This is a genomic window from Marinomonas sp. HM11-D (assembly GCF_057626615.1).
The window spans coordinates 1-57,671 of record NZ_JBMMKT010000003.1 but is presented as its reverse complement, the minus strand read 5'-3'; the positions used below and the strand labels follow the sequence as shown (position 1 = coordinate 57,671).

The following is a 57,671-nucleotide window of genomic DNA, read 5'->3' as shown; positions in this document are numbered from 1 at the left end:
CTTCCAGCCTTACTTATCTAACTAAGCTGATGAGAGGTAAATTATGTCAACGATTCTTATAGCTTTTGTATTAATGATCGCCGTGGTGGTTGCCATGGCTGTAGGTGTTCTAATGGGGCGTAAGCCGATTTCTGGATCTTGTGGTGGTATGAGTGCCCTAGGTATGGAGGTTGCTTGTGATATTTGTGGCGGCGACAAAGGAAAGTGCGAAAAGGAAACAAAAAAAGCACGTGCTGCTAAAGTCTCAGACGAACAGTTTTATGACGCTACAAAATAGATGAGGTAATAAAATCTTATGACGACTAGACATTATGATGTCGTGGTGCTTGGTACCGGTCCTGCAGGGGAGGGGGCTGCGATGAATGCAGCCAAGGCAGGCAAACGAGTTGCAGTCATCGAAGCTAGTCCGCGGGTTGGTGGTAGCTGTACCCATTTAGGTACCATTCCCTCAAAAGCTCTACGTCACGCGGTAAAGGAAATTATTGCATTCAACACTAACCCCATGTTCCGTGATATCGGTGAGCCGCGTTGGTTCTCGTTTCCGAAAGTGTTGGATCGCGCTAACCGTGTGATTGATAAGCAGGTATTAGGGCGTACAGAATACTACGCTCGCAATCGTATTGATGTTTACTTTGGTCGCGGTCGTTTCAAAGATGCCCATACCATTGAAGTAAATACCTACGAAAAAGGCCCAGAAGAGTTGGTGGCAGACAAAGTAGTCATTGCTACGGGTTCGCGTCCATACCATCCGGCCAATATCGACTTTACGCACCCGCGTATTTACTGTTCTGACAGTATCCTAACCTTAAGCCATACGCCGCGTTCTTTGATTATTTACGGTGCCGGCGTAATCGGTTGCGAATACGCATCCATCTTCTGTGGCCTAGGTGTGCGCGTTGAGCTGATCAACCCAGGTAAGAAGCTGCTAAGTTTCTTGGATGATGAGATCACCGATGCTTTGAGTTACCACTTGCGTGATGGCGGTATCTTGATTCGCCACAACGAAACATTCGAGAAAGTTGAAGGCTCGGATCGTGACGTAACGGTAACCATGTCTTCGGGCAAGAAGCTGCGCGCAGATGCTTTGTTGTTCTGTAATGGCCGTTCCGGTAATACAGAGAAACTGGGTCTTGAAAACATTGGCCTTGAGACGAACTCTCGTGGTCAGTTGGCAGTGAATGATACGTACCAAACAGCGGTAGAAAACGTTTACGCTGCGGGTGATGTGATCGGATGGCCAAGTCTTGCCAGTGCCGCCTACGACCAAGGTCGTTCTGTTGCAGCCAATATGTTGGGTCTTGAAGGTGGTCATTTCATCTCTGAAGTACCAACAGGTATCTACACCATTCCTGAGATTTCATCGATCGGTAAGACAGAAGCAGAGCTAACGGCTGAGAAAGTTCCTTACGAAGTGGGACGCGCTTTCTTTAAAAACACTGCCCGAGCACAAATCACTGGCGAAGCAGTGGGGATGCTGAAGTTGCTGTTTCACCGTGAAACGTTAGAGATTCTTGGTATTCACTGTTTTGGTGACCAAGCGTCAGAGATCGTGCACATCGGTCAGGCAATCATGAAGCAGCCAGGTGAGTTGAATAGCTTGAAGTACTTCTTGAATACCACGTTCAACTACCCAACGATGGCGGAAGCCTACCGTGTGGCAGCATTGAACGGTTTTAACCGAGTGTTCTAAGCGGTATTTGATCATGCATGAAAAAGGCGCCGAATATGGGCGCCTTTTTTGTTTTCGTTAGGTTCAGATGTGGTTATTTGCCTTTCACCGCATAGATGCCTTGTAGGTTACGGAAGTAACCTTGGTAATCCATGCCATAGCCGAATAAGAAACGGTCTTCGATATCTAGGCCAATGTAGTCTGGGCGCATTTCGACTTTACGATCGTGCAATTTATTAATCACGGTCGCTGAATAAACATTGCTTGCGCCGTTCTCTTCAAACCACTTAATGATGGCTTCTACTGTATGGCCTTGGTCAAAGATGTCGTCAACAATCAAAATATCGCGACCTTTGAAGTCAGTTTGTGGGTAGCGAGTCCAGTTTAGCTCACTGCCACTGGTGTTCATGCCATAGCGGCTGGCGTGCACGTAGTCCAACTCTAGTGGAAATTGTAGTCGTTGCAGTAGAGCGCCAGTGGGAAGCAAGCCACCATTCATGACACAGATAACGATCGGCTGTTTGTCGGCCAAGTCATCGGTGATTTGTTGCGCCATTTTATCCAGAGCTTGGTTAAGCTGTGCTTCAGAAACTAGGCAGTCAGCCTCGTTTAGTATTGAGTTTAGTTCGTCGATGTTATGCATGGGCTAAATTCGAGTTTGTGTAAAAGTTTGACCGATCATTCTAACTTAGTGTGCTCTTTAACGCGATCCAATTTATGGAGTGTTGCGTTTAAGCTGACGGTTAGCAAGATAATTAGCCAGCTTGCCTGTAGCCAGACTAATAGTGTTGGTAATGCGGCAAACGCCCCATAAACAATTTTATAGCTGGCAAAGAATTGCGCGAAGTTGGCGAAAATAGAATTCAGTACGGCGATTGAAATGGCGCCAATTAACGCAGCAATGGCGGTGGGTCTTAGTTTAACGTCAGCATTGGGAGTTAAAAAATTAATGGTAAATAGCATTAGAAAATACAGGGCATAGCTACCTAGCTCGAAAATGCCCTTTAGAAACTCAGGGATGTAGTCGCCAGTGATTTGGTATGACAAAAGCGTGCCGTACAGACTCATGACCACCGCAAGCATAATGGGGCCAAGCGTTAGAATGGCCCAATACGTTAACAAGCGTTCACGGATATTACGTTTCTGTTTCACCTGCCAAATGGCCTGAACCGACGCCTCGAAGCTATTTAATAGCAAAAGTGCTGTCAGAATGAGCATGGCGATCCCGGCAGCGGGTAGGTTTTTAGTCTGCTCCGAAAAGGACAGCATGTAGGGGATCACGGTGCTACTACTGCCTGGCGCTAGATGTGTTTCAACATAGGCAACCAAGGAATCTTGAATTGACACCATGGCAGGTGTAAGGCGCAAGATGCCAAATACGATGGTAATAATGGGAACGGCCGCTAATAAAGTGGCGAGTGTTAAGTGGGCGGCACGCAGAGAAACCTGATAGCGAATGGCTCTATTAACAACCAGTCGAACCAGTTGATAGGTTTGTGAGGCGATATTTTTTACAGCTTTGGTATGCATACGAAGGTCCATTTACGTCTATAGCTATAGTGTATCGGTAAACGGCAAAACAGGCCATTGTGTAAGGATTGTGGTAAGTGCACATCTATAGTGCAAGATAGTCAAAAGTGACCCATTTTGGTTGCAAATGCCCTTGGTGAGCACTAGTATCTGCTTCGTTCCTTTTGTGATATTTGTACTGTTGAGTGACTAGGGCATAGCTTAGAGAGTTTCTCGGTTCCTTGGTGACGAAAAGTCATATATTATCTTTTAGCCCAGCTCTGCTGGGCTTTTTTATGTCTTTGAGTTGACGATTTATATTCCTTCCCTATAATAGCGCGTCACTATTTGTGATGTAGTATCTGCGCCTGTAGCTCAGTTGGATAGAGCATCCCCCTTCTAAGGGGATGGTCGGGGGTTCGAATCCCTCCAGGCGTGCCATTACATTGCTTTAATTGAATTTTTTGGTCTTGTTGACTGAGCTTTAAAGTAAGTCGTGATTCTTCGCGGCGGCGTCAACAAATAAAGCACGTTCCCAAGAGGAAGTTTTATGCAAGTTTCTGTAGAGACAACGTCTCCAATCGAACGCGTTCTTACTATTAGCGTTCCTGCTGCACGTATCGATGATAAAGTTAACGCTGAAGTAGCTAAAACAGCTAAGACAGTACGTATCGACGGTTTCCGTAAAGGCAAAGTGCCAGTAAGTGTTGTTAAAAAACGTTTCGGCCAAAGCATCCGTATGGAAGCGCTTGAGCAAGTTATGCGTGACGCTTACGTTGAAGCTATCCAAGCTGAATCAATCCAACCAGCTGGCATGCCATCAATCGAACCTAAAAACATCGCTGAAGGTGCGGATCTTGAATTCGTTGCTAAAGTTGAAGTTTACCCAACGATTGAACTTGCAGACGCTTCTAAAATCGAAGTAACTCGCGTTGTTTCTGAAGTTACAGAAGCAGACGTTGATACCATGCTAGAAACACTACGTAAGCAAAACGCTGAATGGTCTGCAGTTGAGCGTGAAGCGCAAGACGGCGACCAAGTAACAATCGATTTCGTTGGCTTCCTAGGCGACGAAGCGTTTGACGGCGGTGCTGCGAACGGTCACAAGCTAGTTCTAGGTTCTAACACTATGATCCCAGGTTTTGAAACTGGCATCGTAGGCATCAAAGCAGGTGAAGAGCGTACTATCTCTGTATCTTTCCCAGAAAGCTACCAAGCTGAACACCTAGCGGGCAAAGAAGCTTCTTTCAAAATCTTCGCACACGAAGTGGCTGAGCAAGTACTTCCTGAGCTAAACGATGAGTTCGCTGGCAAATTCGGTCTAGAAAATGCTGACCTAGCAACTCTACGTGCAGAAGTGCAAAAGAACATGGAGCGTGAACTAAGCCAAGCAGTTAAAGCTAAGCTTAAAAACTCTCTATTCGATCAGCTTCTAGCGCTTAACCCAGTTGATGTTCCAGCGGCATTGGTTGATCAAGAAGTTGACGGTCTACGTCAGCAAGCAGCTCGTCAATTCGGCGGCATGCAAGGCTTCGACGCTTCTCAACTTCCAGCAGAGCTATTCTCTGAAGAAGCTAAGAAACGTGCTGCACTAGGTCTTTTGATCTCTGAAGTGATCCAAAAGAACGAACTTAAAGTAGAAGAAGAGCGCGTTCGTGCATTCTTGGAAGACATGGCGCAAGCTTACCAAGAGCCACAACAAGTAGTTGAATTCTACTTGAAGAACAAAGAACAACTAGCACAAGTGCAATCTGCTGTACTTGAAGAGCAAGTTGTTGATAAACTGCTAGAAAGCGCGAAAATTACTGAAGTAACTCTAGGTTACGAAGACGCTATTAAGCCAGAAGCTCAAGCTGCAGAAGCAGAAGAGACTGAAGAAGCATAAGCTTAGCTTATAATTCTCACGGGCCGGTATAGCGCAAGCTATACCGGCTTTTTCGTTTTAAGGAATAGAATATGAAATTAATGACCCCGACAACTGGCCCAGTCGCGATTACAAGTAATGGCCTAGTGCCAATGGTTATTGAGCAAACTGCTCGTGGTGAAAGGTCTTTCGATATTTATTCACGTCTACTAAAAGAGCGCGTCATCTTTTTGGTGGGCCAAGTTGAAGATCACATGGCTAACCTAGTGGTTGCCCAGTTGTTGTTCTTGGAATCTGAAAACCCAGATAAAGACATCCACCTATACATCAACTCTCCAGGTGGCTCTGTTACAGCGGGTATGTCTATTTATGATACAATGCAGTTCATTAAGCCGGACGTGAGCACTATGTGTATCGGTCAGGCGGCGAGTATGGGTGCATTGCTATTGACGGCAGGTGCGGCAGGCAAGCGTTACTGTCTTCCTAACTCTCGTGTCATGATTCACCAGCCACTTGGTGGTTACCAAGGTCAGGCTTCTGATATCGAAATTCACACTCGCGAAATTTTGAGTATTAAACATCGTCTAAACGAAATCATCGCGCACCACACTGGTCAGCCGATTGAAAAAGTTGCAGAAGACACAGACCGTGACAACTTTATGAACCCGCAAATGGCTAAAGAGTACGGTTTGATTGACGATATTCTAGAGAAACGCGAAGTATAAAAAGGGTGGACTTTAATGTCTGATGATAAATATAGCCGCGGCGATCACTCAGATCGTTTGCTGTACTGTTCTTTCTGTGGAAAGAGTCAGGACGAGGTTAAAAAATTAATTGCCGGCCCTTCGGTATACATCTGTAATGAGTGTGTTGACTTGTGCAACAACATCATTACTCAAGAGCTGTTACAAGGTGACGGTGAGACCGAGGCAAAAGATGAATTGCCAACGCCATCGAAGTTATCTGCAGCCCTAGATGATTATGTTATTGGTCAAGATCGAGCGAAGAAGGTGTTAGCGGTAGCGGTTTACAACCACTACAAGCGCCTACGTCATCAGGGATTGGCAAACAAAGATATCGAATTGGGTAAGAGTAATATCTTGCTAATTGGTCCTACTGGTAGCGGTAAGACATTGCTTGCGCAAACCTTGGCTCGAGTATTGGATGTGCCATTCACGATTGCCGATGCAACTACGCTGACAGAAGCGGGTTACGTGGGTGAAGACGTTGAAAACATCATCCAGAAGCTATTGCAAAACTGTGATTACGACGTAGAGAAAGCGCAGCGCGGTATTGTCTATATTGATGAGATCGATAAGATTTCACGTAAGTCTGATAACCCATCGATCACACGTGATGTGTCGGGTGAGGGTGTTCAGCAGGCGCTATTGAAACTGATCGAAGGTACTGTTGCATCGGTTCCACCACAAGGTGGTCGTAAGCATCCACAGCAAGAGTTTGTGCAAGTGGATACTTCGAACATCCTGTTTATCTGTGGTGGTGCGTTCTCTGGTTTGGATCGTGTTATCAGCGATCGTACTGAGAAAAGCAGTATTGGCTTCAAGGCTACTGTGAAGAGCAAAGAAGAAAACCGTTCGTTCTCTGAGTCGATCCACCAGGTGGAAACCGAAGACTTAGTGAAGTTTGGTTTGATTCCTGAGTTCGTGGGCCGTTTGCCGGTCGTGGCGACCTTGTCTGAGCTAGACGAAGAAGCCTTGATGACGATCTTGAGTCAGCCTAAAAATGCTCTTACCAAGCAATATCAACATCTATTTGAACTTGAAGGTGTTGAGCTTGAGTTCACTGAAGAAGCATTGCGTGAAGCGGCACATTTGGCGCTAGAGCGTAAGACAGGTGCTCGTGGTCTACGTAGTATTCTTGAGTCCGCTTTGTTGGAGTCTATGTACGATCTTCCAAACCGTACTGATGTTGCCAAGGTGGTGATGGATGCATCGTCTATCCGTGGTGATTCAACGCCATTAATGGTGCTTGAAAGTGAGCAGAAAGACGCCTCAAATGGTTAATTTCTATACAGATTTCGCTTGCGACTCTAGTTCGTAAGCGAAATCTGGCTCTAATCTTCTCTTTTTCTTTTAATTCCTCTTCCAACGCTTGCATTTTTACCCCGCTGACCTTATCTCTTAAATATCGAAGTTAAGTCACACATTGACGTTGCGTACGTTGATGTTCAGTTGGAAGTAAATATGTCTGATTCTAAATTCTTACCTATGTTGCCGCTACGCGATGTTGTCGTGTACCCGCATATGGTGCTGCCATTGTTTGTTGGCCGTAAAAAGTCGATTGCTGCACTAGAGTCGGCAATGGATGGCGACAAGCTGGTGTTCCTTGTGGCGCAGCAAGATGCCTCTAAGGACGACCCTAAGCAGGATGATCTATACACGATCGGTACGGTAGCCAAAGTGATTCAATTGCTACGTCTTCCAGATGGTACGGTTAAAGTGCTGGTGGAAGGTCAATACCGTGCTGAGCTGCTGTCAATGGAAGAGGGCGACGAGTGGGTGTCCGCGACGATTGAGCCGCTTGCTGAAGTAGAAGACGATGAGTCGGAGTATCCAGCGATTCGCAATGCCCTAATCAAGCAGCTTGATGAATACGTTGCGGGTAGTAAGCGTATCCCGAGTGAAGTCGTCACGTCACTGAAATCGATCGATGACTTGTCTAAGTTGATCGACTCCATCGCAGGTCATATGAGCCTTAAGCTGGAAGATAAGCAGCGTGCCTTGGAATTAAGTTCCTTGATTGAGCGTGGCGAGCATCTAATGGGCTTAATGGATGGCGAGCTGGATATCGCTCATCTTGAGAAAAGCATTCGTAGCCGTGTTAAAAAGCAAATGGAAAAGAGCCAGCGCGAGTACTACTTGAATGAGCAAATGAAAGCCATTCAAAAAGAGCTTGGTGATATGGATGAAGGCAGCAATGAGCTGGACATTCTGCAAGAGAAAATCACCGAAGCGAAGATGTCTCAAGAAGCTACTGAAAAGGCTGAAGCTGAACTTAAGAAATTAAAAATGATGTCGCCCATGTCAGCGGAAGCGACCGTGGTACGTGGCTACATTGATTGGTTGGTTTCTCTACCTTGGAATAAACGCTCTAAAGTACGTAATGACTTGGCTTACGCGGAAAAAGTGCTTAACGAAGATCATTACGGCCTACAAGACGTGAAAGACCGCATTCTTGAGTTCTTAGCGGTACAGCAGCGCGTTAAGAAAGTGAAAGGTCCAGTACTTTGTCTAGTAGGGCCTCCAGGCGTTGGTAAAACCTCTCTAGGGCAGTCCATTGCCCGTGCGGTAAACCGTAAATACGTGCGTATGGCACTGGGTGGCGTGCGTGATGAATCTGAGATTCGTGGTCACCGTCGTACTTACATCGGTTCTATGCCGGGTAAATTGCTACAGAAGCTAGCCAAGGTAAAAGTGAAAAACCCTCTATTCTTGTTGGATGAGATCGACAAGATGGGCATGGATCAACGTGGTGATCCAGCGTCTGCACTACTTGAAGTGCTAGACCCAGAGCAAAATCATACCTTTAGTGATCACTACCTAGAGGTAGATTACGATCTATCGGATGTGATGTTTATCTGTACCTCGAACAGCATGAATATTCCGGGGCCGTTGATGGACCGTATGGAAATTATCCGTATTCCAGGCTACACAGAAGACGAAAAACTAAACATCGCTAAGCGCTACTTGTTACCAAAGCAAGTTAAGTTGAGTGGTTTGAAAGACTCTGAAATTGAAGTCTCTGATGAGGCATTGATGGACATCATTCGTTTCTACACCAAGGAAGCGGGTGTGCGTGGTCTTGAGCGTGAAATCAGCAAGGTTTGCCGTCGTGTAGTGAAAGAGCAAGCGCTTAAGAAGAGCAATGATGCGGTAAAAGTGTCCTCTGACAACCTAGAAGACTACTGTGGCGTGCATAAATTTAGCTACGGTAAAGCGGAAGAAAATAACCAAATTGGTCAGGTCACTGGCTTGGCTTGGACCTCTGTCGGTGGTGAATTATTGACCATTGAAGCGGCGAGCATGCCGGGTAAAGGTCGTCATGTGAAGACCGGTTCTCTTGGCGATGTCATGCAGGAATCGATTCAAGCAGCCTTGACCGTTGTACGTAGTCGTGCGGCGGGTTTAGGTATTGATGATGACTTCCATGAAAAAGTCGATCTGCACTTGCACGTGCCAGAAGGTGCGACGCCAAAAGATGGCCCAAGTGCCGGTATCGCCATGTGTACAGCGATTGTCTCAGTGCTTGCGAAAGTGCCTGTGAAGGCGTCTGTGGCGATGACAGGCGAGATTACGCTTCGTGGTGAGGTGTTGCCTATCGGCGGCCTTAAAGAGAAGCTGCTAGCCGCTCATCGCGGTGGCATTAAAACGGTTTTGATTCCAAAAGAAAATACTCGTGATCTGAAAGAGATTCCGGATAACATCAAGGCGGACCTTGAAATTATCCCAGTGAAATGGATCGATGAGGTTCTGGATGTGGCATTAGAGTACGTTCCTTCACCAAAAAGTGAAGAAACTGTGTCAGGGAAGGAAAAAACTGTTGATGAACAAGAATCTGTGAGTCATCATTAGGCCAAACCCTGTGTTGACAGGGCCTAAGATAGGCTTGTATAAAGGCTCATCTAGATATCGACCGTTACGTTTTGGTCGAATTAAAATACCAAGGAACCACGAGAATACTGAAGGGGTAGAACGTGAATAAATCAGAATTGATTGATGCTATTGCCACGTCCGCAGACTTATCTAAAGCTGCTGCAAGTAATGCACTAGATGCAACTTTGAAAGCCATCGAAGAAGCACTAGCAAAAGGCGACCAAGTGACTTTGGTTGGTTTTGGTACTTTCTCGGTTAAAGAGCGTGCGGCGCGTACTGGTCGTAACCCTCAGACTGGTGAAGAGATCCAGATCAGCGCAGCGAAGGTTCCTAGCTTCAAAGCCGGTAAAGGCCTGAAAGACGCAGTGAACTAATGCATTTGGAGCGGTAGTTCAGTTGGTTAGAATACCTGCCTGTCACGCAGGGGGGCGCGGGTTCGAGTCCCGTCCGTTCCGCCATTAGAGCAAAGAGGTGTGTTCCCCGCGGGATGCACCTTTTTTGTTTTACAGATTACAGTATTTAGGTGGAGGCAAGATGCTCCAGGATATAAGAGACAAGTCACAGGGTATGATCGTTAAAGTGATCATTGGTGTCGTGATCGTGACGTTTGCTCTATTCGGTGTGGAAGCCCTAGTACAAAGCTTCACGTCGACAGACACAGTTGCCGAAGTGGATGGCAAAGAAATTTCCCGCATGCAGCTACTGCAAGCGTCAGAAACTCAGCGCCGACAGTTAATTTCGATGATGGGTGGTCAGATTGATCCAGCCATGCTGGAGGAGAACGCATTACAGCGTCGTGCTTTGGATGAGTTGATCCAGCGTGCGGTGTTGATGAATCAGGCAGAAAGCTTGAATCTAGGTGTGTCAGATGCTCAAGTGGATGCATACCTATTACAAGCTGAGCAATTTCAAACGGATGGCAAGTTTGATCAAAGTAAATATCTAAACTTTATTCGCTCACTTGGCTTCACGCCATTGGCGTTTAAAGAGCGTATTAAGCAGGATGTGTTGATTCAGCAAACACGTAATGCGTTGGCTGGTTCAGAGTTTGTCTTGCCTAGCCAAGTAGATCATATCGTTGCGTTGCAAAATCAGAAGCGTAGTTTCGACTACATTCGCTATTCATTGGCGGAAAAAACTGAGCAGGTGAACGTATCAGATGATGAATTACGTGCATACTACGATCAAAACCAAGCGAGCTTTGTGACACCAGAACAAGTGAAGCTGGATTATGTGGTGGTATCGGTTGCGGATCTGCAAGAGAAGGTTGAGGTATCCGAAGCTGAGTTGAACGATGCCTATCAGGCTCGTGTGGCAAGTTTCCAAAGTGAAGAGCGTGCCGCGTCTCATATTTTGGTAGACACGGCATCTCGCTCTGATGCAGAGGCGCAAGCACGTATTGATGAGATCAAGGCGAAGTTGGCAGAAGGGCAATCTTTTGCGGATCTGGCAGCGGAGTACTCTGATGACCTTGGTTCAAAAGACAACGGTGGTGACTTAGGTTACGTGAGCCGTGGCATTATGGTGGGTGACTTTGAAGATACCCTGTTCGCCATGAAAGATGTCGGTCAAGTGGATCAAGTGCACACTGAGTTCGGTTACCACCTCATTCAACTGAACGACATCAGTGAAACCGCGGTGCCAACCCTTGATGAAATGCGCGCTGAGCTGACCGATGAACTGTTGGCGCAGAAAGCTAAAGATCAATTGCTAAGTGAGCATGAAAACATTACCGATCTTGCTTACGCGAGTGATGATTTATCGGCCATTGCTAACGCCTACAATGTGCCTGTGTTAACGACCGATTACTTTGGTCGTAACGGTGGTGCAGATGAAATCAGCTCCGCACCAGCGGTGATTTCAGTGGCTTACAGTGCGACAGTGCTAGAAGATGGTCACAACAGTGACTTGATTGAACTGAGCGATGAAGAAGTGGCTGTCGTGCGTGTTAATGATCACAAAGCAGCTGCCCAGCAGACTTTTGAAGAAGCCAAAGAAGCCATTGCTTCGATCGTGGTTCAGCAAAAAGCCGTTGAAGAATTGCAGGCTGCTGCTGAGCAGGCTTTAGCGTCAGGCAATGGTAGCTGGACGGCTGAAGAAGCCGCTGAACGTGGTCAGGATGAAGTGTCGGCCCTAGCATTTGGTCTAGCGCACCCAGCTGAAGGTGGTGTGACGACAGGTGTTGAAAAAGCAGCCAATGGTGATCTGGTGGCTATTCGCCTAACCGCTGTGATGGAAGGTGATGGCTCGGTAGAAGATTCTCAAAAAGAGATTTACCAGAATTACCTATCACAAACGTTAAGTACTATGACTCTGCGTGCGCAACAAGCAACGTTGAAAAATGCCGCGGAAATCGTGCGTAACTAAGAGCTCTCCAGAACGAAAAATACCACGCCTTGGCGTGGTATTTTTTTGTCTTAAAAAACTTAACTTGTGTATGCGTTAAGCAAGCTGCTTTAAAAAGTCTAAGGTGGGTACAAAGAACGCACTGCCAGAGGTGGCTTGCGTGTACTGCATCAAGTGATCGGCACGGCCTTGTTCATCCCCTTCGATCATGCTTTGTAACATGAGGTTGAAGATGCTTGGCGTTTTTGAGTAGCTAACAAAGACTAGGCCTTGTTCCTGTAAATTACCAAAGGGCATGCTCTGACGTAAAATCTCCAACGACTTACCATCAGCATCTTTTAGTGAAGTGCGTTTGGTGTGTGCATGCGGGGATTTCTCAGCCGATGGGTATTCTTCATTGTCGTACTTGGTGCGCCCGTAGGTGTCTTCCTGAGCTTTTAGGTCTTGATGCTCCCATTTGTCCAAGTCATGAACAAACTTCATATAGTTGAGGTAAGAACCGCCTTGATACTCAGGGTCTTCTTCACCAACCAATGCCACCGCCGCGCGGTTATCCCCTTGAGGGTTTTCGGTGCCATCGACAAAACCGGTGAAGTCACGGTTGTCGAGGTATTTAAACGCATTAGTTTGTTGTTTGAGGGCAACGCTGTCCGCCATGGCCTTAAATAACGTCAGAGCAAGTAAATGTGTCGCATCATGACGCAGTGAGCGAATATGCAGAATGATGTCGTAGGCGGCATCGGAGACACTTAGGTACTCGCCAGAGAAGTTTGGAAACGGGGCCAATTCTTTGGGTAGGCTGTGCTGAGTAATACGTGTAAAGCTATGGCTTGAAAAACCTACCGCAGCATGCAACTGAGCATCAGGGAATTGTTGCTCTATGGAATTCATCAATTCCGGAAAGGCGGCTAATGCTTGGCGCAATTGCGCTTCTTTTCCTGCGACCGCATCCAGCAAAATAAAGCTGGCATCACTTGATGCTTCTGCAGTAATGCCAGTTTGAATATTCAAACTCATATGGTTACAACTCCTACAAGGCTAAAAGTTTGGATAAAGCGTCTTCAACTGACTGGCTTGTGAAGGCTTCTTTTCTCCTGTCACGTATTCTTCTAAAGCGTCGGCTAGGGCATTGCCATCCCATTGTGTGGCTGCCGCATGGGAATACATGACCAGCTCAGCTTCCATGAGTAATTGTGTTAAGTGCGGGGTGTCCGCTAAGCGTTTAATGTCGTCAACGCCGCGAATGGCGTTGTCGCCCCAGCGATGGCGCGCCCACTCTAAAAGATTTAAACGTAGGGTAGCTAAGTTATTGTCTCGGCAACCGTGGATTAATACCTGGTAAGCCAATGTTTCGTTGCCTGAAGACAGTGGAGCAAATTCCTGTAATGTCGGTACTTCATTGCTGGCGGCTTGTGCTGGACTTTTGCGACGTAGCCATAACCAAGACCCAACGCCGATGGCCCCTACGCCAATCAAAGCTGCCGCGAGCCAGCCTTTCCAGGCATTGCTGTGGCTGTCATCTGTTTGTACTACCACTTCTAATGGTGCAGGGCTATTGCTGTCCTGTTGAGCTTGCTCGGTTTGCGGTGCAGGTCTTGGTTTGACCAAAGAAATCGGCGCTACCGAGGTGGGCTGTGGCGGTAGATTATCAACTAAGCTACTGCCATTGCTTTCTGGGCTGGCCGTTGCGCTATTGTCACTTGAGCTTTCGCCTGATCCTGGCAGTGGGGCAATGTTGACCGTAGGGGCTTTCGCGCTGGCGCTTTTCACACTACGAGACACGGGATCCCAGTAAGTGACTTCAACGGTAGGCAGTTCAAGTGGGCCGGATTGAGTCGGTACCACCTCGATGCGCATGGATTCGCGTCCCGTTACACCACTGATAGACTTACTTGTATCAAAACTTGGTGAAGTAGGGTACAGCTTGTAAGCGCGGGTGCTGGCAAAGCTAAGGGTGGGTAATTGCTCCCCTAAAACCCCTTGCGCGGTAATATCAATTTCCCAAATCAGAGTGTCGCCAACGCGCGGGTTGTTGACCGTGTTGCTGATATTAGAGCGTACCGCCACCGCATCAGTGGGCAACCAGTTAGAGTTGCCGTATGAGGCGGGAATAGGCATCACATTCAAGGTGATCGGTAAACTTTTGACATTGATTTTGCGAGTGCCATTGCGGGTATTGACCAGTGCTTCAATGCTTTGGTTAGTCAATTCCAGCATACCGCTACGCTGGGGAAAGGCGACATATTCTCGCGTCATGATTTGATAAGACGTGCCATCAATGTCTTCGTAGCGCATTTGATCATCGGTCAGGCGCTCGGTAACCAAATTTGGGTGGTTAGGCATGGATAAGCTGACATTCTGTAGCGCTACCGCGGTGTAGAGTTCAAGTGTAATCAAGACTTGTTGTTGTACGTAAGGCTCGCTGGTGTCGGTGCTAAACTTCAACATGACTAACGGATTGCCATTGCGATCTGTCATTTGCTGGGCAGGTTTAACTTCTAAATAAAGCGGTTCAGAGGCTTTGTCACCTACCTGAATAGGCGGGATTTGGAAGTTGCCGACAGCCTTGGGCATTAAAGTGACGACCCAGAAATTCAGGGCCTGATTGGTGCCTAGGTTAAAGCTAAATTGGCTGTTCTGGCTGCGACCTAAGATCTCGAAGTCGCGTTTCAGTGCGGAAAGGTCAGGGCCATTACCAGTATTGGTGAAATCAGTGCGGATGGTGAGTTGTACCACTTCATTTTCAGCGACAACGCTTTTGTCTAATGCCGCGGTGACTTGATCCGCGTGGGCGATACTCGTAAGGCTCAGCGTCATTAGGAGCGCCAGCGTCCATTGGATTGCTCTTGGTAGAAGTGCTGAATTGGCTACCATGGTTGTCGCCCTTCCTCTTGATTAAAGCGATTTTCATTGCGTCGTTCTTGATGCAGATACCAAAGCTTGCGCTGTAACAGTGTGCCAGGATCATCTTGGATTTGGCGTAGCCATTGCTCTAGCGCTTGCTGCTCTTCCATTTGCGAACGCTCAACATGCTCCGAATTGACGGGGTCCGAAGCATCTGAATCCGTTTGATTATCCCGCTTTTCAGAATTATTGTCTTGTTTTTGCGGCATTTTGTTCTCATTGTCGTCAGCGTTCTGTGCTTCAGAGGACGGATCTTGCTCGGAATTTGTGTCTGAAGATGGCGAATTCTCGTTATTTTGCTGGTTTTGACTTTGTTGCTGTTGCTGAGCTTGTTCGTCTAAGAGTTGCTGCACATAGTCTAGGTTTTCTTGAGCAGCTTGCAGGTCAGGCTGTCGTGTTAAGGCTTCTTGGTAAGCTTTCACGGCCCCTTCAAGGTCTTGTTGTAGGGCTAAGGCATTGCCAAGATTGTAAAAATCGGCGGCGCTGTTTGCGATAGGTTGCAATTGCTCGGCCGCGCTGTCATAGGCTTCCTTGGCGTATTCGCTGGCGGCTTTCCAGCGTGGCTCTTGGAACAGCTCGGCAGCATTTTGCCAGTCCCCTTGATCAAATGCTTGCTGTGCCTTTTGATCATCAGTTTTAAACCAATCTAATGGCGAGGCTTTTGCTTCTTTGATCGGTAAGCCAAGGGCAAGTAACAACATCAATATGTAACCACCACGGAATTGCCACAGCAGCCACCCTAAAAAGGGTAGGGCAAACCAGTGGCCTTGTTCTTGCCAAGTAATGCCACTGAATTGAGATTTAGTGGCTTCTAAGGCAGGGCGAGCGTGGTGACCAATGCGAGCGATCTCTGCAGCGGAGGCTTGATGGTCATAATAATAGCCACCGACCTTGGAGGTAATGGTTTCTATCTGTTCTAAGGGAGTTTTAGCAACGGCTGTGATGCCTTGATGACGAAGGATCTGTCCATCGGGCATCTGCATGGTCGCCCCCGCTGTAGTGCCGATACTGATGACTTCAAGACTGATGTCTGCCTTGGTTACCCTAGCCATTTGCGCTTCGTCCTCAGCGTTGATGTCATCTGTTAGCACGATAAAGCTGGTGTACGAAGCTTCTTCTGGGCTAATCAGTTGCAATGCTTGCTCTAGTGCCGTGGCTAAATTGCTGCCATAAAGGGGCATGATTAGCGGATCAAGGGCCACTAAAAAGTGGGTTAACGTCTCTTTGTCTTGAGTGAAGGGGCTCACCACATAGGCGTCACCGGCATAGGCGACGAGTGCCATGTCGCCCTCTAAATTGCTGCGTAAAATATCACGTAAAATTTGTTTTTCACGGGTCAAACGGTTAGGGCGAACATCGGTAGCGTATAGGGACAGGGACTGATCGACAATAAACACGGTTTTCTGTTGCGGGCTATAGAGTTCCGTTTCCGTTTTGGAGAAGCTAATGCCTGACAAGCCAATAATAAGCAGGCTGGCGCAGATCATTCCCAGCCACTTCTGAGTGGCTTTATTGTCTTTGTCATGCGTTAAAAAGGGTAACAGGTGTGCTGCGACCGCCGTTTGCAGGGCTTTATCGGAGCGCTGCCAGGTCAGAAGGCTCGCCAGTAGCCAGAGAATTGGAATCAGTAGTAGCCAAAAAGGGCGGTTAAAATGAAGCCAATCAAACGCTGTCATGCTTGCCCCTTAAGGTTGAACGTTAATCGACCCGTGCTGATCAGGGCTAATCCCAAAAGCAGCAAAGCGAACAGTCCTAGCCAATGAAATAAGGTGGTTTTCGGGCGCTGCAGAATGTCCTCCGCAGGCGTTGGCTCTAGCTGATCAAGAATCTCATACACTTGGCGAAGTTCTTCGGTACTGCGAGCGCGGAAAAATTGCCCATTGGTCAGCTCAGCAATATTTGTCAGCAGTGGTTCATCTAAGTCACTGGAGGGGTTAACCACCTTAGGGCCAAAGAACCCTTGTACCGTCATTTGCTCTGCGCCAATGCCAATGGTGTGAATGGTTACCCCTTCTTTGGCAGCAAAATTAGCGGCCTGAAGCGGGCTGACGCGTCCAGCGGTATTGGCGCCGTCGGTCATTAAAATCAGTACTTTTTGTTCGGCAGGTTTGTCTTGTAAGCGTTTAATACCTAAGCCGATGGCGTCACCAATGGCAGTCTGTTCACCGGCAAAGCCAATTTGGCTTTCTTGTACCAGTTGATTGATGGTGTCTAAGTCATAGCTGAGTGGCGCTTGTAAATAGGCTTTACTGCCAAACACTATGATGCCAATGCGGTCGCCGCGACGGGCTTGGATAAACTGTGCCAGCACTTCTTTGGCGGCAGATAAGCGATCTTCGGGACGGTCATTGAGTGTCATGTCGGTGATTTGCATGCTGCCAGATAGGTCCAAGGCGATCAGTAGATCGCGCCCAGTAGGCGGGATTTGGGTTGCTTCCCCCAACCAAGTAGGGCGGGCAATGGCGAGCACCAAGGATAGCCAAGCAAGGCTCAATAACAAAACGGAAAGCTTGTTATGAGAAGTGCCGGTATTGGTTGCGTTTTCCAGAAGCTTGCTATGACGCCAATGCACCGCGGTCGTATTAACGTTATTAGGTTTTCTAAACCACCAAAGGAACAGAGGCAGTGGTATGAGCACCAGTGCCCAAGGCCATTCTAGATCAAGCACTGTGCCTCCTTATCCAGCGGCGAGTCGCCTCGATTAAGGCTGCACGCTGTTCTGCGGTGAGTTGGCCATTAGGTTGATAGATGGAGACACTAAAACTGTCTTCACACTGGGTCAGTTTGCTGCGAGAACGTTTCACTTGCTGGTCAAGCAAGGGCAGTAGGGCTGTTGTCGTTAAACTGGCGAGGTCTTGCTTGCCTTCGGTGATCAAGCAGCGCTTGATCAGGGTTAAGCAATGCTCACTTAAAGCTTGGTCACTCAGATTCTGATGGTCACGGAGTTGTTGTAGTGCTTCGCGGCGATAGGCGCGTTTTAGATAGCGACGACGCAGGCCGATAATGGTCAGCGTAAGTAATAGGATCAGCGCCGCGACGAATAGCCAAAACCACCAAGCCGGCGGCCAGTTTGGAATGGTGTCAGGCAGCATATAGGCTTTATTTGGCAGTTCGATTGTGCTGGCCATCAGTGAATGACTCCACGGAGCAATAATTCTCGAGCGATGGCGATCGGTGAATCATCCACACTGAAGGTAAGATGCATGACACCTAGTCCAGATAAATATTCAGCTAACTGCTGTCTTTGCTTTAAGTGTTGCGTTTCTGCTTGTTGCTTTTGTGGTTTATTCACTTGGATGTGCTTTGGGCCATTGCGCTGGGCAAACGCATAATCCCCATCGGGCAAGCTAAAGGTGTTTGGATCATCAATCGCAATCCAGTTAACGCGATTGTGTTGCGCCAGTTGCGCGAAGGCGACTTGGCTATTTTGGGCAACGGATAGCTGATCGCTTAAGATTACCACCGAATAGCCACGTAAATGCTTCAGATTGGGCAAACTTAAGTAATCAAAGCAGTTATCGCGCTGCTTAATCAGTGTGCTGTTGGCCAGTTGCTGTCCCAGTTGTTGCCAGTCTTTAATACTAGGGGTAAAGACCGTATCTCTCGCCTGTAGTGCCAAGCCAACCGCCTCGTGCTGAGCGTAGCAACGCCAACAGGCTAATGCGGCTAGTTGCGCTAAACGGGTGCTGATAAAGGTGGTTTTAGTACCGAAATAGGCTTCTGAGGATAAGCTCAAAATCACCAAGGTGCGGTGCTCTGAGTCTTCTGTATAAATGCGCGTATGAGCTTCTCCGGTGCGTGCTGTGACACGCCAATCAATGTGGCGCGCTTCATCGCTCACTGCATAGGGGCGAATCTCATGCAGCTCTAAACCATGTCCCTTTTTCTTGCTCTGAAGGTTACCGGCTAACAAATGTGAGCGCGGAATATTACGAGCTTGTCCTAATGCCTTGGCGAAACCGCCAAGGGCTAGGATTTGCTCGCAGCTAAGCTCCGGAGATGCTGGGCTAATTAAGTCATTCATGGCTTAAAGCACAGGAACTTTGGCTAAGATCATATTGATTAGCTGATCATTGCTTAGGTTCTGCGCAATGGCTTGGAAAGAGGGCACGATACGATGGCGGAATACGTTATGCACCACCGCGCGCACATCGTCTGGTGTGACGTAGTCCCGTCCTGCAATTACCGCATGAGCTCTGGCGCAACGATCAAGGGCAAGGGTGGCTCGTGGGCTAACGCCGTACTCGATCATCGCCGCCATTTTACCGTCGTCTTCAAAGTACTTTTCAGGGTGACGCGTGGCCATGACTAGATGAATCATATATTGCTCCACTGCATCCGCCATATAGAGATTCAAAGCGGCCTTTTGCAAGGTGGCGATATCGTCTAGGGAAATCACTGCAGCGCTTGCGTCGCCCTTACCGTGTTTGTCTTGCTCGCGAATCAGGTGTAGCACCTGTAATTCGGTTTCTAAGTCAGGGTAGTTCACCTGGATCTTCATTAAAAAACGATCCAGCTGGGCTTCCGGTAACGGGTAGGTACCTTCTTGCTCGATTGGGTTTTGCGTGGCAATAACAAAGAACAATTCTGACAAAGGGTAGGTGGCATTGCCCACTGTGATTTGACGTTCGCCCATAGCTTCTAATAAGGCCGATTGCACCTTAGCGGGGGCGCGGTTGATCTCATCCGCAAGCACGATGTCGTGCATGATCGGGCCTGGGGTAAATTGGAATTGCCCAGAGTGCTGCTGATAAATGTCTGAGCCAGTAACGTCGCCTGGCAATAAGTCAGGGGTAAATTGAATGCGTTGGAAGCTAGCTTGAATCGCATTTGCCAAGGCTTTTGCCGCAGTTGTTTTAGCAATCCCCGGCGGGCCTTCTAAAAGAACATGACCTTTTGCGATCAGCGCGATTAATAAATCGTTTATTAAAGAGGCTTGGCCAACGATCGAGTGATTTAAGTGATCTTTTAGACGTTCAATTACTGCTTCCATACTACTGTAAGCCCTTATACTGCTGTCAAAATACCCTGCAAGCCAATATAATAACCAGCATTGTATCCAAGTTTAAACCTCTTCTTGAACAAGTTGTTAAGACGAGGTGTCGCATGTAAGGCATGTTATGGCAAAAGTAACTATTGACGTAAGTCTCCCTGCCTATAAGTACAAGGAAATGTATCAAGGTTCAGTGAAAAACTTAGTTGCGCGCAGTCGAGATGGGCGAATGATTCAGCTGCCATTATCGATTTTTCAGCGCTTTGTCTCTCACAAGGGCGTATATGGCTCTTTTGAGATCGAATTTGATGAAAACAAGAAACTCGTCAAAATCGAGAAAATTCTTTAATCCTCTACTACACCACAGATCATTAGGCTGACCCGTATGTATAACTTAGCTCGCTCGCTACTGTTCAAATTAGACCCTGAAGTATCCCATGAACTGTCCCTTGATATGTTGGGCGCTTCAGCTCGTTTAGGTTTGACGTCACTGTATGCCCATGAAGAGGCTGCAACACCGGTTAATGTAATGGGCATTGAGTTTCCAAATGCGGTGGGTTTAGCGGCGGGTCTTGATAAGAATGCGGACGCCTTTGAAGCACTGGGTGCATTGGGCTTTGGTTTTGTAGAAGTGGGTACCGTGACACCAAAAGGTCAGGCCGGAAACCCAAAACCACGTTTGTTCCGTCTGCCTGAACACGACGCCATCATTAACCGCATGGGCTTCAACAACAAAGGTGTGGAGCACATGGTGTCACGCATTCGCCAGCATAAATTCAAAGGTGTGTTGGGTGTGAACATTGGTAAAAACCTAACGACATCGGTTGAAAATGCGGCATCAGATTACCTAGCCTGTCTAGAGCAAGTGATTCCGTATGCGGATTACATTACCGCGAACATCAGTTCACCAAATACGCCAGGCCTTCGTTCACTGCAATTTGGCGAAAGTCTAGCGCAGTTGATTGCGCCGCTAGTGGAAGCGAAAAACCGCTACGCCGCAGAAAATGGTCGTACAGTGCCACTAGCTGTGAAAATCGCGCCAGATATGAGCGATGATGAAATCAAAATGGTGGCCGATACCCTAGTTGAACAGAAAGTGGATGCCATCATTGCGACCAATACTACGCTTTCTCGTGATGCTGTAGCGGTTCATAAATACGCTAACGAAGCAGGTGGTCTAAGTGGTGCGCCAGTGAAAGATGCGTCGACTCATGTGGTACGAGTGCTATGTGACCACCTACAACATGAACTGCCAGTGATTGGTGTGGGTGGTATCTTGTCGGGTGCGGATGCGGTAGAGAAACTGCAAGCGGGCGCTAAGTTGGTTCAGATCTACTCTGGCTTTATTTACCGTGGGCCAGAGTTGGTACACGAGGCCATTGCCGCAACGGATGCTTACATTCGCAAAAATCGCCTAGGCAAATAAAAACAAAATGGCCAGTCGATTGACTGGCCATTTTGCTAGAATAGGGTTTATAAAAAAGTATTACTGAGAAAAACCTGCGGCTTTATAAGTGCCATCGACAGGGGTGAGACCATCCCACATGTCAACACGACCTTCTCGCCAACCTGCTAACCAATCAGGGCGAGCGGACGAATGACATTGCTCCGAAAGGGCTTTCGAACGGCCGGCCATGCCAGCTCGGTAGCCACGTACATACGCTCTTTGATGAAGATCTCGTTTTTGTTTCTTCATAAATACGTTCCTCACAGTTCTCTTTTCAATGTAAGTGAACTTTAATTAATAGTTGAGGGCGTTGCGTTTGTCTAAAAACACTTTGCTCTAACGAAATGCAAAAATTCATCTAAAAGTAATAAACATGACACAAAATTCTGAAGTGACATCTAGCGACGCTAGCGTACAACCAATTTCGCTGGAATTGACCTGCCCAATTGGCTTGGAAAATATTCTTGAAAAAGAGCTGCATGATCTAGGGTTGACTGAAACGCGCCTAGGTGAAGCTCAGGTAAAGTTGACCACGGATCTGCGTGGCATGTATCTAGCGTGTCTTTGGTCGCGTGTGGCAACGCGCGTGATGATGCCCTTGACGACCTTTAAAATTGACAGCGCAGATGATCTTTATCAGGGTGTTGCAGCGATTGAATGGTCTGAGCACATGACTGCCGACAGTACCATTGCAATAGATTGTCATGGCACCAACCATTCTATTCGTAATACTCAGTTTGGTGCCGTTCGTACCAAAGACGCCATTGCCGATTACTTTATGAAACGCAGTGGTCGTCGTCCAAGTGTGGAAAAACAAAATCCTGACCTGCGTATCGCGCTAAAGATTAAGCGTGATCAAGCGGTATTAAGCTTGGATATGTCCGGCGAAAGTATGCACCGCCGTGGCTATCGTCAGCAGGGCGCGATGGCACCGCTGAAAGAAAACTTAGCGGCGGGTCTGTTGCTGCGCGCTGGCTGGAGTAAAGACAGTAAGTTCCAACAACTGGTGGACCCTATGTGTGGTTCGGCCACCTTCTTGGTGGAAGCGGCCTTGATTTCCTTGAACATCGCACCAGGCTCGCGCCGTCAGTACTGGGGTTTCAAAGGCTGGAAACAGCACGATCACCGCATGTGGCAACAGTTAAATGATGTGGCGAAGAATGAGCGTGTGGCACCCGAAGACTTAACGGTGTCTTTCCAAGGTACCGATCGTGAGCAAAAAGCCATCGCTGCCGCCCGTGAAAACATTAAACGCGCAGGTCTAGTGGGCGTGATCGATGTGCAGATGTCGGCCTTCCAGCAGCATGAGTTTAACTGGGACAAACAGCCAACCTTGATCATGGTTAACCCACCATACGGTGAGCGTTTGGGCGATGAAATGGCGCTAGTGGCACTGTACCGTCAGTTGGGTGATTGGGCGATTGAACACGCGATGGAAGGCGAAATGATGCTGCTGACCAGCAGTGAAAACTTAGCGCGCCAAATTCCGATTCGACCAGAGAAAAGTACTCGCGTATTGAACGGTGGTTTGGAATGTCGTGCTTACCGCTTCCCGATCGCGGAATCACATATCAAAGCCGGTAGCCGTGAACAGGTAGGCTTATCGTCTGGTGCGCAAATGGTGGTGAACCGTTTGCAGAAGAACCAGAAGAAACTGCGTAAGTGGCTGGATAAAGAGAAAATCACCTGTTACCGCGTCTACGATGCGGACATGCCAGAATACTCGGTAGCAATTGATATCTACAACGACTGGGCGCACGTGCAAGAGTACCAAGCACCAAAGAGTGTGGATGAAAACAAAGCGCAACAGCGTCTATTTGAAGCCGTCTCGGCCATCCCTCTGGCATTGAATATTCCTGAGACTAACGTTGTTGTTAAACAGCGTCTGCGTCAGTCGGGTAAGAATCAATACGAAAAAGTCGACCAGCAACAACACGAAATGATCGTCGAAGAGCATGGTTGTGATTTTATCGTTAACCTGAAAGACTACTTGGACACAGGCTTGTTCTTAGACCACCGTCCAGTACGCAAACTGATTCAAGAAAAAGCCAATGGTACCCGTTTCTTGAACCTATTCTGTTACACCGCTTCTGGTTCTGTGCATGCAGGTCAGGGTGGTGCGAAGAGCACCTTGAGTGTCGACATGTCCAACACGTACACGGAATGGTCACGTCGAAACTTAGAATTAAACGAATTCTCTGAACGCGATCACAAAGTGGTGCGTGCGGACTGTTTTGAATGGTTACGCAATTCAGAGGATGAGTTTGATTTGATCTTTATGGATCCGCCAACCTTCTCTAACTCTAAAAAAATGGCCGGCGTATTGGACATCCAGCGTGACCACGTGGATCTGATCGACCTAGCCATGGCGCGATTGCATAAAGATGGCGAGATGATTTTCTCGAACAACTACCGTCGCTTTGAGCTGGATCCTGCTTTAAGTGAACGTTATGAGGTACAAGACATCACTCGTCAGTCGCTTGATCCGGATTTTGAGCGTAATCAAAAGATTCACCAATGTTGGATTTTGCGACACAAATAGTACCAATAACTTTTCCCCATTTATTCAGGCCGCTTGGCTTTTGTTAGCCAGCGGTTTGAATCTAAAAAAGTAGTAGAGACTATGAGCAAAACTTTTCGTTTAGTGATCAGCTGCCCTGACCGTGTTGGTATTGTGGCGGCTGTGAGCCAATATTTGAATTCGCGTAATGGTTCGATTGTTGAAGCGAACCACCACACCGATCCTGAGCAAAAATGGTTCTTTATGCGTCATGTGATTGATGCAGAGAGCATGACTGTGGATCTGGAAACTTTCCGTGCCGAGTTTGCTAAGATCGCCGCTGAGTTCGACATGGATTGGTTTATTAACAGCAGTGAAGACAAGCCCAAAGTCATGCTGATGGCGACCAAAGAGTCCCACTGTCTGAATGATTTACTACACCGCTGGCACACGGGTGAACTGCAGTGCGATATCGTGGGTGTGATCGCTAACCATGAAGACCTGCGTTCCATGGTGGAGTGGTACAAGATCCCTTACCACTGCATCAATGTGCCCAAAGAAGACAAAATGCCAGCGTTTCAAGCGATTGAAACCGCCATTGATGAATCTGGCGCGGATACTATTGTCTTGGCGCGCTACATGCAGATCTTCCCTGAATACTTATGTGAGAAGTACCGCTTCCGCGTGATCAATATTCACCACAGCTTCTTGCCGTCGTTCATCGGTGCTAAGCCTTACCATCAAGCGGCAGTGCGTGGTGTGAAATTGATCGGTGCGACCTGTCACTATGTCACAGCGGATTTAGACGCGGGTCCAATCATTGAGCAAGATGTGATTCGTGTGCGTCACAGTCACTCTGCCACGGATATGGTGCGCTTGGGTAAAGACATCGAAAAATTGGTCTTGTCCCGAGGTCTTGGCTACCACATTGAAGACCGCGTGCTCGTGCACGGCAACAAGACGGTTGTGTTTGCTCAGTAAGCCTTGAAAAGGGTAAGTTTCGTGCAATCGACTTGCCCTTTCTTCCCAATAACATTCTGTTATCCAAATTTTTGTCTATAGTTACCTCAGTAAATCAATTAGTTTGGTTGAGGGTGACGCGATGAAATTGAAATTAACACCAACCCAAAACCTTTGTGTCGGGTTTCTCGAGACGGGTTTCGAACTTATTCAGGTTGATGATCAATATTTCTTTGTGAAAGGCAAACGCCGTCAGAAAGTCTTACCTAAAACATTGGAAGCGCTGGTGAGCCGTGGTGCGTTGCAGCATACCGACGATGGTCACTACGAGCTGAGCGACGAGTTTAAGCAACATCGCCAAGAGATGCGTTCCATGGTGGAGCCCAAACATACCCGCCATTAATAGTATGGCGGGCTGTTCTAAAAGGATTTACTGCAGGGTAGAGGGAGCGGGTGTAAACAGATTTGCCACGGCGTTTTGCAGTGCTTGGCTTACGTGTTCTGAGCGCAACGCCTGCCAGCATTCTGCTCGGGTCTCTGGCTGTTGCGTCAATTCGGCAACGATGTGTTTGAAACCAAGTTGGCTGTCATCACGGTGTGCCAGCTTCTCTAAAATAATACGTAACAGCTGGCTTTGGCCTGCAATCCAATGGGGACATTTCGCGACCAAGGATGCAATCAGCTCCAGTTGTTCGTCATCACAGTGACTGATGTCACCTAGCATGGTGAACAGCGGAATAAATAAGTCATTCACAAATTCATTTCGAGCAATGGCGCGCACAAGGTGAGCGGCATCGGCCGTTGCCACAGAGTCAGACACTAATTGCCCGCACACGGCGGTTATCAGGGCGTCACTTTGAACATGGTGCTCTAGGGCGTGACACAAGGGGAAACGGACTTCATTTGGCGCTTGTTCAATTGCTCTAACAATTAATTTTTCTAAGCTCTTGTCACTATTGCGTGCCGCCAGATCGGCCAATCCCTGAATCCCCAATTGATTCCACGCAGCTTCATTTTGTAGATCTTCTCCTTGTAAGTATTCCACTACGGCGGAGAAGTAATGCGACGCTGGTTGCTTCAGATCACGGGCTAAAATAGCGTGGAAGCTGGCTAGGCGATCTTGGTCTGGTTGGAAGGCATAAGGGTTGTCCTCTAGGGCTTCTTGTACCCCTTGCTCGGTGCCCTTGTGCATAATTTTATCGACGATGGTTTTGATAAAATGATCGCGCGTGCCAAGGTTCAGGCAGCCAGATTCGTCCAATGGCAAACGTAAGAACCACACCACTTGGCCATCATTGGTTTGGGCTTGTTGCTCTGTCAGAACACAGGCTAGCCAAGCTTGCTTGCGAAAACCATATGGGTAAACTTGTTGTTTCTTGTCGAACTGAATGACCTGTTGCGGCGTAATTTTCGTAATGTAACGGCCAACGTCGTAAAATGTGGCCTTGCAACCAACGGCACTGAAAAGATCGCTTAGTGATTCAATGTTTTGCATAGCTGTGATGTGCGCCCAAACTGATGTGACTTTAAAAAGCTTCGCATCATACCGTTTTTTAGGAGAGAAATCAGTTGTCCCAATCGATTCAACGTTACACCGAGTTGGCGGATCTTGTGTTAGAGCTGCAAATGGCCATGCAAGAGGCCCAAGTGTGGGAAACGAAAATGCCATCAGCGCAAGCGTTCGCCTCAGTGCAGCCGTTTTGTATTGATACCATGACTTTTGAGCAATGGCTGCGTTTTGTGCTAATCGAGCGTTTTAAAGAGATGATCGAGCAGCAACAGCCGTTGCCAGAACGCTGTCATATTTCCCCTATGATCGAAGAGGCCTTTCGTGGCTTAGCGCCACAACGTATCAAACATCTTATGCTGGTATGTGATGCTTTGGATCGCTTCCTTAGTCGTACGAGCTCATTGTGAATCACGCTGCAGCACAGTTATTAGCCGACTTAGAGTGGCTGCTTGAAGGGCGAGAGCACTTCGTCTGTGATGAGCCGCTAGCGCATTTTATGCGAGCCGATTGGCGTCAAAAATTGGCATCGCTGAGTGCTGAGCCAAGTCTGTTGGTGAGGCATATGCAAGCCGCCAAGTCCCATTTTTTGGGCACCTATTTTGAGCAGCTGTTCTCCTTTGCGGTGACACACTTCACTACCTTAGCAGTGCTCGCAGAGCACCAACAAATCCAAGCGGCGGGTAAGACCTTGGGGGAAGTGGACTTGTTGGTACGGGATCCATCCGGCCGTGTGCTGCAATTTGAAATTGCCTTGAAGTTTTATCTAGAACGTCCTGATTTGTCGCCCAATGATTGGATTGGCCCGAATAAAAATGACAGCTTAGCGAAAAAACTGTCCCATGCCCGTCAGCATCAATTAGCCATTCTAACGCGACCTGAAGGCAAACAGTGGTTGGCGGATGCTGGCTTAAATGATGACGTAACGTCGAATCTGATGATTTATGGTCGGCATTTTTATTCGCTTTCGGGCAAGGCAGAGCTTCTAGCTCAAGAGGATGCTTTGCAATCGGCTTGGATTCGGATAGGGGAGTTAGAAGCGCTCAGTCCATGGCTAGGTGATTTACAGGAAGCTCAAAAACCTAATTGGATCACTCCAAGCAGTGAACTTTACACACAAAAGCCGATAAATGAAGAATTGCTAGTTGAGTTATCTGAGCGATTTGTGGATGATAATCGACCGATATTATTTTCTTGCCGTAAAAAAACTGATCTTTGCAAAAGCGATCCTTTCTGGTTGTTTGTCTGCCCCGACAACTGGTAAGTGTGGTAAAGCGTGAAGTGATCAGGCATATATGGCAGCCGATTCTTTTTTAACTATTGTAGATGACAGACATTGTAGAGTTCTTAGTGCCAAGCGCCAAAAGAGCCGCTTGGGTGATAGATGTAACACAAGGAACTGTGTCTTGGAGCAACGCCACTGCAAAGCAGCGTTTTGGCGAGGCGTTAGGTATTTACCGCGATGGCTTTACCTATATCGATCAAGAGTTAAAGGAAGATTTAAGTCGCTATCTTAAACAATCACAGCACAGTGCGTTGCTGTGTTTTCATTGGTTAATTCGTGACATCCAGCATGAGCTGTATCGTTGTACGGCAACGGTTATCTCCTTAGGTGAGTCTCGTCTTGGTTTCTCGGTGGAAGCCTATCCTTGTCCTGCGGGCGTCGCGCAAACAGTGCCCAGCACTTACGGCAATAAAAGCATCCCAGAACGCCTCAATTCCCTGATTTTGATGACCTTTACGGCGGCAGGTGAACGCGGTTTCCTAAGTTCCCGTGCACAGGCGCTGTTTCCAGAGTTGAGCAACCTTCGTGATATGTTTGCCGTGCAAAGTGCGGCTCAGCATTTTGTGGAGCGTGTCCAGCGTGAGAAGGAGTTTCATCAGGAAATTCGTTTGTCCACGTTTGAAGGCATTCGTTGGTTTCAACTGGAAGCCCATGAAAACCCACAAAATGGCAACATTGATGTCTACGCCCAAGACATTCAAGAATTACGTGACTACGAAGTTCAGCTGTACCGTTTACAAAATTACGATGCGCTGACTCATCTGCCAAACCGTAATTTGCTCTATCAGCAGTTAGAGATTGCGAAAGCCACGGCGGACAAGCGTAATCGTAAATTCGGCGTGATGTACTTGGATTTGGACAGTTTTAAGGTGGTGAACGATACCTTTGGCCATCGTGTCGGGGATCAATTACTGCAAGAAGTTGCTAACCGAATCAAAACCACCATTCCGTCGCGCTCGTTTTTGTATCGTTTGGGCGGTGATGAATTTGTTGTGGTGACGGAACATGTTCAAGATATCAGTGAGTTAGAGCAGATTGCTAACTTGATTAATGAAACGGGCGTTAAACCTTATCCTGTTTCTGATATGGAAATGCTGATCACCACCAGTATCGGCATTGCTTGTTATCCGATGCATGGCGCGGATATTGATACTCTGTTAAAGAACGCTGATGCGGCCATGTATCGTTCAAAAGCCAACACCCATAATGCTTATCGAGTCTATGAAGATGCCATGAGTGAAGGCTTTAGTGCTTATCTCACATTGGGCGGAGGCTTGCGTAAAGCCATTGAAGAAGGGCAGTTTGAGCTGTTCTATCAACCTAAGGTGCGTTCTGTCGATGAGCAAACCGTGGGGGCGGAAGCCTTGATTCGCTGGCGCCATCCGGAGTGGGGCATGATTACGCCCGATAAGTTTATCCCGATCGCCGAAGAAAGTGGTTTGATCCTACCGCTTGGGGAGTGGGTGATTCGCCGAGCCTGTGAACAGTTAAAAACTTGGCAAGAGCAAGGTTTAGCACCGATCAGCTTGTCGGTGAATTTATCGGGCCGTCAGTTCTTACAGCCTAATTTGGTGGAAGTGGTGCAGCAGATTCTAGACGACACTGGGATTGATCCTAAGTGGTTAGAGCTAGAGTTGACTGAAAGCATGTTGATGTCGGATGTGAACGGCACCATCAAGAAGTTACACGACTTCCGTGAGATGGGAGTGTCTTTATCCATCGACGATTTTGGAACGGGCTATTCCTCGCTTGCCTACTTGAAGAAATTCCCGATTCAGGCTCTGAAAATTGACCGATCTTTTATTCAAGATTTGGGCACGGATGGCGAAGACGATGCCATTGTTAAAGCGACCATTGCCATGGCGCAAAGTCTCAATTTAAAAGTAATTGCCGAGGGCGTAGAAAGCCGCCAGCAGATGAGCTTGTTAACCGGTTATCAATGCCAGGAAGTGCAGGGCTATTTGTTCGCAAAACCCATGTGCTCGCAAGACTTTGAAAGCTACTTGAAACATTACCAAAGTTAGGGCTGAGCCAAAAATACTTTATGGCTCAGCCCTAGATGCCGTTTAAGCATCAAATAGTGGTGATATAGCGCATTATTTTGCCTCGCTTTTTGGTAAGATTCGGCCCATTCTTAATCCGATTTCTCCCCAAGACAATGGAGTCTGAGTGTCTGCTCTCGAACAACTGTGCTGCCCGCTAGATCAGCTGCCTTTAACGCGTCATGAACGCTCTTTGTTATGTGCTAATGGCCATGCTTACGATATTGCTAAAACCGGTTACGTGAACTTGCTTCCAGTACAAAAGAAGCACTCTAAGGATCCTGGCGATAGTAAAGAAATGGTGGCAGCGCGTCGGGATTTTTTGGCGAAAGGCTACTACGATCCTATTATCAGTGCGATTGTGGATTCCCTGCCAGAAGGGCTAACGCAGTTAAGCAAATTTCGTCTGTTCGATGCCGGTTGCGGTGAAGGTCATTACTTACGCCAGTTGATGGTTCAACTAGAATCCTCTTATGAGATGGATGCGGTCGGTTTGGATATTTCAAAATGGGCCATTACCGATGCTAGCAAACGCAACAAAAACATTGATTGGATTGTTGGCAGTAATGCCCATGTACCAGTGGCTGAGCAGCGTTTCGATTGGGTGATGTGTGCTTTTGGCTTTCCAGTGTTTCCAGAATTTTCTCGTATCTTGGCGGAGCAAGGTTGGTTGCTATTAGTAGAGTCGGGTGCAGATCACCTAATCGAATTGCGCCAGATCCTATACCCTGAAATCAAGCCTCACCGTGTGACTCACGCTGAGGGGGTAGAAGGGTTTGTGTTACAGCATGAGATTGACCATCGCTTTGGCTTTTCTTTAGACAATGCCGAAGACATTGGCCGTCTATTGGCCATGACTCCACATATTCATAAAGCTTCTTACGAAGGTAAGCAGGCTGCGTTAGCGTTACAAAAGATAGATCTTACGGCGGACATCAAGTTGCGCTGGTATCAGAAGCAAGGAAAAAATAATGTCGAGTAAATTGGGTGTTCTGTTTGAAAAGAATCGTGAGTGGGCTGCAAAGGTGAATGCGGAAGACCCGACTTTTTTCAATAAACTGTCAGAGCAACAAAAGCCTGACTACCTTTGGATTGGCTGTGCCGATAGCCGTGTACCAGCGAATCAGATTGTCGACCTGCTGCCAGGCGAAGTATTTGTTCACCGTAACATTGCTAACGTGGTGGTCCACACGGACCTAAACTGCTTGTCGGTGATTCAGTATGCGGTAGATGTGTTGCAAGTGAAGCATATTATGGTAGTTGGTCATTATGGTTGTGGTGGTATCAAAGCTGCCATGGAAACCAAAGAATATGGCTTAATCGATAACTGGCTACGCCATATTAAAGATGTTTACCGTCTGCACAAAGCAGAAATGGACACAATCACTGACGAGCACGAGCGCTTTGATCGTATGTGTGAACTAAACGTGATCGAGCAAGTGGCCAACGTTTGCCAGACCAGCATCGTGCAAAACGCTTGGCAGCGCGGCCAAGATTTGACGATTCACGGTTGGTGTTACAGCATCAAAAATGGTCATATTACCGACCTTAATGTAACGGTTTCTTCTGAAGAAGAAGCGGAAGTAAGTCTGCACACAGTACCGTAAGCGCTTCTCAAAAAAGAGTCGAATCTATAAAAAAACGGCGCTTATAAGCGCCGTTTTCTGTTTTAGTTGCCCAGAAAGTATTAAGAAAGATCTGCTTTTTCGGCAATCGTCTTAGCACAGCCTGCAATGGTCGAGCGTAGCCAAATATGGCCAGGATCGTGTTGTAGCAGCGGGCTCCACAGCATTTTTAATTCGATTGGTGGAATTTCAAACGGCGGTTCTACCACTTTAACGTTTGGACTATCCAGCATTAAACGAGTCGCCAAGGATGGTAGGGTCGCTACCAAGCCCAGTTGTTCGGTTGAGCGCATGGCCACGTTATAGCTACGGGTAAACAGGCGAATGTTTCGTTTATGGCCTAATTCAGCCAAAGTAGAATCCACCCAGCCAAGCTTTTGTACTTCTTCTGGCTGAATACCAACACCGACACCAAACCCCGTTTTACTCACCCACACGTGTTGTGATTCAAGGTACTGTTCCAGGGTCATGACTTCATCAAAGCGATCGTCGTTTGGTACCAAACAAGAGAAACGGTCTACCCAAACGGATTTTTGGTGGAACGACTGTGGCAACGTTTCAAAACGGTTGATGACCAAATCCACCTTGCCTTTTTCTACGTCGTGGAAGCTCACATCACTTGGGTTCATGACATCCATAATGACGTTAGGGGCTTCTTGTTGCAGCTTCTGCATCAAGGGTGGGATCAGCGTTGCTTCGGCGTAATCGCTGGCCATGATACGAAATACCCGCGAGCTGGAGCCGGCATCAAAATTGTGTCCTAGGTGCAGCACTTCATCCACCGATTGTAAGATACTGCGCACACGCGGCTGCAACTGGATCGCTAAAGCGGTTGGCATCATGCCATCACTGGTACGTACCAACAATGGATCGTGAAATAGGTCTCGTAAACGACGTAGGCCATTACTCATTGCAGGTTGTGTGATGCCTAACTGATTGGCGGCGTGCGTGACGTTTTGTTCACGCAGAAGAGAATCAAGATAACGCAGTAGGTTAAGGTCGATTTTATCGAGCTGCATAAGGAGACCATTTCGACTAGTAATGGCCACGCATGATACTGTATTTTTTCCATGAATAGAACTTGAAGCCGGTCTTCGATTGACGAAGGTCGCATCTATCTTTCAGTGTGCTAGATTAGCAGGCAATAAAAATGACGGTGGAGTCAGCATGCGTTTAGAGGTGAGATGTGAAGATAGAATTGGTATGGCGCAAGAAATCTTGGATATCTTGGTGCCCTATCATATTGATATGCGTCGCATCGAAGTGGACAGCCGTATGGGCTGTCTGTACATCGGCTTTGAAGACATTGCTTTTCAAAACCTAACACAATTGCTGTCCGATATTCGCCGATTGCGTGGTGTCACCGATGTCAAAACGGTGCAGTACACTCCTTCTGAGCGGGAGCAACATGCTTTGCATACCTTGCTAGAAGCCCTGCCTGATGGGGTCGTAGCTGTGGACCTAAAAGGTATGGTGACCATGGCTACAAACCAAGCCGCGCAGGATCTTGGAGTTGCCCTAGACGCCCTGATAGGACAATCCTTGAGTCAGTTTATCACCAGCATTGTCTTTGAGCGCCTAGATTGGGCGAGCTTAGAAGCGGGTGTCACCAAACGCGTTCGACTTAAGGGGCAATTGCTGCTGTTGGAAATGCAGCCGTTTTTCGTTAGCAATGAAAATGCGCAACAAGTCTGCGCCGGCGGTGTGGTGCATATTCGCTCAGCGCAACGTCTTGGTCGCCAAGCTTCAAGCTTACGCAAAGCACCGGATGCAGAGCATGCCTTACAAGGTTTTCTCAAACCATCGTTAACCAAGAGCTCTGCTATGAAGCGTTGCCTAAGTTTCGCCAAAGCCTATGTGAGCAACGACAGCCCTATGTTGCTAACAGGGGAGTTTGCGGTAGGCAAAAAGCGATTGTTAGAGGCCATCTTTCAGTATTGGCAACAGCAGAACCTAGAGCATGAGACGGTGTTGAGTTTTATCGCCTCGGCCAGTCTGACGCCAGAGCTATTACAGGGTCATCTGCAGCAGGGCGGCTGGTTAGCATTAAATGATGTGGAACTACTTAGTGATGAATGCCAAGGGTTGTTAATTGACTGGCTGAAAGCGCAACCGAGTCGATTGTATCAGGTCGAAGCGCCTAGCCGTGTGATTGGTTTGTCTCGTCTAGCGGATGCAGCGTTACGACAGCAGGATCATTTGCGTGATGAGTTGTATTTTATGCTCAGTGCTTTCCAATTAGCCGTGCCGCCACTGCGAGAGCGTAAGGAAGATCTACCTGGCTTGTGCGCTGAGATATTAGAAGAGGCCAGTGAGCGTCACAACGAAGCCCTTGTCTCCCTTAGTAAGGATGCCCTAGCGACCCTGAAAATGCATAGCTGGCCGGGCAATTTAAAAGAGTTGGAGTCTTGTCTCTATCAAGCGCGACAAGTGGCGCGAGATGGCGAGATTGCGGCACAAGACCTGCCTATTCAAATAGGGCAAACGATGCCTATTGAGCTGATGGAGGGATCGCTGGACAAAACCGTCAAAGCCTATGAAGCAGAAGTGCTACGCAAGCTCTATCCGCAGTATCCGAGTACACGCAAGTTGGCGAAATTTCTCAATGTCAGCCACAGCTCAATTGCTAATAAGCTAAAAGAGTATGGGATTGTGTAGGGAAGAATTTGTATTGCAGGAAATGTGCTGAGCAAGATCGTGGTGGCCTTGCTCAGTGGAGCTAGTTTGGGAGCCTGATGATTAGTATGGGAAGCGGTTTTGGCGACGCTGAGGTGCCTTTTTCTCTGCTTCAATTTTAATCGGTTGAGCTTTCATCGTCGGACGAGAAACTAAGTTGATTAGAGAATGTGCCATCCAAAACGCTCCAGCAATGGCCGCGAAAAATAGGGCAAATTCAAACATAATCTTTCTCCACAGGTGTTGTTATGACTCTACTATGAGCCAATTGAGTGTATTCGTAAAGCCTGAATTGTTGCAAAAACGTAACAGAACGTTCGAAACAAATTAGCTTTTAGTCTATAGGGCAAAGCGTTTATTCAAAAATAACGCAACGCCGTCTTCATCATGATGGCCGACCGTACCCGAGGCTTGTGCCTTGATATAGCTTGGGGCGTTATCGGTAGCGTAAGCTTCGTCAGCGATTTTGAACATAGTCAAGTCGTTGTCGCCATCGCCAAATACGATCAAATTCGTGGCATTTAGTTCCCGCTTTAATTGCTCGATAGCAGAACCTTTGCACGTACTGTTGTGGTGAATGTCAATCCAATGGGTTTCAGGGTGGTAAATGCCGCCACCACTGTAGGCCACGAGATGCTCGTGACCGTCGCAATTTTCGACAATGGTGCTGAGACTGTCTGGATGACCAAGCGCACTGATATTGATGATGCGTGCATTGTTTGGCATCTGTTCAATATCAAACAACGTCAGGTTGTGGTGTTTAGACAACTCTTTAAAAACTGTATTGCCATAATGATTATGGGGCGCAGGGTAGTAGACTGATTGGGTGCCATCGTTTTCTAAACAGAACACAAACGGGGTGACTTCGTTGTTGGCAAAGGCCTGCAGCGTGCTATGAATCATGGTCAAATCTAAGATGCCTTGATGGCGATACACCTGCTGTTCAGGGTGCCACCATTCGACGCCATTTTTGTAGATTTGCCAGAGCGGGAAAGCATGAGCTTCGATGCAAGGCGCGGCGGCCAAATGAGTTCGCCCGGTGGCGACTGTGTAGGCGATGCCGGCTTGTTGCATCTTTTCTAAGGTTTTGAGTGTGACATCTGATAAGCGCTGCTGCTTATTGAGCAGGGTGCCATCTAAGTCAAATACGACTAAATCCATTCATCACCTCATGTACGGCGTTGCTGTTCATATAAAGATTAGATACAGCTTACGCAGATAATTCAATGGCTGGATCAAAAAAGGGACAATCATGTCCCTTTTACATCGATCTTGAGGCGCTTATTTCGCAGCAAGCGCTTCGCCTTCAAATTTCACTCCGTCCCAGCCGTTTAGGATGAACTGGCGGATGTTTTGGTGGTCCGTCGCTTCAGGGTGTTCTAGGACATCTTTACGGTAAAAGTCACCGAACAGGTTTAGGACATCGGCTGCAGCAACGTTATTTAGCTTGGCGAACGAGAAAATTTTGCATGAACCGTTGTTTTCGTTAGCTTGGTTCACTTGTGCACCGTTTTGGAAAGCGGTTGGTGTGAACTCGTACTCAGCGTCGATCACGGCAATCGTGTCTTGGAAAGTAACGGTTTCAGGCGCGTTTGCCAGTTGTTCTAGTAAAGTTTGCGTTGTTAGCATGTTTTGACTCTTACAATTAATTAGCTTCGGTAATTGGGTTTTGCGATTCCATTTTCAAAATGGCGCGATAAATTGCGTATGTGCCTAACCCACACACGGACATGATACCCAACATAGGCACAAATGTACCGTTGTGCAGCACACTTAAAACGACACCTGTCAGTGCGCCCATGGAAAAGCGCAGAGTGCCAGCCAACGCAGCCACACTGCCGTTAAGCGAGCCTGCACGACGCATGGCACCGCCCATAAAGCCACTGCCCAAAATGCCGATCGGTCCGGTAAACAGCATCATCGCAATCATGATGGCTGCTAGCGGTGGTCGCTCCATAAAGCACATGATGGCGAGACAGAGTGCATCCAAGAGCAAAACCATCATGGCGTATTTCACCAGCCTGTCGATGCCCAGCTTTTCTACAAAACGGCCGTTAATAGTGGTGGCCATCATCATGCTCAATACGTTGGCACCAAATAAGAAGCCAAACAGGCCTTCACTGATGCCATATACCTTGATGTAAACAAATGACGCCCCGGTTACAAAACACATCAAACCACCAAAGTGCAGGGCGCCCGCCATGATGTAGCCCATGATAATCGGATTGCGTGCAAGCGTGATGTAGTTGCGAATGGCGCTGCCAAACGACAAGGGCGTGCGCTTTTCCTTGGCTAATGTTTCAGGGATGGTGCGCAGGAATAAGTAAATTGAGAACGACGCCAGCAGCGCCAGAAAGATAAAAATAGCGTGCCAGTTGAACATCACCAAAATGGTGCCGCCCAGAATCGGTGCCACCAAAGGGGCTAGCGCCATCACCAGCATAATCATCGACATGGCTTTAGCAAACTGGTTGGTCGTGAGGTTGTCCTTTACTAGCGCTGGGATGGTGACCGCCACGGCAGCACCGCCAATGGCTTGCACCACTCGACCAGATAACAGCCATTCAAAAGAAGGCGCGACGGCACACATCAAGCTGCCGACAATGTAAATGCCAAGTCCTGTCACCACCACCTTGCGACGGCCAATAGCATCTGACAGCGGGCCATAAAACATCTGGAACACTGCGAACACGATCAAATAGATGCTTAGGGTAAGCTGGATATTGCTAATGTCTTGATTGAGATCTTCCGCGACGCTTGGAAAACTAGGAAGGTAGGCATCAATAGCCAATGGGGTGATGCCGGCCAGTAGGCCAAGAACCAGTATTACGGGTAGCGTCAGCTGCATAAATCTCCAAAATGTTGTGCAAATTCGATGGTTAGTTGTGTTTGTCAATTATAATGAGAACCATAACCACTTAATATGTTTAATTAAGGAAAGACAGCTTAATTGAACCGATCGTGCAGTCATTGGATAGTTATCTATAGTCTTCTATGTTTCACTTGTCGTCATTTTTGTAAGTTAGATTGATTAAAATTCCCATGTTGAAGTTATTTGAACGCTGGTTGTCCGCGTACCCAGACATCGACCCAGAGCAGTCTCCGAAGAGTCTGTTTGCCTTCTGTCGTTATTATTCAAAAGGGGCTGAACTCCCGCTGATCCTGATGTCGTTACTGACGGCGACGGTGGCGGTGCTGGAAGTGACCTTATTCAGTTTTATGGGCCAGCTAGTGGATTGGCTGGTGACTAAAAACCCAGACACCTTCCTAAGTGAAGAATCCGGCCGCTTGCTTGGCATGTCTTTGATGGTGTTGGTGGCGATGCCATTGGTGACCTTATTGCATTCGGCGGTGGTACACCAAACCCTATTGGGCAATTACCCCATGCGTATTCGCTGGTTGGCGCACCGTTTTGTGTTGCGTCAAAGCGTCGAGTTTTTCCAAGACGACTTCGCTGGTCGTGTAGCGACCAAGGTTATGCAAACCTCCTTGGCGGTGCGTGAAACCGTGATGAAGTTGCTCGATGTGCTGATGTACATCCTGGTGTACTTTATCTCCATGTTGGTATTGATCGCTCAAGCCGATTACCGTCTGGTCATTCCTATGTTGGGTTGGTTGGCCGGCTACATCGCGATTCAGATCTATTTTGTGCCGCGTCTGCGTCGTATATCAGAAGAGCAAGCGGACGCTCGCTCGACCATGACCGGCCGTATTGTCGACAGTTACACCAACATCACCACGGTGAAGTTGTTTGCCCACAATCAGCGTGAAGTGTCCTATGCCAAAGAATCCATGAATGGTTTCTTAGCGACCGTGCACAAGCAAATGCGCATGGTGACGGGCTTAAACTTCTGCGTGCAGAGCTTGAACTATCTGCTGGCGTTTGTGATTGCTGCGGTGGCCATTGGCCTTTGGTTGAACAGTGCCATTAGCGTTGGTGCGATTGCCATTGCTGTGAGTTTGGCGTTGCGTTTGAACGGCATGTCCCAATGGATTATGTGGGAAGTCAGTGCCTTGTTTGAAAACATCGGTATGGTGGCAGATGGTATGGGCACTTTGTCTAAGCCTTTATCGATTCAGGATAAAGATAATGCCAAGCCGCTGGTTGTGAAGCAGGGTGATATTCATTTTGATCAAGTGGATTTTCATTACGGTAAGCAAGATATTTCAGTGATTAAAGCGCTGAACCTGCACATTAAACCAGGTGAAAAGGTCGGCTTGGTAGGGCGCTCAGGGGCGGGTAAATCCACCATAGTGAACCTATTGCTGCGTTTCCATGATGTGGAAAAAGGCGTGATCAGCATAGATGGTCAAAATATCAGTGCAGTACAGCAGGAAACCTTGCGTGCTAACATTGGTATGGTGACTCAGGATACCTCATTGCTACATCGCTCGGTGCGCGATAACTTGCTGTATGGTCGCCCAGATGCCACGGAAGAAGAGATGATTGCTGCGGCGAAACAAGCGGAAGCCCATGAGTTTATTCAAGGCTTGACCGACCCTTATGGCAATACGGGTTACGATGCTATGGTCGGCGAACGTGGTATTAAACTGTCTGGTGGTCAGCGTCAACGTATCGCCATTGCCCGCGTGCTGCTAAAGAACGCGCCAATTTTGGTGTTGGACGAAGCGACCTCGGCATTGGATTCGGAAGTGGAAACAGCGATTCAGCACAGCTTGTATCGCTTGATGGAAGGCAAAACCGTGATCGCTATCGCACACCGTTTGTCGACGATTGCGGCTATGGACCGTTTGATTGTGTTGGATAAAGGCCAAATCATCGAGCAAGGTTCTCACGACGAGTTGATCCGCCATAAGGGCATCTACGCGAAACTTTGGGCGCACCAAAGTGGTGGTTTTATTGCGGAAGACATTGAAGACAATAAAGCCGAAGCGGTGTAACACTTCGGCTTTGATTGACGCTTGAGCGCTTAAAAAGCAAAGCTATTTAGCTTTGCTTTTTTTATTGGCGAGCCAGAGGAACTGATACGGCATCAAGGTCACTTGCGCCAATAGGTCTTCGTACTTCTGATCGGTGACCAAATCGGTCCACTCATCGGTGGAAATCAAGTTCAATTCCGCCAAGTTAAAGCTCTGCGGTTCGTCGGTAATGTTATACACGGCGAATAGGCTCTGACGACGGTCGAGGCTTTGGCGCCAGAAGGCAAACAGCTTGTTGCCCGTATGCAGAATGTATTGCGTAGCATTCGGGTGAAAGGCGGGCTGACCGCGGCGAATTTGAATCAGCTTTCGCATAGCAGTAAAGACTTTCTGATGATGCGTCGGCGTATTCAGCTTATGTTCCAGATCGTCCATGTTCCAAATATGGCGGTTAATAGAGCGGAATTGTCCGGTGTTTTCCACGCGCGGATAGTCATTCTCAGTGCCAAACAGCGAATGGATGTAAAATGCCGGTAGACCTTCAAGAGCCAACTGAATCCCTGCTGCACACATAAAGCGTGCAAAGTGCCATTGGTCTGGGCCTTTACTGACCGAACCACTTAAGGCATCCCACAAACTGATGTTGATTTCATAAGGTTTAGCTTCACCAGTCGGCGTCGTGCGTGAGCTGATCTTGCCGCCAAAGCGCTTCATGGTATTGATTAGGTTGTCCAATTCCCATTCGCTTAATAAGCCTTCGGTTGGGCGTAGGCCCACGCCATCGTGGGAAGCGACAAAGTTCAAATAGGTGGTCCCTTGCTGCGCTGGCGGCATGCGCATCAGCCAGTTTTTCAAATGCTCACAACTGCCCGATACCAGGGTGTTGATCAGTAGTGGCGGTAGCGAGAAGTTGTAAATCAAATGGGCTTCGTTGGCGTTACCAAAGTAGGTGAGGTTTTCACGGTTCGGAATATTGGTTTCAGTGATGATCACTGCATCGGGTGCATAATGCTCAATCATTAAACGCAACAAACGAATCATTTCATGGGTGTTGGGCAAGTTAATACAGCTGGTGCCAGGCACTTTCCAAAGAAAAGCCACCGCATCGAGACGGAACCAGCGAATGCCTTTTTCCAAGTACAAACGAATAATACGCAGGAATTCCATCAGTACTTTGGGATTCTCGAAGTTCAAATCCACTTGGTCATGGCTAAAAGTACACCAGACATATTTGGTGCCGTTTTTGGTCTGCACTTCCCGTAATAAAGGCGACATACGTGGGCGCACTACGTTGCTTAGATCGGCATTGGGATCGGCTTCATAGAAGTAACTGGCGCCTGGCTCGACGCCCGCTTTGAAGTTCTCGAACCACATACTGCGGCTGGAACAATGGTTGATCACCAAATCGCCCATCACTTTAAAATCCTCGGACAACTCGGTGATATTGCGCCATTTGCCAGAGGAAGGGTTGACCGAAGTGTAATCCATTACACTGAAACCATCGTCCGAGCTGTACGGGAAGAAGGGCAGTAGATGCACCGCAGAGATGCACTCAGCTAACTCGGTTTTGACGAAGTCGTGCAGGGTGTTGAGTGGTGCTTCGCCGTCCCGACGCAGGGTATCGGCGTAGGTAATCAGCATGATGTCCGACTGATCCCAAAGGTTACGGTGTGGCTGCGGTGATTCGGTTTTCGGGTCTAAGCCAAAGGTATTTAGACAATTGCGGGTTAATTCCCCCGCATCCAGGTGCGGGTACAAGATTTGTAAATGGCCAATCAGACGTTGTTCTAATTGGGAGAGGGGCGCTGCTTCTTCCATTGTGACCTACCTTGTTTCAATCTGATATCGGTACACGAGCACGATCCGAAGTTACTTCGGACCGAACTCTTTCATATCTTCGCTGACCGCTTCTTCTAGCTGATGCATGACTTCGGGAAACGCGCTGGCAACACGGTTCCAACTAGGTATAAAGGGCGCTTCCATTGGGTTTTCGAGGTACATGTTGCCGGCTTTCATAATGTTGCTGGCAAACAGTTCCACCGCACGTTCTTCCGAATGCACATCCAGTTTTAAACCGTTAATTTGCGCGTCGTTACGGTAGGTTTCGATGAAATCCAACGCCACACGGTAGTAGGTGGCCTTGATGGTGCGGAAGGTTTCTTGGTTGAAGACGATGCCATTGGTGGCCAGCTTGCGGAAAATGGCTTTGGTGATGTCGATCGACATTTTCGACAGGCCACCATTGTCATTGTCCGCGGATAGATCCTGATGCTTATGGTCGTAGACATCGGCAATGTCCACCTGACATAAACGGTTGGTCGAGTAGTTACGGTACATTTCCGATAGCACGCCTATTTCTAAGCCCCAATCACTAGGAATGCGCAGATCCGTCATCACATCGCGACGGAAGGAAAACTCACCCGCTAGGGAATATCGATAGCTGTCGAGATAGTCTAAATAATCCAAATGCCCCAGCACTTTCTTGAGCGAATAAAGCAGTGGTGTCACCAGCAAGCGGCTCACACGACCGTTCATCTTGCCGTTGGCGGTTCGGGCATAGAAGCCCTTGCAGAACTCATAGTTAAACTTGGGATTGGCGACAGGATAGATCAAGCGCGCCAGCAAACTACGGTCGTAGGTGACAATGTCACAATCGTGCATGGCCACAGCATCGGCGTTTGAAGCCGTTAACGCATAGCCCATACAGAACCAGACATTACGGCCTTTGCCAGGATCATTAGGGGAGAGTTGCTCCCCTTTTAAGATTTCATCAATGGCCCGTAAACGCGGACCGTCGTTCCACAATACCTTGTGTTTTTGTGGTAACTCGGAGAAGAACTCAAGCGCATGGCGGTATTGTTCTTCGGTAGCGCGATCCAAACCAATGATGATTTCAATAGGGTAGGGCACTTGCTTTAAATGGCGAATAATATTCGGCATCGCATCGGTTTCAAGCTCGGAATACAAGCAAGGTAAAATCAGTGCCATGGGGCGCTTCTTTGCAAACTCACAGAGCTCTTGTTCCATTTCCTCTAGGGGGCGCTGAGCAAGGTTGTGCAGTGTTGTAATGATGCCATTCTGGTAAAAATCACCCATCTTTGTCTCCTATAGCATGTTGTCATGCTTGGTTTGCCAACGCTTTGCGACAAACAGAAATTAAATAAATCCCTCGTGCGCTAGGGCCTGATTAATGGCCTCGCTCCAGCCTTTAGGGCCGTATGAGTCGGTAATCCAGACATCATTACGTCCCGGAATTTCCGGTGGAACATGTACCGGAGAGCGGACTACGACTGGAATATCCGCTTGTTTAATCATGCCCACATCGTTTTCACCATCGCCCAGAGCGATGCTGGTTACTGGGGTGTTGAGGGTATTTTGGTAAGCATTCTTTAGCCACTTCATGGCCACGGCTTTATCACAGTCTTGTCCCATTAAATGGACGAATCGACCGCCTTTTTGGACCTTGATGCCTTCACCTGCTAGCTCTTGCTTTAAACGCTCTAAAGCAATATTGGAATCGTTCCAAATCAGTGGTTCGGTGAACTCTCTGCGCAGGGAAAGCTCAGCGGTATGTGGATCAAGACCAGTGTGTTCTACCAGCTGCTCCATGGTGAGCTCGTGATAGCTGATAAAGTCGTAGCGCGATTTCATCGCTTGTGAAAGCTCGATTAATTGCTGACGATCTGGGCCAAACGGTTTTACTAGGAAATTGCCATAGGGCACCAAGTCGTCTTCTGCTGTTAGGTGCAGGTTTACGGGCAGGTAAACCGCCGCACCATTTTCAACAATAAAAGGATCTTTGTGATGCAGCGCTTGGCGAAGTTCTAGCAATTCGGCATAGGTCTTACTGGTGTTCAACACACAAGGAATACCTAGGGTTTTCAAGCTGCAAAGTGCATCGCTTGCCGCTGAAAAGTCATAGCTGTAGTGATCAAGTAAAGTTCCATCTAAATCTGTGAAGACTAATAGTGTGTTCGACATATATTAGGTTGAAGTGGTATTGCCACTTCAGCCTTCCTCCTTTCTTTGGAACAGTAAATGCGTTCTGACCTGTTTTGGTACATTCACTGTGTCATGGGGTAGCTGACTCTTAAGTGAAAGCAATATGCTTGCCAGCTCGCTATAAAAGTTTTGAATAGAAATCAGTGTAGGGCCTTTGCAACACAGATTTGTGACAGCTTAAGCCCAGTGACAGTGCGGCATGCGTAAAGCTTACGTAAGGTTATAAAAAGACGTATAACGCCCGAGAAATAGCGGCCAGCGCGTTATAAATTGATGCCGTGCGTACTTGGCTAAGATAATTAGGTTTTGCACTCATATGGTGCAATTTTAGCGCTGTGCACCTTGCCTAAAAACACTCTGCTTAATTTTTGAACAGTGTTGTCGGTGGCTGTATTCAGGGTCATTAGCGCGGTTGGCAAAGTAAAAAACACTACCAGATAAATCCGCGATTGGTCACTTGTATGGGTTCGCGCACTAGTTTTGGATTATTCGACTCTTTTCAAAAACTAGACTCTTAAAAGACAAAGGTTTGCAGTATTATTTCAGACGATTATTTCGGAAATTAAAAATTTACCGAGTTTTGCTCTGAAAAATAGCAAATTTCGAGATTAGATTTTTCGCTTAAATCAAGATGGATTTTTCTTAAAAAGCATATTTAAAGGCAGGTAAATATGAGTTCTTCAACGGGCATTCCCCGTCCTAAACTTCAATCGTTAGACGACATCCTTCCACAAGAACCTCTTCTAATGATGGGGGCTGGCCCTGTGCCAATCCCTGAGCGTGTTGCCAAAGCTAACTCTGTGGTGATCAACCACCTTGGCGGCACCATGGCAAAAGTAATCGACCAAGTGAAAAGCATGGCGCGTTATGTCTTTCAAACGGAATCCAAATGGGTTCTGGGTGTCGCGGGACCTGCCTCCGCCGCGATGGAAATGGCCGCCGTTAACTTGCTGCAACCTGGTGAAAAGCTTTTATGCCTAAACAATGGTTTCTTTAGCCATCGTATGGCGGAAATGGCTAGTCGTATCGGTGCCGATGTGCATGAGCTGCACATTCCAGTGCATGAAGCCGCGGATCCAGAGCGTGTGCGTAAAGCCATCGAGCAAGTGCGTCCAAAAGTGATCAGCATGGTGCAAGGTGAGACTTCGAACACCGTGTGTAACTACACCCTCAAAGACATTGCCGCAATTGCCAAAGAATACGGCTGTCTTGTAGTGGTAGATGCTGTATGTACCTTGAGCACCATGCCGCTGAAAATGGATGAGTGGAACGTTGACTGTGTCATTACTGGTGGTCAAAAAGGTCTATCATCGATTCCAGGTGTGTCTTTGGTGGCATTCTCTGACGAAGCTTGGAAAGCGATTGAAAACCGCACTTCACCTCTGACACATTGGTGTTTCGACGTGAAGCTAGCGGAAAACTTCTGGCATCGTGACGGTTACCACTACACGGCGCCAGTGTCAGGTATCATGGCATTGCACGAAGCTTTGAAGCTGGTGTGTGAAGAATCGCTAGAACAGCGTTTTGCGCGTCATTTGCGTTGTTCTAAAGCTTTGCAAGCGGGCATCGAAGGTATGGGCTTAGAGCTGTTTATTCAGCCGCCTGCACGTTTGAACTCGGTCGTGGGTATTAGCATTCCAGAAGGTCTAACGGCGAAGCAGATTTGCAGTCACATTTCTGAAGTGTACCGTGTCGAAATCGCGGGCTCATTCGGCCAGCCGATTGTACGTATTGGTCAGATGGGCGAGCAGTGTCGTGAACACAACTTGTTCCGTACTCTGCATGCCTTTGGCAGCACCATGCGTGATCTAGGTGTAAAAGTCGATCAGCCAAATGGTATGGCGGAAATGGAAGCCTACTTACAGAAGAGCCCACGTTTTGTGCAGCTTGATGTAGCTTAAGCCGCCTTACTGAGCATTCTCTAAAAAATATCCCTGCTTTTCGTAAGAGAAGTGGGGATTTTTTATTTTTGCACTAGTCTCAAGCTACGAATGGAATGTATTTCGTCTTGGCTTTAGAAACTTTTGCACATTTTTGTCTAAAATTTTCATCAATGACAGGGTCATGACAGGTTCGCAGAGTATGTTGTGCAACATGGATGTACCAATACATTCTTTTGTCTAAATACAAAAACAATAAAAGCAGGAGATAAAGTCATGCTTAAGACCATGTCAATGAAGTCTGTTCTAGTATCAGGTGCTGCAGCGCTAGCGATTGCAGGTCAGGCGCAAGCCTTTGAACAATCACGCAGCGCAGAATGTATCGCGCCAGCGAACCCAGGTGGTGGTTGGGACTTCACATGTCGTAGTGTTGGTAAGGTATTGACCGATCTACAATACATCAAGGGTAACGTGCAAACTGTCAACATGGCGGGAGCAGGTGGCGGTGTTGCATTTGCTCACACTGTAAGTAAACGTGCTCATGATGATGCTCTAATTGTTGCAGCAAGTACGGCAACAACGACACGCCTTGCTCAAGGCCAATTCCCAGGTATGAACGCTGACCAAGTAAAATGGGTCGGTACTCTGGGTGCCGACTACGGTGTGATCGCCGTCGGCAAAGACTCTAAATACACTTCTCTAAACCAAATGATGGACGCTTTGAAAGCAGATCCAGGTGCGGTGAAATTCGCAGGTGGTAGTGCGTCTGGCGGTTGGGATCACCTAAAAGTGCTGATCACTGCAAAAGAAGCCAATGTTGAAAACCTACCAAAGATTCGTTACCTAGCTTTTAGCGGTGGTTCGGAAGCCCTAGTTCAAGTAGTGGGCGGTCACGTTGACGCATTCACCGGTGATATCTCTGAAGTGAAAGGTTTCATGGATTCTGGCGATCTACGTGTCCTAGCGGTTCTTTCTGAAGAACGTCTAGCAGCACCATTTGATCAAATCCCAACAGCAATGGAGCAGGGCATCGGCTCTGTGGCACCAAACTGGCGTGGTTTCTACGTACCAGGTGAGGCGAGCCAAGACTCTTACGACTGGTGGGTGAGCACAATTGATGAGCTTTACCAAACTCAAGAGTGGAAAGATGTGATGACGAAAAACGGTCTAATGCCTTTCCAAAAGTCTGGTGCTGAGTTCACTGAGTTTGTGAACAATCAAACACTTGATATCCAAACCCTATCTAAAGATATCGGTCTGATTCGTTAATTAGACTCGATCTTGAGGGGGACCCGCTCCCCCTCTGTTTTTCCCTCGTTTTTGTTGGAGCAGATACATGCGTATTACCGACCGTGTGTTTGGGGTGCTATTACTTATTATCGCAGTGGCTTATGGCTACGAAGCGACAAAATTTCCGGTGCCATTTGGTGGCCAGGAATCCGTAGGCCCTGAAACATTTCCGATTCTACTGTCTATCATCTTAGCGATTGGTTCTATCTACATGATCGTTAAACCAGATGAAGACGCTAAATGGCCAGCGGTTTCGATGCTGATCGAACTGGGTGTGGTGTGTTTAGTGTTAGTGCTGTTTGCCTTTGGTCTTGAGCACGTCGGCTTTGTGTTATCGGCAACGCCTGCTGTGGCATTCCTATGTTGGCGCATGGGGGCAACACCGGTGAAAAGTTTACTAACGGGTGTGATTACATCGGTAGTGATCTATGTGTTGTTTACGCGTGTACTTGAATTGGCATTACCATCCGGTATTTTGGGGCTGTAAGTTATGGGTACTATTGAACTATTAATGCAAGGCTTTGTGGTGGCGCTGTCCCCAGAAAGCATCATGTTCGCATTGATCGGTGCTATTTTGGGTACCTTGATTGGTGCGCTGCCAGGCTTGGGCCCTGCAAACGGTGTGGCGATCTTGATCCCACTGGCGTTTAGCTTGGGTCTATCGGCGACATCTTCTTTGATTCTGCTGACTTCTGTGTACGCAGGGGCCATGTACGGTGGTCGTATTTCTTCGATCCTGTTGAATATTCCGGGCGATGAACCGGCCATGATGACCTGTCTAGATGGTTATCCGATGGCGCTGAAAGGTAAAGCGGCGGAAGCACTAGCAACGTCTGCAATCGCTTCCTTTATCGGTAGCTTTATTGCGACGATTGGTTTGGTGATTTTGGCTCCGATCCTAGCAAAATTTGCCTTGAAGTTCGGTCCTTCTGAATACTTCGCACTGTTTGCCTTGGCCTTTGCTACCCTTGGCGGTATCACAGGTAAAAACCAATTTAAGACCATTATCGCCGCAGCGTTAGGTCTGATGATTGCCACCATTGGTATCGACATTTCTTCTGGTGTGCAGCGTTACACCTACAACAGTCTGCACCTTTTTGAAGGTATCGACTTCCTGATTGCCATCGTTGGTTTGTTTGCCATCTCTGAATTGTTCTTCTTCCTTGAGCAACATGCGGGTGACGGCCTAAAACAAATCGCACTGAATAAGCTAAAACTGAGCGCAAAAGACATCTTGTTCGTGATGCCAGCGTCGATTCGTGGTGCGTTACTTGGTTTCGTATCGGGTGTATTGCCAGGCGCGGGTGCATCACTAGGTAGTTTCGTAAGTTACACCCTAGAGAAGAAAATCTCTGACAAAGGTGAGTTTGGTAAAGGTGACCCTCGTGGTGTGGCCGCACCAGAAGCGGGTAACAACGGTGCCGCATCAGGTGCGCTAGTCCCTATGCTAACCCTAGGTGTGCCAGGTAGTGGTACTACTGCGGTATTGCTAGCCATGTTGATCTCTCTAAACGTCAACCCAGGTCCGATGTTGTTCCAACAAAGTCCTGATCTTGTTTGGGGTGTTATTGCAGCGCTATTCGTAGGTAACTTGGTGCTATTGCTACTGAACATCCCTATGGTCGGTATCTTTGTTAAGTTATTGAGCATTCCACCTAAGTACTTGATGCCGATTGTGACGCTGATTGCGTCGGTGGGTATCTTCTCCATCACCGGTAGTGCGATCGATCTGTACTTCATGGTGGGCTTCGGCATCATGGGTTACGTGCTACGTAAAGTGGACATCCCATTGGTACCTGTGATCCTAGGTATGCTGTTAGGCCCTGAAATGGAGAAGAACCTACGTCACGCCTTGGTATTGTCTGATGGTGATTGGACGATCCTTTGGAACAGCGGTTTGAGTATCGGTCTATGGGTGGTTGCGGCGGCTGGCTTATTGCTACCAATGCTATTCGGCTCAATCCTTCGCGCTAAAATGAAACGCTCAAAAGATGGTTTGGTAGACTAAGAGTTTGCTACACTCAAATTAGCATTGTTTGACCACAAGTCCGGTTGAGATGATCAGCCGGACTTGTTTTGTTTTAGGCCATACGGAGTATGTATGCGGATTTTAGTAGTAGAAGATACAGAAGTCCTAGGGCAAGCCATTTGCGAGCGATTGTCTAGCTTGGGGCATGGCGCTGACCTGATTCAAGACGGTAAGCAAGCCAATGAGTTTCTGCGCTACCAGTCAGTTGATCTGATTATCTTAGATTTGAACCTGCCGAATGTCTCTGGCTTACAAATACTGCAAGCACTGCGTCAGCGTGAAGATGCGACGCCGGTGTTGATTTTAACGGCCCGTGACCAAGTGGACGATCGCATTCGCTTGTTGGATGCTGGCGCAGACGATTACCTTACCAAGCCATTTGATTTTGGCGAACTCGAAGCGCGCTGCCGAGCGCTATTGCGCCGAAAACAAGGCTATGCGTCGAATCTCACTGAACATGGCAATATCACGGTGGATCGCGACAGTCGTCAGGTCACGGTAGACAAAGAAGTGCGTGCTATCACCAACCGCGAATTTCGTTTGCTAGAGATCTTTCTCGGTCATTTAGGGCGCGTGCTCAGCAAAGACGAAATCACCGAGCATTTATTTAATTTCGACGAGACCCCAGGCCCCAATGCGATCGAGCTTTATGTGGCGCGTTTGCGTAAGAAATTAGCGGGCAGTGATTTGGCAATCAGTACCTTGCGAGGCATTGGCTATGTGGCGGAAATTACCCCAGCCAACAAGCGCCCTTGAACAGTCATTAGATTATCGACATTCGCCTTCCTTACGTGGGCGATTTATCGTCGTGGGCGCTTTTACCATTATTTTGATTGCCGCCTTGGCGATAAAGCTGGTGTTTGATTACTCCGAACGTCTGGCAGATATTTCCTATGATCGTTTGTTACGCAGTGCCTTACTGCAAATGGATGAAAACGTTGGCCAAGAAAAAGGCGAGATCACCATTGATATCCCTTGGTCAGCGTTTGCGACCTTGGCGCAAGCCAGTGATGACCGCGTATTTTATAAGGTGGAAAGCTCTTCCCAAGGCTTTATTACGGGCTATTACGATCTAGATTCCACCCCAGCGTTGCCCGTTGAGCAGGATGTGATTCAATTCTTTGACCGACAATATTCGGGTGAAACGCTGCGTTTTGCTTGGCTAGAGCGTTACCTCACCGAGCCCGATGCCAGTGGCACGGTACGGATCGCCTTAGCCCATACGCGCTTATCTCGTGAAGACATGGCCGCTTCGGTAACCCAGCGCGCCGTCGAACTGATCACCTTAGTGGCTTTGGTGTCGATTGTCCTCTTGGTGATTGGTAGTCAGTTGATTCTGCGGCCGTTACACCGTATTGAGCAGGAGCTTGAGGATCGCACGCCGGGAGATTTAACCCCTTTAACTCTCAAAACCCCGCGCGAAACCTATCATCTAAAAGTCGTCATTAACGACTTTATGAAGCGTCTGCAGACCAACCTTGAAGAGTTAGAGAACTATACCGGCAATGCGGCCCATCAATTGCGTACGCCGATCGCTAGCCTGAAGGCCTTGGCGGAAAATGCCCGAGACATTGGTAAGCCAGAAGAGCAACATCAGGCATTAGAGAAGATCATTCAGCAATGTGAAGCACTCAGTGACACTGTGAGTTTTCTCCTCAACCAAGCCTTAATTAGCCACCGCTTACAGTCCAAAGCCATGGGCTTGATTGACCTGGTGCAGCCGATCCAAGAATCCTGTCGCGCGCAAGCCTTAACGGCGTTCCGCAAAGGCGTCATGCTGTCGTTTGAAACAGAACTTCAGGAAGCCGTGATTATTGGCGATACCATGGCCATTGAGCAGATGATGCAGAATCTGATTGAAAATGCGGTACGCTACAGTGTCTTAGAAAGTTCTGGAGAGCGTAAGGAAGTGATTATACGTATCACACCTCTGCCCCAGTTGTATCGTGTCGAAGTCATTGATCAAGGGGTCGGTATCACGGATGCCGACAAGCAGCGTGTGTTTGAGCGCTTCTATCGTGGTCGTTACGATATTGCAGGTTCTGGGGTCGGCTTGTCTTTGGTGAAAGATATTGCCATGCACCACAAAGCAGAGGTGCAGTTGTCGGATACGGAGCCCCATGGCACCACGGTCACGGTCGATTTTCCAGCGTTTCAATTTAAGGGGGATCACTAATGAAATTACTGATGCTTTTACTGAGTGTTTGTTTAAGTTCATGGGCACAGGCCGCTGCGCCCGTTTGGTTTGGTAATAACAATGCTCCGCGCGTGCTGTACATTCATTCCACGTTAGATATGTCCTCCTTTAGGCCTTTGCTAGAACGATTTGTGGTGATGAATCCAGATGTTCGTATTGGCTATATCGATGTGAATACCTTGGAGCTGTACTACTTAACCGTATCTGAAGCGGCAAAGCCAACCGCCAGTTTAATCTTAAGCAGTGCTATGGATTTACAGCTAAAGCTGGTGAACGATGGTTTTACCCAATCCTATCAGTCCTATGAAACAGATCGCTTATCAAAGCAAGTGAAATGGCGCGATGAAGTGTTTGCCTTCTCCTATGAACCCGTGGTGATGATGGTCAATAAAAATGCCTTTCCATCCGGGCAATTGCCAGAAGATCGGCAAAGTTTACTGACTTATATTCGCCAGAACGATGATCAAGTGTCAGGTCGCATGGGTACCTATGATATTCGCACCAGCGGTGTGGGCTACTTATTGGCTAGCCAAGATGCTCGTCAGGCGGATGCCACCTGGGGGCGTTTATTGGAGGCCTTTGGTAGCCATGGTGTCAGAACCTACTGCTGTTCTAGTGACATCATTGATGATGTGGCAAAAGGTAAATTGGTGGTCGGTTATAACTTGCTTGGGTCTTATGCGGCACAGCGGGCTAGGGCTGATGCAAATCTTGAAATGATTATTCCAAAAGATTACACCTTGATGCTGATGCGAACGGCGGTGATTCCGAAACATGCAGCTAACCCACAAGATGCAGGCCGATTTTTAGACTTTCTATTATCCGATGAAGGTCAGGCCATGATGACGTCTGAGGAGCTGCTTTATCCGATTCGTCCTAAGCAAAGTGATAGCCAGTTTAGCTTACCTCTAGGGCCAACACGAACAATGCGAGCGGTTGATTTAGACCAGCAATTATTGGTCGGGCGCGATCTGGTTAAGCAGCGACGCTTTATACGTAACTGGGAGTTGGCGTTGGAGCTTAGCTCTGGTGATTAAGGGGGAAACAAAAAAGCCGATTGGGTGTAATCGGCTTTTGAGCAGGTTAAATTTTCCCGAGATCTAACGTTAGAACTCTGAGAAACCTTGGGTTTTTTGCTGCATGCGGCGTAGGAATTCCGACATGATCAGCATGTATAGCTCATCGCCAAGGTATTTGTCTTCCACACCACGGTCGATGCTTGGGTTGTCATTTACTTCGATCACGTAGCCGCGACCTTTCACTTCCTTCACGTCAACGCCGTATAGGCCGTTGCCGATTGGCTTAGTCGCCGCGATCGCTGCTTGTAATACGCGACGTGGTACTTCAAAGGTTGGCAGGGTATCGAAGCCACCGCTTTCACTTTTCGATTCGCCGTGTTGGTAAATCTGCCAGTGGTTTTTCACCATGTAATAACGGCAAGCAAAGATAGGTTTGTTGTTCAAAATACCAATTCGCCAGTCGAATTCGGTGTATAGGTATTCCTGAACCAATAACAAGCTCGATTTCTTAAACAGCTCATCCAAACACTTGGTTAGCTCAGCTCGATCTTGTGCCTTTAACACGCCCTTTGAAAACGCGCCGTCAGGGATTTTTACCACCATAGGATAGCTGATGTGCTGCTCCAAGGTGTCTTCAATATTGCTTTCGCCTTTATGAATAATACGTGTTTTCGGACTTGGCACCTTATAGGTATTAAATAAATCGGCTAAGTAAACTTTGTTGGTACAGCGCATGATCGACTGAGGATCGTCCATCACTACCAAGCCGTAGGCTTCGGCTTTTTTCGCGAACTGGTAGGTGTAATGATCGATATTCGTCGTTTCACGAATAAATAAACCATCGTATTCTGGCAGACGCATAATGTCTTTTGGACCAATAATGTCGACTTGAATACCCAGCTGTTTACCGGCTTGCACGAATTTCTTCAGTGCTTGTTTGTCACTTGGAGGTAACGCTTCCTCTGGGTTAACCAACATGGCCAAATCAAACTTAATGCTACGGCTCTTGCGGGTCTTGTTCCAAACTTTTGAGCTGTAACCCTCTAGCGCTTCGGCAAATAAGGTTTCTTCAGCATCGTCTAAAGCTTTATGAGAAGTGGCTTTTAAGGACTTCACTTGCCACTGTTTCTTATAACTTAAAGTGAATTCGATCACTGGTGTTGGGTATTTCTCAAACAGTTTACGTGCGAATTCTTTAAGTTCAGGCTGTAGCGTATTACCGAATACCGCGTGCGCTTTAATCGTTGTCGGCTCGGCTGGTGTGCCTAATTTTTGAGATAAAGAGGGTAGCCATTGTGACAATTCAATATCGTAAAGCGCTTTCTTGTTCAGGTCGTTTAATGTGCGAACCGATGGCATAACATTGTGTCCGCGGCTCTCTGCAAGCAAAGAACAGTAGTAACCATCAGACAAGTAGCGGCTGCTCTTACACAAGTTAATGATACGTGTACGATCGTTCGCTTTCGTGGTCAGAGAAATGTATTGCGGGAACGTAATGACGTGATCGCTCGGTAAAAATGCGGACCAGTCTTTCAGTTGATCTACCACGATATAAGTTTGTGCCATGCAGAAAATCCTTCTATTGGCTTGTGAATGTAGGCGCATAGTGCGCTCTTTTTGATATTACTAATAGTAGTAAATTATTCAAATTTTAAGCATATTCAAGGCTATATTTTTGAAGCGGTCTTGTCCTAGAATCCGCTTCATATTCACTGTCTTTGCTAAGGCTCCGAGGGCCTTTTTATGACATCAGAAATTCAAGTACGTGTTGCACAACTATCAGACTTAGACGCGTTAGAGGCGCTCGAAAAAGCAGCGTTCCAAGGCGATCGAATGAGTCGCCGTAGTTTACGCCATGGTATTAAGGCGGATACTTCGGTGATGTTGGTGGCGTACGATGCTGAGGTGTTGCAGGGTTATGCTCTGGTACACTTTTTTAAAGGACGTGCCCACGCCCGTTTGTACTCGTTAGCGGTTGCACAGGCGGCACGCGGCAAGGGTGTCGGCTCTTTGTTGTTGAGTCACTCTGAGCAGCATGCGGCCAAGCACGGTTGTATCTCTTTGCGTCTAGAAGTGAGTGAGCGCAACGAAGCAGCCATTGCCCTGTATAAAAAAGTGGGCTATCGCACCTTTGGTAGTTATCAAAATTACTACGAAGACACTAGCAATGCAGTGCGTATGCACAAGCGTATTCGCGCCTTTGATGATAAGAGTAAGCTATTAAAAGTGCCTTATGTTTGGCAGCGTACCCCCTTTACCTGTGGTCCAGCCTCCTTATTAATGGTCTGTGCGGCCAGCAACGAGCAGGCCGATGTCAGCCTTGAGCATGAGTTGGATATCTGGCGCGAAGCAACCACCATTTATATGACCAGCGGTCATGGAGGCTGTCACCCGACCGGTCTTGCGTTAGCCGCTAAGCGTCGCGGTTTTAACGCGGAAGTTTGGCTCAATGATGAACAACCATTGTTTATGGATGGCGTACGCGATGAGTTGAAGAAAACCGTCTTGGTGGCTTGTCATAATAAGTTTCAACGTGAAAGTGAAGCCGAGGGCGTGCCAGTTTATGGTCAGCCGCTTACTAGCCAGGATCTGATGAATGCTGTGGATCAGGGTAAGTGGGTCATCATTCTAATCAGTACCTATCGCATGGATGGTAAAAAGTCCCCGCACTGGGTGGTGGTGACAGGCTACGACGATCAGCATATTTACGTACATGATCCAGATTTTGAAGACGATGTGGCGCTGGTGGAATGTCAGTACGTCCCCGTGGTAACCGCTGACTTTGAGAAAATGAGTAAGTTTGGCCGCTCACAGTTGCGAGCGGCCGTGGTGATCTCTAAACCTTAACGTAAGATCAATACTGGAACTTGGCAGTCCGTCAGCATCTTAGTGGTGTTACTGCCAACGAAGAACTGGCGAACTTTTGAATGAGCGTAAGCGCCCATAACCATGAGATCGATCTGGTTCTTTTGTTGGTAGTTTAGTAGCGCACTTTGAATGCTTTCGCCTTCAATAAAATGCGTTTCCACTTTAAAACCAAGCTGGTTCAATTTATGGCGCGCTTTTTCTAGGGCGTCTTCTTGATCAGCTACATCACGCTTTACCATCACCAAATGACATGGAATGTCTTTTAGCAAGGGGCTTTGCGCGATGCGTTCCAAGGCTGTGATGGCGGTTTCACGGCCATCGTAAGCAATCATAAAGCTTTGCGGCGCTTTGAACTCACTGGACACCACCATAATAGGCTGGGAAAGGGAGCGTGCCGCATTTTCCAGATTAGAGCCGATCACCGCTTTCTTAGAATGCTCGGTGCCTTGTTTGCCCACCACAAACAAGCGTGTGTCAGCTTGCATGTCTTCTAGGGTTTCGACAAAGTCACCATGGCGTTGCAGTTTTGTCACCTTAAGCTCACGACCATCAAGGTAAGCTTCGGCGTATTCAAGCAGTACTTTGCCATGCTCTAGCGCGATTTTGGCGCGTTGTTCATCGAGTTCAGTTAACTCGGTTAGCAAATGTTCACGGCTACCGAAACCAATGGTGCCAGATAGATCCTGCTCGCTATTGCTTTGTTTTTCCAAAGCGTGCAGTAACACCATTGGGGCATCAAGCTTTTGCGAGGCCCAAGCAGACGCTTCGATCACTTGTTGTGTTAATGGCGAACCATCAATACAGGCAACTATGTTCTTCATGCTTATCTCCTTAGTGGCCGCTTAGCAATTTTTCAGCTTCTTCAGGTTTGTTGTGCACACCAAATTTATCGACCACGGTGGCAGTGGCTTCGTTCATGCCGATCACATCAACTGTCGCGCCTTCTCGGCGGAACTTGATCACCACTTTGTCCAGAGCAGATACGGCAGTGATGTCCCAAAAGTGTGCTTGAGACAGATCGATGGTCACATGTTGTACGGCGTCTTTAAAATCAAATGAGTCATTGAATTTCTCAGCTGACGCAAAGAAAACCTGACCCACGACCTTGTACACAGTGCCTTGCTCATCATTGGTGTTTTTAACCACCATAAAGCGGCCAATTTTGTTGGCAAAGAATAGAGACGCTAGCAGTACACCAACGAATACACCAAGGGCTAAGTTGTGTGTTGCCACCACAATCGCAACAGTTGCCAACATAACAATGTTGGTCGACATTGGATGATGCTTCAAGTTAACAATGGATTCCCAAGAGAAAGTACCGATCGATACCATGATCATCACGGCTACCAAAGCCGCCATCGGGATCTGTCCGATCAACTCATCAAGGAACACCACCATAATTAACAGCAATGCACCGGCGATAAAAGTCGATAGGCGGCAGCGACCGCCAGATTTCACGTTAATAACAGACTGACCGATCATGGCACAACCCGCCATACCGCCAAGAAGGCTGGCACCGATGTTCGCCACACCTTGGCCTTTACATTCACGGTTACGGTCACTTGTGGTATCCGTTAGCTCATCAACGATGGTTGCGGTCATCATCGACTCAAGCAAACCGACCACCGCTAAGCCTAGTGAGTAAGGCAGGATGATCATAAGGGTTTCAAAGTTTAGCGGTACGTCTGGCAATAGGAAGATTGGCAATGAATCTGGTAGCTCACCCATATCGCCAACGGTACGAATGTCTAGACCAACCGCCATGGCAAATGCAGTCAGTACCACGATGCAAACAAGTGGGCTTGGTAACGCTTTCCCGATAACCGGCAAATAAGGGAAAAGATAAATAATACCCAAACCTGCAGCTGTCATGGCATACACATGCCAAGTGACATTGGTCAGCTCAGGCAGCTGTGCCATAAAGATCAAAATAGCGAGAGCATTGACGAAACCGGTAACCACAGAACGGGATACAAAGCGCATCAAACTGCCGAGTTTTAAATACCCTGCAAGAATCTGGAAAATACCACAGAGAAAACTGGCCGCGAGCAGGTATTGCAAACCGTGTTCTTTAACCAGAGTGACCATTAATAGAGCCATGGCCCCCGTCGCCGCAGAAATCATCCCCGGGCGTCCACCCAAGAAAGAAATAATCACCGCGATACAGAAGGAAGCGTATAAGCCAACTTTAGGATCCACACCAGCAATGATCGAAAAGGCAATCGCTTCTGGAATCAAAGCCAACGCCACCACGGTACCGGACAATACGTCACCACGTATGTTCGAAAACCACTCTCTTTTTAATGTATCAGTCATGGACACCCTTAATCGTCTTGAAATAGCGCAGCGGAACGAGCGAGACACATTGCATGTCAGAGGCTGCAAAATGAAGTGTCGCATTATAAAGAGTCATATTTGTTAAGGCAATTTGAGCAAAAGCCTATGTATATTAGTACTATCTAAATGTACCAAGGTACAATATATTTTCTTTAATGAAGTTAATACGTTACGCTGAGACTAAACTTTTAGATAAGGGCTTTATTTAATGAGCGACAATCAATCTGTTATGAATTTAGGTGAACCAGTAGGAACCGCAACACAAGTACAAGGAAATGTACGCGCTCAAGGCACTGATGGTCAGGTGCGAGTGTTAAAAGCAGGGGATCTAATTTTTCATGGCGATGTGATTATCGCTTCACCAAATGGCAACGCTGTGATCGTGTTTGATGATGGTACAGAAATTTATGTTGCCGAAGAGGTCCCTGTAGAAATCACCGATGAAGTTTATGCCCTAGCGCAAACCTCTACAGAAGAAGAGTTTGTAGAAGATGGTTCAGCGGAGCTAACGGCTTTTCAACAAGCTGTATTAGACGGACAAGACCCGACAGAAATTCAAGATGCTCCGGCGGCTGGTAATACACCAGATGATGACGGTACTGATGTGCGAGTTGATTTGGCTCGTTCTGATGACGCAGCAGAACCTACCTACGGTTTTGATATTCAAGTTAATAATTCAGGGCAATCAGCATCGACTGATTCCACTACTGCCGGGTCTCTGAGAACCACTGAAGGGGCTGCAGCAAACACCTTTACAAGATCGTCGAGTGAAACTCAGACGGGTAGTGCGGGTGATACCGGAACGGGCGGTGGCACTGAGCCAGTAACGCAACCTGCGCCAAGCCCAGAACCTACACCTGCACCAAGCCCAGAACCTACACCTGCGCCAAGCCCAGAACCTACGCCTGCGCCAAGCCCAGAACCTACGCCTGCGCCAAGCCCAGAACCTACGCCTGCGCCAAGCCCAGAACCTACGCCTGCGCCAAGTCCAGAACCTACGCCTGCGCCAAGTCCAGAACCTACGCCTGCGCCAAGTCCAGAACCTACGCCTGCGCCAAGTCCAGAACCTACGCCTGCGCCAAGTCCAGAACCTACGCCTGCGCCAAGCCCAGAACCTACGCCTGCGCCAAGCCCAGAAACTCAACCTGAGCCAGAAACTCAACCTGAGCCAGAAACTCAACCTGAGCCAGAAACTCAACCTGAGCCAGAGACTCAACCTGAGCCAGAG

General features: G+C 47.8%; 52 protein-coding genes and 2 tRNA genes (1 of these 54 running past the window's edge). 32 read left to right on the top strand and 22 right to left on the bottom strand.

The window, feature by feature from the left end; genetic code table 11:
* The 3 genes in view from ACOSVP_RS04820 to sthA are tightly spaced (at most 18 nt apart) and all read left to right on the top strand, a layout consistent with a single transcriptional unit that may run on beyond the window.
* On the top strand, positions 1-25 hold the 3' end of the coding sequence (locus tag ACOSVP_RS04820; RefSeq protein WP_487346356.1) for an FAD:protein FMN transferase. It extends 992 nt beyond the left edge of the window; 25 of the gene's 1,017 nt are visible here — the last part of the coding sequence; its start codon lies off the left edge, out of view; its stop codon occupies positions 23-25.
* An 18-nt stretch (positions 26-43) separates the two neighbouring features.
* Positions 44-277: a (Na+)-NQR maturation NqrM gene (nqrM, locus tag ACOSVP_RS04815; protein WP_487346355.1), complete on the top strand. Its 234-nt coding sequence runs from the start codon at positions 44-46 to the stop codon at positions 275-277.
* A gap of 18 nt (positions 278-295) precedes the next feature.
* The gene (gene sthA, locus ACOSVP_RS04810) at positions 296-1,690 is read left to right on the top strand and encodes a Si-specific NAD(P)(+) transhydrogenase (protein ID WP_487346354.1); all 1,395 of its coding nucleotides are present in this window, start codon (positions 296-298) and stop codon (positions 1,688-1,690) included.
* A gap of 73 nt (positions 1,691-1,763) precedes the next feature.
* Here sthA and ACOSVP_RS04805 read toward each other — a convergent pair whose 3' ends face one another.
* Positions 1,764-2,312 carry a hypoxanthine-guanine phosphoribosyltransferase gene (locus tag ACOSVP_RS04805; protein ID WP_487346353.1) on the bottom strand — a complete coding sequence of 183 codons (549 nt, stop codon included), beginning with the start codon at positions 2,310-2,312 and terminating at the stop codon, positions 1,764-1,766.
* A 35-nt stretch (positions 2,313-2,347) separates the two neighbouring features.
* Positions 2,348-3,199 (bottom strand): YihY family inner membrane protein, encoded by an 852-nt coding sequence (locus tag ACOSVP_RS04800; RefSeq protein ID WP_487346352.1) that lies wholly within the window; start codon positions 3,197-3,199, stop codon positions 2,348-2,350.
* A gap of 343 nt (positions 3,200-3,542) precedes the next feature.
* Between ACOSVP_RS04800 and ACOSVP_RS04795 the strand changes: the two genes are divergently transcribed.
* From ACOSVP_RS04795 to ACOSVP_RS04760, 8 genes are all read left to right on the top strand, one after another.
* Positions 3,543-3,619, top strand: a tRNA-Arg gene (locus tag ACOSVP_RS04795).
* A gap of 109 nt (positions 3,620-3,728) precedes the next feature.
* On the top strand, positions 3,729-5,063 hold the full coding sequence (gene tig / locus ACOSVP_RS04790) for a trigger factor (RefSeq protein ID WP_487346351.1): 1,335 nt from the start codon (positions 3,729-3,731) through the stop codon (positions 5,061-5,063).
* A 71-nt stretch (positions 5,064-5,134) separates the two neighbouring features.
* On the top strand, positions 5,135-5,767 hold the full coding sequence (gene clpP, locus ACOSVP_RS04785) for an ATP-dependent Clp endopeptidase proteolytic subunit ClpP (RefSeq protein ID WP_487346350.1): 633 nt from the start codon (positions 5,135-5,137) through the stop codon (positions 5,765-5,767).
* A gap of 15 nt (positions 5,768-5,782) precedes the next feature.
* A complete protein-coding gene (gene clpX, locus ACOSVP_RS04780) occupies positions 5,783-7,066 on the top strand; it encodes an ATP-dependent Clp protease ATP-binding subunit ClpX (RefSeq protein WP_487346349.1) in 1,284 nt (427 codons plus the stop codon).
* A 180-nt stretch (positions 7,067-7,246) separates the two neighbouring features.
* Positions 7,247-9,634 carry an endopeptidase La gene (gene lon, locus ACOSVP_RS04775; protein ID WP_487346348.1) on the top strand — a complete coding sequence of 796 codons (2,388 nt, stop codon included), beginning with the start codon at positions 7,247-7,249 and terminating at the stop codon, positions 9,632-9,634.
* 122 nt (positions 9,635-9,756) lie between these two features.
* Positions 9,757-10,029, top strand: coding sequence for an HU family DNA-binding protein (locus ACOSVP_RS04770; protein WP_487346347.1), 273 nt, complete (start codon positions 9,757-9,759; stop codon positions 10,027-10,029).
* 7 nt (positions 10,030-10,036) lie between these two features.
* Positions 10,037-10,113, top strand: a tRNA-Asp gene (locus tag ACOSVP_RS04765).
* A gap of 76 nt (positions 10,114-10,189) precedes the next feature.
* Positions 10,190-12,022, top strand: coding sequence for a SurA N-terminal domain-containing protein (locus ACOSVP_RS04760; protein ID WP_487346346.1), 1,833 nt, complete (start codon positions 10,190-10,192; stop codon positions 12,020-12,022).
* Positions 12,023-12,097: 75 nt separating this feature from the next.
* Here the strand turns inward: ACOSVP_RS04760 and ACOSVP_RS04755 are convergent, their stop codons facing one another.
* From ACOSVP_RS04755 to ACOSVP_RS04725, 7 genes are read right to left on the bottom strand one after another with little or no spacing between them, the layout of a single operon-like run.
* On the bottom strand, positions 12,098-13,018 hold the full coding sequence (locus tag ACOSVP_RS04755) for a Dyp-type peroxidase (protein ID WP_487346345.1): 921 nt from the start codon (positions 13,016-13,018) through the stop codon (positions 12,098-12,100).
* A 21-nt stretch (positions 13,019-13,039) separates the two neighbouring features.
* Entirely contained in the window at positions 13,040-14,818 is a 1,779-nt protein-coding gene (locus ACOSVP_RS04750) for a BatD family protein (RefSeq protein WP_487346344.1), read from the bottom strand.
* Positions 14,819-14,868: 50 nt separating this feature from the next.
* Complete coding sequence (locus tag ACOSVP_RS04745; RefSeq protein WP_487346343.1) at positions 14,869-16,581, bottom strand: vWA domain-containing protein; 1,713 nt, start codon at positions 16,579-16,581, stop codon at positions 14,869-14,871.
* Positions 16,578-17,573: a vWA domain-containing protein gene (locus ACOSVP_RS04740; protein ID WP_487346342.1), complete on the bottom strand. Its 996-nt coding sequence runs from the start codon at positions 17,571-17,573 to the stop codon at positions 16,578-16,580. Before ACOSVP_RS04740 ends, ACOSVP_RS04745 begins: the two co-directional genes overlap by 4 nt.
* Complete coding sequence (locus ACOSVP_RS04735) at positions 17,566-18,033, bottom strand: DUF4381 domain-containing protein (RefSeq protein WP_487346341.1); 468 nt, start codon at positions 18,031-18,033, stop codon at positions 17,566-17,568. The genes ACOSVP_RS04740 and ACOSVP_RS04735 overlap by 8 nt, the downstream gene beginning before the upstream one ends.
* The gene (locus ACOSVP_RS04730) at positions 18,033-18,929 is read right to left on the bottom strand and encodes a DUF58 domain-containing protein (protein WP_487346340.1); all 897 of its coding nucleotides are present in this window, start codon (positions 18,927-18,929) and stop codon (positions 18,033-18,035) included. Before ACOSVP_RS04730 ends, ACOSVP_RS04735 begins: the two co-directional genes overlap by 1 nt.
* Positions 18,930-18,932: 3 nt before the next feature.
* Positions 18,933-19,898, bottom strand: a complete 966-nt coding sequence (locus tag ACOSVP_RS04725) for an AAA family ATPase (protein WP_487346339.1) — start codon at positions 19,896-19,898, stop codon at positions 18,933-18,935.
* A 127-nt stretch (positions 19,899-20,025) separates the two neighbouring features.
* On the opposite strand from ACOSVP_RS04725, the gene ACOSVP_RS04720 reads away from it, so the two are divergent.
* Together ACOSVP_RS04720 and ACOSVP_RS04715 are read left to right on the top strand one after the other, a co-directional pair.
* Positions 20,026-20,247, top strand: a complete 222-nt coding sequence (locus tag ACOSVP_RS04720) for a DUF2835 domain-containing protein (RefSeq protein ID WP_487346338.1) — start codon at positions 20,026-20,028, stop codon at positions 20,245-20,247.
* A gap of 36 nt (positions 20,248-20,283) precedes the next feature.
* Positions 20,284-21,324: a quinone-dependent dihydroorotate dehydrogenase gene (locus ACOSVP_RS04715; protein ID WP_487346337.1), complete on the top strand. Its 1,041-nt coding sequence runs from the start codon at positions 20,284-20,286 to the stop codon at positions 21,322-21,324.
* Positions 21,325-21,384: 60 nt separating this feature from the next.
* Here the strand turns inward: ACOSVP_RS04715 and rmf are convergent, their stop codons facing one another.
* Positions 21,385-21,594, bottom strand: a complete 210-nt coding sequence (gene rmf, locus ACOSVP_RS04710) for a ribosome modulation factor (protein ID WP_055461189.1) — start codon at positions 21,592-21,594, stop codon at positions 21,385-21,387.
* Between the two features lie 124 nt (positions 21,595-21,718).
* Between rmf and rlmKL the strand changes: the two genes are divergently transcribed.
* From rlmKL to ACOSVP_RS04695, 3 genes are all read left to right on the top strand, one after another.
* A complete protein-coding gene (gene rlmKL / locus ACOSVP_RS04705; RefSeq protein ID WP_487346336.1) occupies positions 21,719-23,887 on the top strand; it encodes a bifunctional 23S rRNA (guanine(2069)-N(7))-methyltransferase RlmK/23S rRNA (guanine(2445)-N(2))-methyltransferase RlmL in 2,169 nt (722 codons plus the stop codon).
* Positions 23,888-23,968: 81 nt separating this feature from the next.
* The gene (gene purU / locus ACOSVP_RS04700; protein WP_487346335.1) at positions 23,969-24,826 is read left to right on the top strand and encodes a formyltetrahydrofolate deformylase; all 858 of its coding nucleotides are present in this window, start codon (positions 23,969-23,971) and stop codon (positions 24,824-24,826) included.
* A 121-nt stretch (positions 24,827-24,947) separates the two neighbouring features.
* Positions 24,948-25,208 (top strand): formyltetrahydrofolate deformylase, encoded by a 261-nt coding sequence (locus ACOSVP_RS04695; protein WP_487346334.1) that lies wholly within the window; start codon positions 24,948-24,950, stop codon positions 25,206-25,208.
* 27 nt (positions 25,209-25,235) lie between these two features.
* Here the strand turns inward: ACOSVP_RS04695 and ACOSVP_RS04690 are convergent, their stop codons facing one another.
* Positions 25,236-26,300 carry a DUF3549 family protein gene (locus ACOSVP_RS04690; RefSeq protein WP_487346333.1) on the bottom strand — a complete coding sequence of 355 codons (1,065 nt, stop codon included), beginning with the start codon at positions 26,298-26,300 and terminating at the stop codon, positions 25,236-25,238.
* Between the two features lie 74 nt (positions 26,301-26,374).
* Between ACOSVP_RS04690 and ACOSVP_RS04685 the strand changes: the two genes are divergently transcribed.
* The 5 genes from ACOSVP_RS04685 to can all read left to right on the top strand — a co-directional run bounded on the left by ACOSVP_RS04685 (position 26,375) and on the right by can (position 31,246).
* Positions 26,375-26,722, top strand: a complete 348-nt coding sequence (locus tag ACOSVP_RS04685; RefSeq protein WP_487346332.1) for a YqcC family protein — start codon at positions 26,375-26,377, stop codon at positions 26,720-26,722.
* Entirely contained in the window at positions 26,719-27,576 is an 858-nt protein-coding gene (locus ACOSVP_RS04680) for a DUF1853 family protein (RefSeq protein WP_487346331.1), read from the top strand. The genes ACOSVP_RS04685 and ACOSVP_RS04680 overlap by 4 nt, the downstream gene beginning before the upstream one ends.
* 62 nt (positions 27,577-27,638) lie before the next feature.
* Complete coding sequence (locus ACOSVP_RS04675; RefSeq protein ID WP_487346330.1) at positions 27,639-29,621, top strand: putative bifunctional diguanylate cyclase/phosphodiesterase; 1,983 nt, start codon at positions 27,639-27,641, stop codon at positions 29,619-29,621.
* Positions 29,622-29,766: 145 nt separating this feature from the next.
* A complete protein-coding gene (locus ACOSVP_RS04670; protein ID WP_487346329.1) occupies positions 29,767-30,621 on the top strand; it encodes a putative RNA methyltransferase in 855 nt (284 codons plus the stop codon).
* Positions 30,611-31,246, top strand: a complete 636-nt coding sequence (can, locus tag ACOSVP_RS04665) for a carbonate dehydratase (RefSeq protein ID WP_487346328.1) — start codon at positions 30,611-30,613, stop codon at positions 31,244-31,246. The genes ACOSVP_RS04670 and can overlap by 11 nt, the downstream gene beginning before the upstream one ends.
* A gap of 80 nt (positions 31,247-31,326) precedes the next feature.
* Here the strand turns inward: can and ACOSVP_RS04660 are convergent, their stop codons facing one another.
* Entirely contained in the window at positions 31,327-32,283 is a 957-nt protein-coding gene (locus ACOSVP_RS04660) for a LysR family transcriptional regulator (RefSeq protein ID WP_487346327.1), read from the bottom strand.
* Positions 32,284-32,467: 184 nt separating this feature from the next.
* Here ACOSVP_RS04660 and ACOSVP_RS04655 point away from each other — a divergent pair, with 184 nt between their 5' ends.
* The gene (locus tag ACOSVP_RS04655) at positions 32,468-33,922 is read left to right on the top strand and encodes a TyrR/PhhR family helix-turn-helix DNA-binding protein (RefSeq protein WP_487346326.1); all 1,455 of its coding nucleotides are present in this window, start codon (positions 32,468-32,470) and stop codon (positions 33,920-33,922) included.
* An 81-nt stretch (positions 33,923-34,003) separates the two neighbouring features.
* Here ACOSVP_RS04655 and ACOSVP_RS04650 read toward each other — a convergent pair whose 3' ends face one another.
* The 4 genes from ACOSVP_RS04650 to ACOSVP_RS04635 form a co-directional block, all read right to left on the bottom strand.
* Positions 34,004-34,165, bottom strand: a complete 162-nt coding sequence (locus ACOSVP_RS04650) for a hypothetical protein (RefSeq protein WP_487346325.1) — start codon at positions 34,163-34,165, stop codon at positions 34,004-34,006.
* Between the two features lie 114 nt (positions 34,166-34,279).
* A complete protein-coding gene (locus ACOSVP_RS04645) occupies positions 34,280-35,101 on the bottom strand; it encodes an HAD-IIB family hydrolase (RefSeq protein WP_487346324.1) in 822 nt (273 codons plus the stop codon).
* Positions 35,102-35,221: 120 nt separating this feature from the next.
* The gene (locus ACOSVP_RS04640; protein WP_487346323.1) at positions 35,222-35,569 is read right to left on the bottom strand and encodes a HopJ type III effector protein; all 348 of its coding nucleotides are present in this window, start codon (positions 35,567-35,569) and stop codon (positions 35,222-35,224) included.
* 16 nt (positions 35,570-35,585) lie between these two features.
* Positions 35,586-36,788, bottom strand: a complete 1,203-nt coding sequence (locus tag ACOSVP_RS04635) for a Bcr/CflA family multidrug efflux MFS transporter (RefSeq protein WP_487346322.1) — start codon at positions 36,786-36,788, stop codon at positions 35,586-35,588.
* 194 nt (positions 36,789-36,982) lie between these two features.
* Here ACOSVP_RS04635 and ACOSVP_RS04630 point away from each other — a divergent pair, with 194 nt between their 5' ends.
* The gene (locus tag ACOSVP_RS04630) at positions 36,983-38,842 is read left to right on the top strand and encodes an ABC transporter ATP-binding protein (RefSeq protein ID WP_487346321.1); all 1,860 of its coding nucleotides are present in this window, start codon (positions 36,983-36,985) and stop codon (positions 38,840-38,842) included.
* A gap of 42 nt (positions 38,843-38,884) precedes the next feature.
* Here ACOSVP_RS04630 and ACOSVP_RS04625 read toward each other — a convergent pair whose 3' ends face one another.
* From ACOSVP_RS04625 to ACOSVP_RS04615, 3 genes are read right to left on the bottom strand one after another with little or no spacing between them, the layout of a single operon-like run.
* The gene (locus ACOSVP_RS04625; RefSeq protein ID WP_487346320.1) at positions 38,885-40,639 is read right to left on the bottom strand and encodes an alpha-amylase family glycosyl hydrolase; all 1,755 of its coding nucleotides are present in this window, start codon (positions 40,637-40,639) and stop codon (positions 38,885-38,887) included.
* A 51-nt stretch (positions 40,640-40,690) separates the two neighbouring features.
* Positions 40,691-41,917 (bottom strand): glycosyltransferase family protein, encoded by a 1,227-nt coding sequence (locus ACOSVP_RS04620; RefSeq protein WP_487346319.1) that lies wholly within the window; start codon positions 41,915-41,917, stop codon positions 40,691-40,693.
* A 60-nt stretch (positions 41,918-41,977) separates the two neighbouring features.
* A complete protein-coding gene (locus ACOSVP_RS04615; protein WP_487346318.1) occupies positions 41,978-42,802 on the bottom strand; it encodes an HAD-IIB family hydrolase in 825 nt (274 codons plus the stop codon).
* 692 nt (positions 42,803-43,494) lie between these two features.
* Between ACOSVP_RS04615 and ACOSVP_RS04610 the strand changes: the two genes are divergently transcribed.
* The 7 genes from ACOSVP_RS04610 to ACOSVP_RS04580 all read left to right on the top strand — a co-directional run bounded on the left by ACOSVP_RS04610 (position 43,495) and on the right by ACOSVP_RS04580 (position 51,256).
* Positions 43,495-44,724, top strand: coding sequence for a pyridoxal-phosphate-dependent aminotransferase family protein (locus ACOSVP_RS04610; protein ID WP_487346317.1), 1,230 nt, complete (start codon positions 43,495-43,497; stop codon positions 44,722-44,724).
* A gap of 255 nt (positions 44,725-44,979) precedes the next feature.
* On the top strand, positions 44,980-45,972 hold the full coding sequence (locus tag ACOSVP_RS04605) for a Bug family tripartite tricarboxylate transporter substrate binding protein (protein WP_487346316.1): 993 nt from the start codon (positions 44,980-44,982) through the stop codon (positions 45,970-45,972).
* 67 nt (positions 45,973-46,039) lie between these two features.
* Positions 46,040-46,480, top strand: a complete 441-nt coding sequence (locus tag ACOSVP_RS04600) for a tripartite tricarboxylate transporter TctB family protein (protein ID WP_487346315.1) — start codon at positions 46,040-46,042, stop codon at positions 46,478-46,480.
* Between the two features lie 3 nt (positions 46,481-46,483).
* The gene (locus ACOSVP_RS04595) at positions 46,484-48,001 is read left to right on the top strand and encodes a tripartite tricarboxylate transporter permease (protein ID WP_487346314.1); all 1,518 of its coding nucleotides are present in this window, start codon (positions 46,484-46,486) and stop codon (positions 47,999-48,001) included.
* A 93-nt stretch (positions 48,002-48,094) separates the two neighbouring features.
* Positions 48,095-48,778 (top strand): response regulator transcription factor, encoded by a 684-nt coding sequence (locus ACOSVP_RS04590; protein ID WP_487346313.1) that lies wholly within the window; start codon positions 48,095-48,097, stop codon positions 48,776-48,778.
* Positions 48,741-50,198 carry a sensor histidine kinase N-terminal domain-containing protein gene (locus ACOSVP_RS04585; protein ID WP_487346312.1) on the top strand — a complete coding sequence of 486 codons (1,458 nt, stop codon included), beginning with the start codon at positions 48,741-48,743 and terminating at the stop codon, positions 50,196-50,198. Before ACOSVP_RS04590 ends, ACOSVP_RS04585 begins: the two co-directional genes overlap by 38 nt.
* A complete protein-coding gene (locus tag ACOSVP_RS04580; RefSeq protein ID WP_487346311.1) occupies positions 50,198-51,256 on the top strand; it encodes an ABC transporter substrate-binding protein in 1,059 nt (352 codons plus the stop codon). Before ACOSVP_RS04585 ends, ACOSVP_RS04580 begins: the two co-directional genes overlap by 1 nt.
* Positions 51,257-51,325: 69 nt before the next feature.
* On the opposite strand, the gene ACOSVP_RS04575 is transcribed toward ACOSVP_RS04580, so the two are convergent.
* On the bottom strand, positions 51,326-52,804 hold the full coding sequence (locus ACOSVP_RS04575; RefSeq protein ID WP_487346310.1) for a RimK family ATP-grasp domain-containing protein: 1,479 nt from the start codon (positions 52,802-52,804) through the stop codon (positions 51,326-51,328).
* 177 nt (positions 52,805-52,981) lie between these two features.
* On the opposite strand from ACOSVP_RS04575, the gene ACOSVP_RS04570 reads away from it, so the two are divergent.
* Complete coding sequence (locus ACOSVP_RS04570; protein WP_487346309.1) at positions 52,982-54,085, top strand: peptidase C39 family protein; 1,104 nt, start codon at positions 52,982-52,984, stop codon at positions 54,083-54,085.
* On the opposite strand, the gene ACOSVP_RS04565 is transcribed toward ACOSVP_RS04570, so the two are convergent.
* A complete protein-coding gene (locus ACOSVP_RS04565; protein ID WP_487346308.1) occupies positions 54,082-54,927 on the bottom strand; it encodes a universal stress protein in 846 nt (281 codons plus the stop codon). The genes ACOSVP_RS04570 and ACOSVP_RS04565 overlap by 4 nt on opposite strands.
* Positions 54,928-54,937: 10 nt before the next feature.
* Positions 54,938-56,422, bottom strand: a complete 1,485-nt coding sequence (locus tag ACOSVP_RS04560) for a SulP family inorganic anion transporter (RefSeq protein WP_487346307.1) — start codon at positions 56,420-56,422, stop codon at positions 54,938-54,940.
* Positions 56,423-56,651: 229 nt separating this feature from the next.
* On the opposite strand from ACOSVP_RS04560, the gene ACOSVP_RS04555 reads away from it, so the two are divergent.
* Positions 56,652-57,671 (top strand): retention module-containing protein (locus tag ACOSVP_RS04555; protein ID WP_487346306.1); only part of this gene is annotated, 1,020 nt, incomplete at its 3' end.

Excerpts from the sequence above, each read along its gene's own strand:
- nqrM (WP_487346355.1), top strand. The coding sequence starts at position 44 with ATGTCAACGATTCTTATAGCTTTTGTATTAATGATCGCCGTGGTGGTT.
- sthA (WP_487346354.1), top strand. The coding sequence starts at position 296 with ATGACGACTAGACATTATGATGTCGTGGTGCTTGGTACCGGTCCTGCA.
- ACOSVP_RS04805 (WP_487346353.1), bottom strand. The coding sequence starts at position 2,312 with ATGCATAACATCGACGAACTAAACTCAATACTAAACGAGGCTGACTGC.
- ACOSVP_RS04800 (WP_487346352.1), bottom strand. The coding sequence starts at position 3,199 with ATGCATACCAAAGCTGTAAAAAATATCGCCTCACAAACCTATCAACTG.
- tig (WP_487346351.1), top strand. The coding sequence starts at position 3,729 with ATGCAAGTTTCTGTAGAGACAACGTCTCCAATCGAACGCGTTCTTACT.
- clpP (WP_487346350.1), top strand. The coding sequence starts at position 5,135 with ATGAAATTAATGACCCCGACAACTGGCCCAGTCGCGATTACAAGTAAT.
- clpX (WP_487346349.1), top strand. The coding sequence starts at position 5,783 with ATGTCTGATGATAAATATAGCCGCGGCGATCACTCAGATCGTTTGCTG.
- lon (WP_487346348.1), top strand. The coding sequence starts at position 7,247 with ATGTCTGATTCTAAATTCTTACCTATGTTGCCGCTACGCGATGTTGTC.
- ACOSVP_RS04760 (WP_487346346.1), top strand. The coding sequence starts at position 10,190 with ATGCTCCAGGATATAAGAGACAAGTCACAGGGTATGATCGTTAAAGTG.
- ACOSVP_RS04755 (WP_487346345.1), bottom strand. The coding sequence starts at position 13,018 with ATGAGTTTGAATATTCAAACTGGCATTACTGCAGAAGCATCAAGTGAT.
- ACOSVP_RS04750 (WP_487346344.1), bottom strand. The coding sequence starts at position 14,818 with ATGACGCTGAGCCTTACGAGTATCGCCCACGCGGATCAAGTCACCGCG.
- ACOSVP_RS04745 (WP_487346343.1), bottom strand. The coding sequence starts at position 16,581 with ATGACAGCGTTTGATTGGCTTCATTTTAACCGCCCTTTTTGGCTACTA.
- ACOSVP_RS04735 (WP_487346341.1), bottom strand. The coding sequence starts at position 18,033 with ATGGCCAGCACAATCGAACTGCCAAATAAAGCCTATATGCTGCCTGAC.
- ACOSVP_RS04730 (WP_487346340.1), bottom strand. The coding sequence starts at position 18,929 with ATGAATGACTTAATTAGCCCAGCATCTCCGGAGCTTAGCTGCGAGCAA.
- ACOSVP_RS04725 (WP_487346339.1), bottom strand. The coding sequence starts at position 19,898 with ATGGAAGCAGTAATTGAACGTCTAAAAGATCACTTAAATCACTCGATC.
- ACOSVP_RS04720 (WP_487346338.1), top strand. The coding sequence starts at position 20,026 with ATGGCAAAAGTAACTATTGACGTAAGTCTCCCTGCCTATAAGTACAAG.
- ACOSVP_RS04715 (WP_487346337.1), top strand. The coding sequence starts at position 20,284 with ATGTATAACTTAGCTCGCTCGCTACTGTTCAAATTAGACCCTGAAGTA.
- rmf (WP_055461189.1), bottom strand. The coding sequence starts at position 21,594 with ATGAAGAAACAAAAACGAGATCTTCATCAAAGAGCGTATGTACGTGGC.
- rlmKL (WP_487346336.1), top strand. The coding sequence starts at position 21,719 with ATGACACAAAATTCTGAAGTGACATCTAGCGACGCTAGCGTACAACCA.
- purU (WP_487346335.1), top strand. The coding sequence starts at position 23,969 with ATGAGCAAAACTTTTCGTTTAGTGATCAGCTGCCCTGACCGTGTTGGT.
- ACOSVP_RS04695 (WP_487346334.1), top strand. The coding sequence starts at position 24,948 with ATGAAATTGAAATTAACACCAACCCAAAACCTTTGTGTCGGGTTTCTC.
- ACOSVP_RS04690 (WP_487346333.1), bottom strand. The coding sequence starts at position 26,300 with ATGCAAAACATTGAATCACTAAGCGATCTTTTCAGTGCCGTTGGTTGC.
- ACOSVP_RS04675 (WP_487346330.1), top strand. The coding sequence starts at position 27,639 with ATGACAGACATTGTAGAGTTCTTAGTGCCAAGCGCCAAAAGAGCCGCT.
- can (WP_487346328.1), top strand. The coding sequence starts at position 30,611 with ATGTCGAGTAAATTGGGTGTTCTGTTTGAAAAGAATCGTGAGTGGGCT.
- ACOSVP_RS04660 (WP_487346327.1), bottom strand. The coding sequence starts at position 32,283 with ATGCAGCTCGATAAAATCGACCTTAACCTACTGCGTTATCTTGATTCT.
- ACOSVP_RS04655 (WP_487346326.1), top strand. The coding sequence starts at position 32,468 with ATGGCGCAAGAAATCTTGGATATCTTGGTGCCCTATCATATTGATATG.
- ACOSVP_RS04650 (WP_487346325.1), bottom strand. The coding sequence starts at position 34,165 with ATGTTTGAATTTGCCCTATTTTTCGCGGCCATTGCTGGAGCGTTTTGG.
- ACOSVP_RS04645 (WP_487346324.1), bottom strand. The coding sequence starts at position 35,101 with ATGGATTTAGTCGTATTTGACTTAGATGGCACCCTGCTCAATAAGCAG.
- ACOSVP_RS04640 (WP_487346323.1), bottom strand. The coding sequence starts at position 35,569 with ATGCTAACAACGCAAACTTTACTAGAACAACTGGCAAACGCGCCTGAA.
- ACOSVP_RS04635 (WP_487346322.1), bottom strand. The coding sequence starts at position 36,788 with ATGCAGCTGACGCTACCCGTAATACTGGTTCTTGGCCTACTGGCCGGC.
- ACOSVP_RS04630 (WP_487346321.1), top strand. The coding sequence starts at position 36,983 with ATGTTGAAGTTATTTGAACGCTGGTTGTCCGCGTACCCAGACATCGAC.
- ACOSVP_RS04625 (WP_487346320.1), bottom strand. The coding sequence starts at position 40,639 with ATGGAAGAAGCAGCGCCCCTCTCCCAATTAGAACAACGTCTGATTGGC.
- ACOSVP_RS04620 (WP_487346319.1), bottom strand. The coding sequence starts at position 41,917 with ATGGGTGATTTTTACCAGAATGGCATCATTACAACACTGCACAACCTT.
- ACOSVP_RS04615 (WP_487346318.1), bottom strand. The coding sequence starts at position 42,802 with ATGTCGAACACACTATTAGTCTTCACAGATTTAGATGGAACTTTACTT.
- ACOSVP_RS04610 (WP_487346317.1), top strand. The coding sequence starts at position 43,495 with ATGAGTTCTTCAACGGGCATTCCCCGTCCTAAACTTCAATCGTTAGAC.
- ACOSVP_RS04605 (WP_487346316.1), top strand. The coding sequence starts at position 44,980 with ATGCTTAAGACCATGTCAATGAAGTCTGTTCTAGTATCAGGTGCTGCA.
- ACOSVP_RS04600 (WP_487346315.1), top strand. The coding sequence starts at position 46,040 with ATGCGTATTACCGACCGTGTGTTTGGGGTGCTATTACTTATTATCGCA.
- ACOSVP_RS04595 (WP_487346314.1), top strand. The coding sequence starts at position 46,484 with ATGGGTACTATTGAACTATTAATGCAAGGCTTTGTGGTGGCGCTGTCC.
- ACOSVP_RS04590 (WP_487346313.1), top strand. The coding sequence starts at position 48,095 with ATGCGGATTTTAGTAGTAGAAGATACAGAAGTCCTAGGGCAAGCCATT.
- ACOSVP_RS04585 (WP_487346312.1), top strand. The coding sequence starts at position 48,741 with ATGTGGCGGAAATTACCCCAGCCAACAAGCGCCCTTGAACAGTCATTA.
- ACOSVP_RS04580 (WP_487346311.1), top strand. The coding sequence starts at position 50,198 with ATGAAATTACTGATGCTTTTACTGAGTGTTTGTTTAAGTTCATGGGCA.
- ACOSVP_RS04575 (WP_487346310.1), bottom strand. The coding sequence starts at position 52,804 with ATGGCACAAACTTATATCGTGGTAGATCAACTGAAAGACTGGTCCGCA.
- ACOSVP_RS04570 (WP_487346309.1), top strand. The coding sequence starts at position 52,982 with ATGACATCAGAAATTCAAGTACGTGTTGCACAACTATCAGACTTAGAC.
- ACOSVP_RS04565 (WP_487346308.1), bottom strand. The coding sequence starts at position 54,927 with ATGAAGAACATAGTTGCCTGTATTGATGGTTCGCCATTAACACAACAA.
- ACOSVP_RS04560 (WP_487346307.1), bottom strand. The coding sequence starts at position 56,422 with ATGACTGATACATTAAAAAGAGAGTGGTTTTCGAACATACGTGGTGAC.